This is a genomic window from Streptomyces sp. NPDC047917, from assembly GCF_043204345.1.
Classification (GTDB): domain Bacteria; phylum Actinomycetota; class Actinomycetes; order Streptomycetales; family Streptomycetaceae; genus Streptomyces; species Streptomyces sanglieri.
In genome coordinates, this window is sequence record NZ_JBIDCA010000012.1 from 57672 (window position 1) to 115191 (window position 57520).

Consider the following 57520-nt stretch of genomic DNA (forward strand, 5'->3'; position numbering starts at 1 on the left):
CATCGAGGTCGACACCGACACCGAGGTGCCGGACGCGAAGAAGGGGGCCGCCCCCCTGGTGAAGAAGGGCGAGGCGCAGACCCTGAGCGGGCAGATGGCCGTCGCGTACGCCACGTACCGGGGGCCGGGCGAGGCCGAGGCGAAGCAGCTCACGCGGTTCGGGGAGGTCATGCGGGGCGTTCTGCGGAAGCTCTCGGACGATCCGAAGGCCGCCACGGTCACCGTGCAGACGCTGGGGCAGATCCTCGACCCGTCGCTCCCCGAGAAGGACCTGGCGGCCTCCCTGGCGAAGCTCGCCGAGCACGCCAAGGTCGGCGACTACAAGACGGCACTGCTGCCCGTCCAGGACGACGGGTCGCTCACCGAAGCGGCCACCGAGAGCGTCGTCAAGGACATCCTGGGCGGCACGGTCAAGGCTCCGGCCGCCGACGCGGCTGTCCGGGTCGGTGTCAGGAACGGCACCGGGAACACGGACGGCACGGAGTCCGCGCGGATCAGGCTGATCAACGGCGGCTACACCTTCGTCGGCGGCGGAACGGCCGACCCGGCGACGACGTCCGAGGTCGTCTACAAGGCCGCGACGGACAAGGGGAAGGCGACGCAGGTCGCCAAGACCCTGGGCCTGCCGGTGAACGTGGTGAAGCAGGGCAAGCCCGCCGCGAACGCGGATGTGTCGGTCGTGCTCGGCCAGGACTACAAGATCAAATAGGCGGCATCCGGCCGCTCGGGCGATGTGGATCCCATCCGCGAACAATCGCTGCGTGGGCTGTCGGCGGTCCGTGAGACCCTAGAGGTTGACCTGACCGCCGACGAAAGCCTGCTTGTGACCGCCACGGACCGCTCCATCGAGCTCATCAACGCCGCCGCTCAGGCGGCCGCCGACCGGCTCGCGCACGACATCATTGCGTACGACGTCAGCGACGTGCTGTCGATCACGGACGCCTTCCTGCTGGCCTCGGCCCCCAACGACCGCCAGGTCAAGTCGATCGTCGACGAGATCGAGGAGCGGCTCCAGAAGGAGCTCGGCGCCAAGCCGGTACGCCGCGAGGGCGACCGCGACGCCCGCTGGATCCTCCTCGACTACGTCGACATCGTCATCCACGTCCAGCACAGCGAGGAGCGGGTCTTCTACGCGCTGGAGCGACTCTGGAAGGACTGCCCCGAGATCGCGCTTCCCGAGGACGCCGTCAAGACCCGTGGGAAGGCCGAGGAGCACGCCCGGCTCACCGGCGGCACGGAAGGTGAGCAGAGCTGAACAGCGGCGGAAGCGGCAGGGGCCGCAGGATCGTCCTCTGGCGTCACGGCCAGACGGCCTGGAACCTGGAGCGCAGGTTCCAGGGCTCCACGGACATCGCGCTCACCGATGCCGGAGTCGGGCAGGCCCAGCGGGCCGCCCGGCTGCTGGCCTCGCTGAAGCCGGACGCGATCGTCGCCTCCGATCTGCAGCGGGCGGCGGCCACCGCCGCCGAGCTCGCCGCGATCACCGGCCTCGAAGTCGCACACGACGCGGGGCTGCGCGAGACCTACGCGGGTGCCTGGCAGGGCCTCACCCACGAGGAGATCGTCGGGCAGTACGGCGAGCAGTACGCCGCCTGGAAGCGCGGCGAGCCCGTGCGCCGCGGCGGCGGTGAGCTGGAGACCGAGGTCGCCGACCGGGCCGCCCCGGTCGTCCTCGGACACGCCGACAAGCTGCCCGAGAACGGCACGCTGGTCGTGGTCAGCCACGGCGGCACCATCCGCACCACCATCGGCCGGCTGCTCGGCCTGGAGGCGCACCACTGGGAAGGTCTCGGCGGGCTCACCAACTGCTGCTGGTCGGTGCTGGGCGAGGGGGCGCGCGGATGGCGCCTGCTGGAGCACAACGCCGGCACGCTGCCCGAGCCGGTGCTCGGCGACGACACCTGAGGGCTGCCCCGCAGCCCCTGGCGGCCGGATTTCACTTTCCGGCAGGTCACAGGCTAAAGTTCTTCTTGTTCGCGGCGCGGAAACGCAGAGAAGCACAGCGAACAACGGGGCTATAGCTCAGTTGGTAGAGCGCCTGCATGGCATGCAGGAGGTCAGGAGTTCAATTCTCCTTAGCTCCACAATCAGGATCCCGTCCCCATAAGGGGGCGGGATCTTTTGCGTTCTCTGCTAGTGAAGCTTCCCTGCGGCTTCCCTGCGGCTTCCCTGCGGTTCCTTGTGGCCCCTCACCCTGCCCGGCGCCGCCGCAACGCGGCGACCCGTTCTCCGCTGTCCTCGTCGGCCGGGGTGTACGCCACGATCCGGCACTCCGGCAGCCCGTTGACGGACAACGACACCGAGGTCATCCGGATCTCCCCGGGCAGTGCCCAGTGCCGGAAGGTCTTCACCCGAGGTCCGGGCGGGGCGACGTTCCCACTGCGCCACAGCTCGGCGAAGTACGGACTGGCGGCCGAGAGCCGTTCGACGAACGACTCCCAGGCGGGCTCGCCCGCATGGCGCCCGTACGCGCCCCGCAGCGTGGCCACCATGATCGGCAGCTCCTGCGTCCGGTGGACCACGGGACAGGCGTCCTCGGACGCCGTGAACAGCGTCCACAGCACGTTGCGTATCCCCGTTCCCACGATCTCCGGGACGGCGAACAGATCGCGATAGGCGGGGTTGGTGGCAAGGATGTCGTATCGCGTGTTGTAGACCACGGCGGGATGGGGGTCGAGCGCGTCGATGATGCCCTGGATCTCCGGCCCCACCTCGAAGACGTCGGACTGTCTGCCGGGCACGCAGGCCACCTCCGCCAGGTGGTAGAGGTGTTCGCGTTCCGACGCGTCCAGCCGGAGCGTGCGCGCCACGGCGTCCAGTACCTGCGGTGACGCGTTGATGGGACGGCCCTGTTCCAGCCAGGTGTACCAGGTGACGCCGACGCCGGAGAGCTGCGCGACCTCCTCGCGACGCAGGCCGGGGGTGCGGCGGCGCAACCCGGGGGCCATGCCCACATCGGCGGGTGTCACCCGCGCCCGGCGATTGCGCAGAAACGCAGCGAGCTCCGGGCGCCGCCGGTGCCGGCTCGTCCTGGGTGCCGCCCGTCCGCCCGCCCGGTCCGCAGTCCGGCCCGTAGTCCGGTCCGCCGCCTGATGTGTCGTCACCGTTGCCACGCCCCCCATGTTCGGTGACCCGTGAGGGAGTTGCCAGGTGCTGTCGGTACCAGCATCAGCGGGCTCTCGTTACCCGTATTCGGCCGGGGCCAGGCTCGATGTCATGACGACGGCATCCGAGGCAACTCCACGTTCCGCAACCAGTAAAGACCCCGCCACTGACAACCGCTCCGGGAGAGTGCTCGCCCTGGTGCTCGCTGCCCAGTTCATGGCGCTGCTCGACATCTTCATCGTCAACGTCGCCGCCCCGACGATCCGCAGCGAACTCCACGCCTCCGGCGCCGGGTTGCAGCTCGTCGTGGCCGGCTACACCATCACGTACGCGGTGCTGCTCATCACCGGCGCCAGGCTCGGCGACCTGCTCGGACACGGCCGGGCCCATCTGGTCGGGCTCGGCCTCTTCACCGCGGCCTCGCTGGCCTGCGGACTCGCTGCGGGAACGGGGCAGCTGATCGCCTTCCGGCTGGTGCAGGGCGCGGCCGCGGCGGTGATGATTCCGCAGGTGCTCAGCCTCATCCAGCGCCACTTCACCGGCGAGGCACGGATCAGGGCACTCGGCGCCTACAGCGCGGTGCTCGCCACCGGGGCGGCCGCCGGGCAGGTGCTCGGCGGGGTACTGGTCAGCGCCGATCTCTTCGGTGCGGGCTGGCGGCCGGTCTTCCTGGTCAACGTGCCCATCGGGCTCGTTCTGCTGGTGCTCGGCCGCCGTGTGCTGCCGCGCGAGCCGCGCACCGCGCCCGGCAGGGTCCAGGCCCGGGCCCGAGGCCTCGATCTGCCGGGGCTGGTCCTGCTCGCCGCCGCAGTCACGCTGCTCACCGTCCCCCTGGTGCTCGGGCAGGAACTGGACTGGCCGCTCTGGTCCCGGTTCTGCATGGCCGTCTCCGTGGGGCTCTTCGCCGTCTTCGCGGCGTACGAGTCGCGGCTGGCCGCGCGCGGTGGTGCGCCCCTGATCGCCCCCGGGGTGCTGCGCGTTCCCGGTATCGCCCGGGCGGCGCTGCGCATTCTCCTGGTGATGGCGATCAACGGCGGCTTCCTCTTTGCCATGACGCTGCACGTTCAGGGAGGTCTGGGCTGTTCACCGCTGCGGGCGGGGCTGATGTTCGCACCGACGGCGCTGGTGTTCGGCGTGGCCGGGCTCACCTGGCGACGGTGGCCCGCCGGGCTCCAAAGGGCCCTGGTGCCCGGCGGGTTCGTACTCGTGGCGGTCGCCTCCTTGGCCGTCGGGCTCCTGATGCGTGGGGGCGGCGACGGCGGGCCCGTGCTGTATGCGGCCTTCGCGGCGATGGGTGTCGGCCTGGCGCTCGGCTTCAGCCCCACCCTTACCAGGGCGCTGGCGGACGTGCGTCCCAAGGACGCGGCCGACGCGAGCGGCGTACTGGTGACGGTCACCCAGCTCGGACAGCTGACCGGGGTCGCCGCGTTCGGCACGCTCTACCTCAACCGCCTTGATGCACAAGGGGCCCAGGGGTCGGGGCAGGCGTTGTGGGCGTGTGCGCTCGCGCTCTCCGCAGCCGCTGTGGCAGGTGCGGCGGCGGGTCTCGTACGGCGTCGGTGAGTGGCCGGTTCTCCGGCGGGCTGCCCCTCTTGCGGGCTCATGGCAGAATCGGAGCGCCGGAGGGGGCGACGGACCGAACGGGAGGGAGCGCGATGCCTGCGAGCCGCCACGAGGTCCCGGACCTGCTCCTTGTCCCCGGATTCCGTGCAGCCCCCGAGAGCGGCGGGACGTTCTTCATGTGCACCGCCCGCGGCCAAAGCCGGAGCTGACCCATGGGTGCACACAGGCGGAAATGTGACTGGTGCGGCAGCGGTACGCCCATCGTCAGGGACATGGACCCGATCAATCCGGAGTTCCAGTACTGGTGCGAGGAGTGTGCGCGGGCGCTGATCATAAAGGGCGACCCGATCGAGACCTATCGGGAGCTGGAGGGGGAGCCGATCTACGGTCGGCTGTTGGAGGAGCATTGCACGCTCAAACGCTTCTACTCCTTCGCCACGGCCTGACTCCTCCGGCTCCGCCGGCCTAGGCCCAGGTGGTGCAGAACGGGTCAAATCGATACGGCCGGGAATCGATTTGGTGGACTGGTGGGGTCACCGGTAATGTTCTCGATGTCGCCAGGGAAACCGGGCGGAACACAGCACGGGGCTATAGCTCAGTTGGTAGAGCGCCTGCATGGCATGCAGGAGGTCAGGAGTTCAATTCTCCTTAGCTCCACAGTGAAGAACGAGAAGCGGGTCACCCACACAGGGTGGCCCGCTTCTCTCGTTGGTTCACTTGCCCGTCTGCCCGTCTGGCTTCTATCGCCTGTCTGTCCGTCGTATGTCGATGCCGGGAAGCCGGAGTTCCGTCGTACGGCGGTTCCGCACCCCGTCCATGGTTCGGTCGTGCCCGGCCCGGCTCCGGGGCCGTGCGGTACCCTGACGCCATGCGTGCCGTACGCCTTCTGCTTAGCGAGCCGCGCTGATCAGTCCCGACCGGTGAGAACGCCTGGTCGGAATCAGCGCGGCGTCCCCTCCTGTGCGAGGGGATTTTTCGTTTCCGTAGACGCGTGTCCGTAGAGATGGGCGCCGGCAGATGACGATCGATGGAGCTTTGAGGATCATGAGCGAGACGACTTCCGCAGCCGAGACGGCTGCGCCGCACCGCTACACGGCGGCGATGGCCGCCGACATCGAGGCACGCTGGCAGGACTTCTGGGACGCCGAGGGCACGTACGAGGCGCCGAATCCGACCGGCGACCTGGCCGGCGATCCCGAGCTGGCCGCCAGGCCGAAGAAGTTCATCATGGACATGTTCCCGTACCCCTCGGGTGCGGGCCTGCACGTCGGTCACCCGCTGGGCTACATCGCCACCGATGTCTTCGCCCGCCACCAGCGCATGACCGGGCACAACGTGCTGCACACCCTGGGCTTCGACGCCTTCGGCCTGCCCGCGGAGCAGTACGCGGTACAGACCGGCACGCACCCGCGGGTCTCCACCGAGGCCAACATCGAGAACATGACCGCCCAGCTGCGCCGGCTGGGCCTGGGCCACGACAAGCGCCGCTCGTTCGCCACGATCGAGTCGGAGTACTACAAGTGGACCCAGTGGATCTTCCTGCAGATCTTCAACTCCTGGTACGACGCCGAGGCCGACCGCGCCCGCCCGATCGCCGAGCTGGTCGAGCAGTTCGAGAGCGGTGCGTGCCCCACCCCGGACGGCCGTGACTGGAGCGCGCTGAGCGCCATCGAGCGCGCGGACGTCCTGGGCGGGTACCGCCTGGCGTACGCCTCCGACGCGCCCGTCAACTGGTCGCCCGGCCTGGGCACCGTCCTGGCCAACGAAGAGGTGACGGCCGACGGTCGCTCCGAGCGCGGCAACTTCCCCGTCTTCAAGGCCAAGCTGCGTCAGTGGAACATGCGTATCACCGCCTACGCCGACCGGCTGCTGAACGACCTGGACGGGCTGGACTGGCCCGAGGCGATCAAGCTGCAGCAGCGCAACTGGATCGGGCGCTCCGAAGGCGCGCGCGTCGACTTCCCGGTCGACGGTTCCGACAGCATCACCGTCTTCACCACCCGCCAGGACACCCTGTTCGGTGCCACCTACATGGTGCTGGCGCCCGAGCACGAGCTGGTCGAACGGATCATTCCGGCCGCCTGGCCCGAGGGCACCCACGCGGTGTGGACCGGCGGATACGCGTCCCCGGCCGAGGCCGTCGCCGCCTACCGCAAGCTGGCCGCCGCCAAGTCCGACGTGGAGCGGCAGGCCGAGGCCAAGGACAAGACCGGTGTCTTCACCGGCGCGTACGCGACCAACCCGGTCAGCGGCGAGAAGGTACCCGTCTTCATCGCCGACTACGTACTGATGGGCTACGGCACCGGCGCGATCATGGCCGTACCGGCGCACGACGCGCGCGACTTCGCCTTCGCGCGCGCCTTCGAGCTGCCGATGCGCTGTGTCGTCGAGCCGTCGGACGACCGTGGCACGGACCCCTCGACGTGGGAGGACGCCTTCGCCTCGTACGACGCGAAGTTGGTCAACTCCGCCAACGACGAGATCTCGCTGGACGGCCTGGGCGTCGTCGACGCCAAGGCGCGGATCACCGAATGGCTGACGACGCACGGCGTCGGCGAGGGCACCGTCAACTTCCGGCTGCGTGACTGGCTGTTCAGCCGTCAGCGCTACTGGGGCGAGCCCTTCCCGATCGTCTACGACGAGGACGGCATCGCCCACCCGCTGCCCGAGTCGATGCTGCCCCTGGAGCTGCCGGAGGTCGACGACTACTCGCCGCGCACCTTCGACCCCGAGGACGCCGACACCCGGCCCGAGACGCCGCTGTCCCGGAACGCCGACTGGGTCAACGTCACCCTGGACCTGGGCGACGGCAGCGGTCCCAAGAAGTACCGCCGTGAGACCAACACCATGCCCAACTGGGCGGGATCCTGCTGGTACGAGCTGCGCTATCTGGACCCGAACAACGACCAGAAGCTGGTCGACCCGGCGATCGAGCAGTACTGGATGGGGCCGCGCGAGGGGCAGCCGACCGGTGGCGTCGACCTGTACGTCGGCGGCGCCGAGCACGCCGTACTGCACCTGCTGTACGCCCGTTTCTGGTCCAAGGTCCTGCACGACCTGGGGCACATCTCGTCCGCCGAGCCGTTCCACAAGCTGTACAACCAGGGCATGATCCAGGCGTTCGTCTACCGGGACAGCCGCGGCATCGCGGTCCCGGCCGCCGAGGTCGAGGAGCGCGACGGACAGTTCTACTACCAGGGCGAGAAGGTCAGCCGCGTTCTGGGCAAGATGGGCAAGTCCCTGAAGAACGCCGTCACGCCCGACGAGATCTGCACCGAGTACGGTGCGGACACGCTGCGCCTGTACGAGATGGCGATGGGCCCGCTGGACGTGTCGCGGCCGTGGGACACGCGCGCCGTCGTCGGCCAGTACCGGCTGCTGCAGCGGCTGTGGCGCAATGTCGTCGACGAGGAGACCGGTGAGGTCACCGTCGTCGACACGGAGCCGGGCGAGGAGACGCTGCGTGCGCTGCACAAGGCCATCGACGGGGTCGGCCAGGACATGGCCGGGATGCGTTTCAACACGGCGATCGCCAAGGTCACCGAGCTGAACAACCACCTGACCAAGGCGGGCGGGCCGCTGTCCCGGTCCGTCGCCGAGCCGCTGGTGCTGCTGGTCGCGCCGCTGGCACCGCACATCGCCGAGGAGCTGTGGCGCCGACTGGGCCACACCGGGTCGGTCGTGCACCAGGACTTCCCGGTCGCCGATCCGGCGTACGTCGTGGACGAGACCGTGACCTGTGTCGTGCAGGTCAAGGGCAAGGTCAAGGCGCGCCTGGAGATCTCCCCGTCGATCACGGACGAGGAGCTGGAGGCGCTGGCGCTGGCCGACCCGGCCGTGGTGGCGGCGCTGGACGGTGCGGGCATCCGCAAGGTGATCGTCCGGGCACCGAAGCTGGTCAACATCGTCCCGGCATGATGGCGTGGCGTACCGCGTGAGGCGCTGACCGGGCCGCGCGCGACGGTGTGGGGGTGTTCCCCTACGGGCAGGTTGAGGGTTCCGGTGGAACCCTCGACCTGCCCTTTCCGTTTACGGTGGAGGGGCCGGTACCGGCGGCCGAGACGACATCCGAGGGGCGCTCATGGAATCCGTGATCCTGATTCTGGGGTTGCTCTTCTTCGCGTTCGTGGCCCTGGGCGTGTACGCGGGTGTCAAAGCCATCGGCGCGGCGAAGCGCGGCGTGGACCGGACGATGGCCCAGGCACGCCGCACCGTCGAGGAGACCACGCTGCGGGCGAAGAGCTATGGGCAGACGGGCGTGGGTGGAGAGCTGGCACAGCTGCGGCTTGCACTGCGGACATCCATGCGGGCCACGCAGGAGGCGTTGCAGGCCGGAGCCGCCGAGGACGCCTCGCTCTCGGAGGCGCTGGGCCTTTTCCAGCGGCTGAGTGTGCACGGCCGGGAGCTGGACGAGGAGCTGAAGAAGCTGGAGCGCGAGCCCGACCGGGCGACCGTCGCCTCGCTGCTGCCGAGCCTGAAGCAGCGTACGGAGCGGATCACCCATTCCGCGGATTCGCTGCGGTGGGCCGCGCGTGACCGGGCACGGCAGTTCTCCGACGACTCGCTGGACGCGCTGAACGCACAGATCGACGTGGAGGCGGGGGCGCTCCGGCACTGGACGGTGGAGCCGGACGCACCGGGCCAGGGGCGGGGCGGCGGGCCACAGGGTGACGCGAGCGGGCCGAACCGGGGACCGGAGCAGGAGCAGCGACCGGGGCAGATGCAGGGGCAGGAACCGCGACCGGGACAGGGCCGGCAGCCGGGGCAGGGGAGTGGGCCGGCCGACGGCGCGGCGCGGGCGATCACGGCCCCCGATCCGCGACGGCAGACCGGATACCCGTGGCAGAAGGCTCCCCGGCCCGAAACGACGAACTGACACGTTCGATGACCGGCGGTGACCGGATGCGGTCCGATGAGATCAGGAGAGATCATTCGGTCGGGGTCGGACTGCCAGGACACGGACTCGCCAGGTAACCTCCCGCTCATGTCCCGCCATGTCGCGATCGTCACCGATTCCACGGCCTACCTGCCGCCCGAGACGATGGAGCGGCACGGCATCACCGCGGTGCCGCTGACCGTCGTCCTCGGAGATCAGGCTCTGGAGGACGGTACCGAGATCTCGGCCCGTTCCCTTGCGGTGGCGCTCCAGAAGCGTCGTCCCGTGACCACGTCCCGGCCGAGTCCCGAGGTGTTCGCCGCCGCGTACCGGGCGGCGGCCGAGGCGGGGGCCACCGGCATCGTCTCGCTGCATCTCTCGGCCGAGATCTCGGGCACGTACGACGCGGCCCTGCTCGCGGCGAAGGAGGCGCTGGTTCCGGTCCGTGTGGTGGACACCGGGATGGTCGCCATGGCCCTCGGATTCTGCGCCCTGGCATCCGCGGAGACGGCGGAGGCGGGCGGAAGCCTGGACGAGGCGGTCGCGGCCGCGGAGAAGCGGGCCGCGGGCACCTCGGCGTACTTCTACGTCGACACGCTGGACTACCTGCGGCGCGGTGGCCGCATCGGTGCCGCACAGGCGCTGCTGGGATCGGCTCTCGCGGTGAAGCCGCTGCTCCAGCTCGACGGCGGGCGCATCGAACTGCTGGAGAAGGTACGGACGGCCTCGAAGGCGATCGCGCGCCTGGAGGAGATCGTCGCGGAGCGCGCGGGCAGCGGCCGCGTGGACATCGCCGTGCACCACCTCGCGGCCCCCGAGCGGGCGGAGCGGCTCGCCGAGCGACTGCGTGAGCGGGTGCCGGGGCTGGTCGACCTGCATGTGAGCGAGGTGGGTGCGGTGATCGGTGCGCACACCGGACCCGGTCTGCTGGGGGCAGTGGTCTCGCCGCGCTGATCGGCCGACGAGGCGGGCGGCTGGGCGGCCGGGAGGTCGGGTAGCCGGGAGGTCGGGCGGGGCTCGGTCGGGCGGGCAGGAGGCTGGGCGGGGGTCGGCCGGGCCTGGTGACGTCTTGCGCGTTCCGGGTGGTTTGGGTGTCGTGCGTGCCCTGTGTGCTCTGGATGCCTCGGGCGCTCCGCGTGCTTTGGTTGCTTCGGGCGTCACTCCGATGAGTGGTCGAGATATCCACAACTGGTCGGTTGTCCACCGGAATCAGACCTGCTCGGCGGATTCGGGCGGATGTGCCTACCGTCGTGAGGCATGGCACCCCGATCACATCGTGCAACCAGCGGAAGCGGCAGTGGCCCCGGTCGGGCCCCGGCCTCGGACGGTCGTGTCCGTAGCGGCCCCGGTACCGGACCAGGTGTCGGCGCCGGACCGGGCTCGGGCCCCGGGCCCGGTCGGCGACGGTCGTCGCGCCGTGCAGCGGACACGGTGGCTGCGGCGTCGCGGCGTCGGGCGGACGCGCTTATGACGGGGGCGTACGGAGGGCGGGTCGCGCGGCCTGTGCTGGGGGTTGCCCCGACTCCGGTTTCGGCGCCGGACTCGTCTCCGGTTTCCTCTCCGGTCACGCGCCCAAGCTCAAGCCCGAGTCCACGCCCAGGTCACGGCCCGAGTCCGAGCCCGAGTCCGAGCCCGAGCCCGAGCCCGAATCCAAGCCCAAGGCCGGTTGGGGCTGCGGCTGGTGCTTCCATTTCTGAGCGGGGCTCGTCGCCCTCGTCCTCGTCCTCGTCCTCGTCCTCGGTTTCGGTTTCGGTTTCGGCCACCGTTCCGGTTTCCGAAGGGGTGGGGCGGTGGCGGCAGAGGGTGGTTCCCGCGTTGCGGGAGCGGCTTCCGCTGTGGTTGCAGCTCAGATGTGGTCTGGAGCCAAAGACTCTTGCTGCGTTGGCCGTTGTGCTGGTCGCGGCCGGAGTTTTTGCCGCAGTGCACTTCTGGTCCGCTCGCCCACAGTCCGTGCGTGCGCCCGAGCCGGTCGCGGAGGCCGCGTCCGCCCGGACGTCGCCTCCGACGGCGGACGGCGCCGGGGGGCCGGAGCCGTCGCCGGGACCGCCGCCAGGGGCGGGGCCGGGCGGACACATTGTCGTTGACGTGAGCGGAAAGGTGCGAAGGCCTGGTATCCGTCAACTGCCTTCCGGAGCAAGGGTCGCCGATGCGTTACGCGCGGCGGGCGGAGTCCGGGACGGAGCGGACCTGACCGGACTCAACCGGGCGCGGGTGCTCATGGACGGGGAACAGATCGTGGTGGGCACCCCGCCAGGGTCTCCAACTGCCGGTGGGGCGGCAGGCGTCGCGACGGGCAGCGGCGGCGGGAGCGCTGCGGCCGGTCCGGTCAGCCTCAACACCGCGACTGTCGAACAGTTGGACACACTGCCGGGTGTCGGCCCGGTTCTGGCCCAGCACATCGTCGACTACCGCACACAGCACGGCGGCTTCCGTTCCGTCGATGAACTGCGTGAGGTCAACGGGATCGGTGACCGCAGGTTCGCCGACCTCCAGCCATTGGTGGGGCCATGAGCCACCTGGACGTCCATGCGGCGTCCGGCGGTCGACTCGGCGCCTCCGAACCGCGGCAGGAGGGTCCGGCCGATCTCCGCCTGGTTCCGCCTGCCGTGGCGGCCTGGGCCGGAGCGGCACTGGCGCTGAGTGCGCCAGGGTGGTGGACGACGGTGGGTGTGCTCCTCTGCGTGGGTGCGGCCATGGTGCTCCTGGCCATGTCGGGGGCGTCCGGAACCCGTGTGCTGCGCAGAGAGGCGGCCGGTGCCTCACCAGACAGACCCTCCTCCGATGCCGATGCCGATGCCGATGCCGATGCCGATGCCGATGCCGGGGCGAACGCTGATGCCCATGCCCATGCCCATGCTGATGTTGATGCGGACGGGGATGCGGGCGCCGACACTACGGACAGCGCTGCGGCAGACGGGCGGCGGTGGTGGTCGCGGGCCACGGCTACCGCCACCGCCGGGGCGTTGCTCTGTGCGGCGGTCGGGGCAGCGGCGGCCGGATTGCACAGTGCGGATGTACGGCAGGGGCCGGTCCACGAGCTGGCGGAGCGGTTCGCGACGGTCGAGGTGGAGCTCACGGTGACGTCCGATGCCCGGCGGACCACGCCCCGGGTGCGGGGCGACCACAGCACACCCGTCGCCCTCCTCATGGATGCTGAGATCACCCGGCTGACCGGTCCCGACGGTGCGGTCACCGGGCTGAGTACGCCAGTGCTGCTGATCGTCTCGCCCGGCGGGTCGGCGGGACCGTGGCAGCAGTTGCTCCCCTCCACACACCTGCGTGTCGGCGGCCGACTGTCACCACCCCTGCACGACGGGGAGCGCAGTGCCGCCGTCCTGCGCCCCGAGGGCAAGGGGCCGCCTCGCGTCATCGGGCCTCCCTCCGTCCTCCAGCGCACGGCAGGCACGCTGCGCGGCGGGCTGCGACAGGCGACCGAGCGGCTCGATCCCGATGCAAGGGCCCTGCTGCCTGGGCTGGTGGTCGGTGACACCTCACGGATCACCCCCGAACTGCACGAGGCGTTCAAGGCCGCCGATCTCACCCACCTGATGGCCGTCTCCGGCTCCAACCTGGCGATCCTGCTCGTCCTCCTCATCGGGCCACCAGGCATGGCCCTCCGCGCCGAACGACGCGGGCTGGCACCCCGGTTGGGCATTTCGCTGCGGCTCACGGCGCTGCTCGGCGGCGGGCTCACGCTGGCCTTCGTCATCGTCTGCCGACCCGAGCCGAGCGTTCTGCGGGCGGCGGCGTGCGGGCTGATCACCCTGCTGGCCATTGGTACGGGGCGGCGGAGATCACTGATCCCGGCGCTGGCGGCCGCAGTCCTGTTGCTGATCTTCTACGACCCGTGGATGGCGCGCAGTTACGGTTTCATCCTCTCCGTGCTGGCCACCGGCGCCCTGCTGACCATCGCCCCGAAATGGAGCGATGCGCTGCAACGGCGCGGAGTTCCGGCCAGGCTCGCCGAGGCGCTGGCCGCGGCGGCCGCCGCGCAGGCGGTGTGCGCGCCGGTGGTCGTGCTGCTCGCTTCGCGGGTCAGCCTGGTGGCGATCCCGTGCAATCTGCTGGCCGAGATGGCGGTGCCGCCGGCCACGATCCTCGGGTTCGCCGCGCTCGCCCTGGCGCCGGTGGCCATGCCGGCGGCGGAGTTGCTCGCCAGGATCGCGGGGTGGCCTGCCGGTTGGATCGCTTCGGTTGCCCGCACCGGGGCGGCCCTGCCCGGGGCGGAGATCGGCTGGCCCGACGGTGGGAAGGGCGCGGTGCTGCTCACCGCGCTGACCGCTCTGGTGGTGCTCCTCGCCCGCCGGATCGTGCGCCGCCCCTGGGTCTGCTCGGCCGCCGCGCTGCTGCTGGTTCTCGCGGTGCTGCGTCCGGTGCCGCTCACCCGGATGCTGACCGGATGGCCGCCGCCGGGCTGGGCGTTCGCGATGTGCGATGTGGGGCAGGGGGACGCCCTGGTGCTGGCGGCGGGGGACGGTGCGGGGGTGGTCGTCGATGCGGGTCCCGATCCTTCACTCGTCGACCGGTGCCTTGGTGATCTCGGCATCACCGAGGTGCCGTTCCTGGTCCTCACGCACTTTCACGCCGACCACGTGCGGGGCCTGCCCGGGGTGTTGCGGGGCAGGGCAGTGGGTGCGATCGAGACGACGAGCCTGGACGAACCGCCGGACCAGGCCGCGTTCGTACGGAGGACGGCGGCCGAATCACACGTCCCTCTGGTCCGGGCCGTCCTGGGGGAGCGCCGCCGGATCGGGGCGCTCGACTGGCGGGTCCTCTGGCCGGCGAGCGCCACGGGGCCCGGCGGAATACCGGCGGGCCCGGGTGCCGGTCCCGTACCGCTGGAGCCGAACGACGCCAGTGTCACCCTGTACGTCCGGGCCGGAGGGCTGACCTTGTTGCTGCTGGGGGACCTCGAACCGGAGGCCCAGCAGGGGGTGCTGCGCAGATATCCCGTGCTGCCGAGGGTGGATGTGCTCAAGGTCGCGCATCACGGCTCCGCCCATCAGGACCCGGCGCTGCTGCGCAGCACGCACCCGAGGCTCGCCCTGGTGAGCGTGGGAAGGGACAACCCGTACGGCCATCCGGCACCGCGTACCGTCGATGCGCTCAGGGCGGGCGGCGCCGTGGTGCTGCGTACGGACACCGATGGTGCGATCGCCGTGACGGGTGTCGGGTCGGGGCTGCGGGCGGTGGGCCGGTCGTGACGGCCGGCACTACGACCGCACGGCTCCGTCGGCTCCTACAGCCGCACGGCTCCGTCGGCTCCTACAGCCGCGCGGCTCCGCCGGTTCTACGACAGCGTGGCTCCGCGGGTTCTACAACAGCGCGGCTCCGCAGGCCCCACGACAGCGCGGCTCTACAACAGCGTGGCTCCGCCAGCCCTACGACAGCGCGGCTCCGTCGGCCTCATGGCCACCGTCTCCGGCGGCGCCGGTGATACCAATTCGGACCTTCGGTAACACCTCCACCCAAGCCACTTCAAGACCCTCCGAGCTGCGCTGTTTGCCTCGAACGGCACAATGGTGATCGAATGCATGCTCGTCGGTGGGCCGCTGCTCCGACAGAGACGTCCAGCCGCCGGGCCCCAAGGTGAATCGTCCCGGGGGAAGGTGGAACATGTTCGGTCGTTGGCTGAACGGCAGGCGAGCGGCGGGTTCGGCGCAGGGCAACGCCCTGGCCGGGCTGGAGGTGCCGCGCACTGCCGGATTGCTCAGTTGCCGGGTGCTCGACCCGGTCAACGAGGTCGTGCCGCTGGCCGAGTTCGTGGTCACGGACAGCGCGGGCCGCAAGGTCTTCGGCGGTGAGACCGACCCGTTCGGCAACGTCCTCGCCACTGTCCCGGCCGGTGAGTACCGGCTCGCGGTCACGGCCGAGGGCTTCACCCCGTTCCACGCGTCGGCCACGGTCGTCGAGGGCGGTCACGCGAGCCTGGGCGATGTGACCCTTCAGCTGTCCGCGCCTCCGCAGCTCCCCGCGCCGGGGGAGTGGGAGGTCGAGCCGATGCACTCGCAGATCGGCTTCACGGCCCGGCACATCGGCCTGGCGCGCATCCACGGCCGGTTCAACAACTTCGCGGGGGCCGTGCGGATCGCCGACCGCATGGAGGACTCCGCCATGCACGTGATCATCGACGCCGCGTCGATCGACACGAATGTCCAGATGCGGGACGACCATCTGCGCTCCAGCGACTTCCTCGACGTCGGGCGCTATCCGACGATGGAGTTCTACAGCGAGCGCTTCGTCCACCGGGGCGGCACCCGCTGGGGCGTGACCGGTGCGCTCACCCTGCACGGCGTCAGTCGCACAGTCACCCTGGACACCCAGTACCTCGGCCTGGGCAACGGCCTTGAGGGCGAGACCCGTGCCGCCTGCCGGGCCACCACGGAATTGCACCGTGAGGACTTCACCCTCACCTGGCAGACCATGCTCGCCCGCGGCATCGCGGCCGTGGGATCCAGCATCTCCATCGACCTGGACATCCAGATCGTCCCCAAGACCTGAGCCCCGGGCGCCCCGTCAGGGCGCTTCGAGCCACCCCTCGTACTCAGCGGCGAAGGCATCCAGCGCCGACGAGTCCAGCCGTCCGGACGGGTCCTCCACGACCACCAGCCACTGGGCGTCCTCGGCGTCGTCCTCGCCGGCCAGCGCGTCGCGTACGAGCTGGGGCTCCTCGGCGACCCCGAACCGGTCGGCGAGCTCCCCGGCCACCTCCTCCGCGGCATCGCGGTCGGGCAGCACCAGCACATGTCTCACATCACTCACCGGCCCATTCTCCCGCACCGCGGCGCCCCGGCCCCGGCCCGGTGGACAGGGCGGCCGGGGAGGTCATCGGGGGCTGTCGGTGGTGCATGGGATGCTGGACGGCGATGGCCACCAGAAGGAATTCCACCGACGACCCGCTCGCCCCCCTCACGCTCGCCGTGGGCCAGGAGGACCTGCTCCTCGACCGCGCCGTTCAGCAGGTGGTGGCGGCCGCCCGGGCCTCCGACCCCGACACGGATGTCCGTGACCTCACCTCCGACCAGCTCCAGCCCGGCACCCTCGCCGAGCTGACGAGTCCGTCGCTCTTCGCCGAGCGCAAGGTGGTGATCGTGCGCAATGCGCAGGACCTCTCCGCCGACACGGTCAAGGACGTCAAGGCGTATCTCGGCGACCCGGTCGAGGAGATCACCCTCGTCCTCCTGCACGCGGGCGGCGCCAAGGGCAAGGGCCTGCTGGACGCGGCGCGCAAGGCGGGTGCGCGGGAGGTCGCCTGCCCGAAGACCACCAAACCGGCCGAGCGGCTCTCATTCGTACGGTCCGAGTTCCGGGCGCTGGGGCGTTCGGCGACGCCCGAGGCGTGCCAGGCGCTGGTCGACTCCATCGGCAGCGATCTGCGGGAGCTGGCGAGCGCGGCCTCGCAGCTCGTCGCGGATGTCGAGGGCACCATCGACGAGGCGGTGGTCGCCCGTTACTACACGGGCCGGGCCGAGGCGTCGAGCTTCACGGTCGCCGACCGTGCGGTGGAGGGCCGGGCGGCGGAGGCGTTGGAGGCGTTGCGCTGGTCGCTGTCGACCGGGGTGGCGCCGGTGCTGATCACGAGTGCGCTGGCGCAGGGCGTACGGGCGATCGGCAAGCTGTCCTCGGCCCGTGGCGGCCGGCCCGCCGATCTTGCCCGTGAGCTGGGCATGCCGCCGTGGAAGATCGACCGGGTGCGGCAGCAGATGCGTGGCTGGACGCCGGACGGGGTGGCCGTCGCACTGCGGGCGGTCGCGGAGGCGGACGCGGGGGTCAAGGGCGGTGGCGACGACCCGGAGTACGCCCTGGAGAAGGCCGTGGTCGCGGTGGCACGGGCGGCGCGGTCCGGACGGTGAACCCCGGGGCGGTGAGCGCCGGGCAGGACGACAGGGCAGGAGGCAGGAGGCAGGACGACGGGGCAGCCGGTGTCCGCCTCGCCCCTGGACCCTGACCCGACTCTTCCCTGGCCCCTTCCCCGCCTCGTCCCTGGCCCCTGATCGCCTCGTCCCTGAGCCCTCAGCCCTCAGCCCTCAGCCCTGAGCCCTGCCCCGAGACCGGGCCGGTTCCGCGCACGCCGAAGGCCCCGGTCCTCGCTCTGGGGAGAGCTGAGGCCGGGGCCTTCGGTTCAAGCTTTGGTGCGCCGCACCCGCGTGGCGAACGCAGGTTCGGTGTGCGGCGCGGGGTGCCGGTCAGGAACGGGAGAGAGGGCCCGCTGGGTCCGTTCCGGCGATCACATCAGAATGCTCAGCCCTGGAGGGAGGCAACCTTGGAGGCCAGCGCCGACTTCTTGTTGGCGGCAGCGTTCTTGTGGATGACACCCTTCGAGACGGCCTTGTCGAGCGCGCGGGAGGCGTCGCGAGCGGCCGTGGTGGCCTTCTCGACGTCACCGGCGACGGCAGCCTCACGGGCCTTGCGGATAGCGGTCTTGAGCGAGGACTTGACGGCCTTGTTGCGCAGGCGCGCCTTCTCGTTCGTCTTGTTCCGCTTGATCTGGGACTTGATGTTCGCCACGAAAGAGCCTTTTCAGGTTCGTTGGATCTTCGATGTGCGCCCCACGGCCTGAGAGAGTCGCGAGGCACAGCTGTCAACGGTACCAGCCCCGCTCCGACCGGCCCAAACCGGTCTCCGCCCCGCAACCATGGGACGATGGAGGCTACGTATCGATCCGACCGACCCGACATCGACCCGAGACACGGCGTTCGGCGTCTCAAGAATCAGGACCCTGCGTGCCCGCGACTCCTACCAACGTGCCCGAGCCGAGCCGTACCGACCCGGCGCTGATCCGCAACTTCTGCATCATCGCGCACATCGACCACGGCAAGTCGACCCTTGCCGACCGGATGCTCCAGCTGACCGGTGTGGTCGACCAGCGGCAGATGCGTGCTCAGTACCTCGACCGGATGGACATCGAGCGCGAGCGCGGCATCACCATCAAGTCCCAGGCGGTGCGGCTGCCCTGGGCGCCCACCACGGGCGAGGGCCAGGGCAGCACCCATGTCCTCAACATGATCGACACCCCGGGCCACGTGGACTTCACCTACGAGGTCTCCCGTTCGCTCGCCGCCTGCGAGGGCACGGTCCTGCTGGTCGACGCCGCGCAGGGCATCGAGGCCCAGACCCTGGCCAACCTCTACCTGGCGATGGAGAACGACCTCACCATCGTCCCGGTGCTCAACAAGATCGACCTGCCGGCCGCGCAGCCCGAGAAGTTCTCCGAGGAGCTGGCCAACCTCATCGGCTGCCAGCCGGAGGACGTGCTCAAGGTCTCCGCGAAGACCGGCGTCGGCGTGGACGCGCTGCTCGACCGGGTGGTCAGGGACGTCCCGGCCCCGGTCGGCCAGGCGGACGCCCCCGCCCGCGCGATGATCTTCGACTCGGTCTACGACTCGTACCGCGGCGTCGTCACGTACGTCCGGGTGGTCGACGGCCAGCTCAACAAGCGCGAGCGCATCCGGATGATGTCCACCGGCGCCACCCACGAGCTGCTGGAGATCGGGGTCTCCTCCCCGGAGATGACTCCGGCCGACGGCCTCGGCGTGGGCGAGGTCGGCTACATCATCACCGGTGTGAAGGACGTCCGGCAGTCCAAGGTCGGTGACACCATCACCTCCCTGAACAAGGGCGCGACCGAGGCGCTGGGCGGCTACAAGGACCCCAAGCCGATGGTTTTCTCGGGCCTGTACCCGCTGGACGGATCGGACTACCCGGACCTGCGCGAGGCGCTGGACAAGCTCCAGCTCAACGACGCCGCCCTGGTGTACGAGCCGGAGACCTCCGCGGCCCTCGGCTTCGGTTTCCGCGTCGGCTTCCTCGGACTGCTCCACCTCGACGTGATCCGGGAGCGGCTGGAGCGCGAGTTCGGCCTCGAACTCATCGCCACCGCCCCCAACGTGGTCTACCGCGTCGACATGGAGGACGGCACCGAGCACATCGTCACCAACCCGAGCGAATTCCCCGAGGGCAAGATCGACAAGGTGCACGAGCCCGTCGTGCGCGCCACGGTCCTGGCCCCCAGCGAGTTCATCGGCGCGATCATGGAGCTCTGCCAGCAGCGGCGCGGCACCCTGCTCGGCATGGACTACCTCTCCGAGGACCGGGTCGAGATCCGTTACACCCTGCCGCTCGCCGAGATCGTCTTCGACTTCTTCGACCAGCTGAAGTCCAAGACCCGGGGCTACGCCTCGCTCGACTACGAGCCCACCGGCGAGCAGACCGCCCAGCTCGTCAAGGTCGACATCCTGCTGCACGGCGACAAGGTCGACGCGTTCTCCGCGGTCACCCACAAGGACAAGGCGTACGCGTACGGCGTCCGGCTGGTCGCCAAGCTGCGCGAGCTGATCCCGCGGCAGAACTTCGAGGTGCCGATCCAGGCCGCCATCGGCTCCCGGGTCATCGCCCGTGAGACCGTCCGCGCCATCCGCAAGGACGTCCTCGCCAAGTGCTACGGCGGTGACATCTCCCGTAAGCGGAAGCTGCTGGAGAAGCAGAAGGAGGGCAAGAAGCGGATGAAGATGGTCGGCAATGTGGAGGTGCCGCAGGAGGCCTTCATCGCCGTGCTGTCGACGGACGAGTCCGGCGGCGAGGGCAAGGGCAAGAAGTAGCCCGCCGCCCCACCCCCCGGTGACAGCCCTGTGGGCCCCCATGCCGCGCCACCCCGCGGCATGGGGGCCCGTTTGTTATGAAGCGGCGGCCCGTTGCCTCTTACGCGGTGGACGCGGGCGCTCTACCCTGATCACGACTTCGTAGTTACTCGCCAGTTAAACAAGGCGGGTCCCCGAGCAGGACGAGCAGACGGACGCACGCAGGAACAGGCGCGGGGACAGGCACAGGAACAGGCACAGGAACAAGCGGTACACAGCAGCCATCAGCAGCCGGTCGTGAAGCACTGCCGCAGGCCCGGAGGACGTCGTGAGCGACACACTGACCTTGATCGAGAACCGACCGCCCTCCGTGGCGAACCTCTTCATCGACCGCGTGGCGGCCACCCCGGACGGGGAGGCGTACCGCTACCCCGTCCCGGCCGCCGGCGACGGACCCGATGAGTGGAAGTCGCTGAGCTGGGCACAGGCCGCCGAGCGGGTCTACGCCGTCGCGGCCGGGCTCATCGGTCTGGGCGTGCAGCCGGAGGAGCGGGTCGCGCTCGCCGCGAGCACGCGGGTGGAATGGATCCTCGTCGACCTCGGTGTGATGTGCGCGGGTGCCGCCACCACCACGGTCTACCCGTCGACCAACGCGGAGGAGTCGGCGTTCATCCTCTCCGACTCCGAGAGCCGGGTGCTCATCGCCGAGGACGCCGCCCAGCTGGCCAAGGCCCGCGAGCGCCGCGCCGAACTGCCGGACCTCGCCCATGTCGTCGTCATCGACCCCGAGGGCGCCGGACCCGCCGAGGGCGACCCCGAGGGCTGGGTGATCACCCTCGCCGAGCTGGAGGCCCGCGGCGCCGAGCACCTGGCGAAGCACCCCGAGGCGGTCAAGGAGCGGGTCTCCGCCATCACGGCCGACCAGCTCGCCACCCTGATCTACACCTCGGGCACCACCGGCCGCCCCAAGGGCGTGCGCCTGCCGCACGACAACTGGTCGTACATGGCCAAGGCGACCGTGGCGACCGGCCTGATCACCCCGGAGGACGTGCAGTACCTCTGGCTGCCGCTCGCGCACGTCTTCGGCAAGGTCCTCACCTCCGGCCAGATCGAGGTCGGCCACGTCACCGCCGTGGACGGCCGGGTCGACAAGATCATCGAGAACCTCCCGGTGGTCCAGCCGACGTACATGGCGGCCGTGCCCCGCATCTTCGAGAAGGTCTACAACGGCGTCGCCGCCAAGGCGCGGGCCGGTGGCGGTGCCAAGTACAAGATCTTCCAGTGGGCGGCCGGGGTCGCCCGCGAGCACGCGACGGTCTCGCAGGACAACTTCCGGCGCACCGGCACGGCCTCGGTCCCCTTCGCCCTCGGTGCCAAGCACAAGGTCGCCGACACCCTGGTCTTCGCCAAGATCCGCGAGGCCTTCGGCGGCCGGCTGCGCGCCTGCATCTCCGGCTCCGCGGCGCTTGCCCCCGACATCGGCCTCTTCTTCGCGGGCGCCGGGATCCACATCCTGGAGGGCTACGGCCTCACCGAGTCCAGCGCCGCCTCCTTCGTCAACCCGGGCGAGGCCTACCGCACCGGCACCGTCGGCAAGCCGCTCCCCGGCACCGAGGTACGGATCGCGGACGACGGCGAGATCCTGCTGCGCGGCCCCGGGATCATGCAGGGCTACCACGGGCAGCCGGAGAAGACCGCCGAGGTGCTGGAGTCGGACGGCTGGTTCCACACCGGCGACATCGGCGAGCTGTCCGTGGACGGCTACCTCCGGATCACCGACCGCAAGAAGGACCTGATCAAGACGTCCGGCGGCAAGTACATCGCCCCGGCGGAGGTCGAGGGACAGTTCAAGGCGGTCTGCCCGTTCGTCTCCAACATCCTGGTGCACGGCGCGGACCGTAACTTCTGCACCGCCCTGATCGCGCTGGACGAGCCGACCATCCTCGGCTGGGCCGCCGAGAACGGCCTGGGCGGGAAGCCGTACGCCGAAGTGGTGGCCTCCCCGCAGGCCGTCGAGCTCATCGAGGGCTACGTGAAGCGGCTCAACGAGGGTCTGCAGCGCTGGCAGACCATCAAGAAGTTCCGGCTGCTGCCCCGCGACCTGGACATCGAGCACGGCGAGCTGACGCCCAGCCTCAAGCTGAAGCGGCCGGTCGTCGAGCGCGCGTACCAGGGCCTCATCGACGACATGTACGCGGGAACCCGCGAGGCATAGACAGCTCCTCGCGGAGCGGCCGCACGGTGCGGCCGCTCCTGTCCCGTTCCCCGCTCATTTTCTCCGCTCACTTCGGCAACTCGCTGCTTATGGGCATGGTCCATCTGTCACTCTGTCGGTGTCGCCAGCGCCGCCCAACGAGAACAGACAGACAGCAACGAGAACAGACAGAGCGAGAACAGGTCAGGAGCCGCACCGTGGGGCCCATTCCCTTGCAGCGGGACATCGCCGAGCGTCCCGGTGATCCCGCAGGCCGTGCGGACGCGCGGCCGGTCGCCCATACGTCCCTGCCCGGGAACCTCCTCGCCCCCTCCGCCGCCCGCAGGTTCGTCCGGGCCGCCCTCGGCGAGTGGACCGGGCTCGGGCTGCCGGCGGTCGTGGGCTTCAGCGAGCGCGTGGCCGACGATGCGGAAATCGTCGTCAGCGAGCTGGTCACCAACGCGGTCGTGCACGCCGGGACCAACGTGGAGGTGCTCGCCCGGCTGGAGGAGGCCACCGAGGACGAGGTGGCGGCCCTGGTGGTGGAGGTCTCCGACCACCACCCCGCCCGCGCCGTGCGCAGCGACCGTCCGGAGTCCGGAAGCGCGGCCGACGCCGCCGAGGGCACCAGCCTCGTCGGACCCGACGAGCCCGCCGAGTACGGTCGCGGGCTCCAGCTCGTCGGCACCCTCTCCGAACGCTGGGGCATCACCTACCGCACCGGCCTCAAGACCGTCTGGGCCAGGCTCCCCGTGGACGACTGGAACCCGTTCCCGGAAGCGGCCGCCGACCCCGGCTTCCAGCAGGGGCTGCGCGCCGCCGAACTGCTCGCCCCCAACGCCCGTCGCGCGCTGCGCGACGACGCGGACTGGGCCGGCCGCGGCGCGCTCTCCTTCCTCGCCGAGGCCTCGGACCTGCTCGCCGGCCAGCTCGACGAGGACATCGTGGCGGCGCTCTCCGGACAGTTACTGGTGCCCAGACTCGCCGACTGGTGCGCGATCTGGCTGGAACCCGAGAACGGCGGCCCCTCCGCCGTCCCCCGGCTCGCCAGCGTCTGGCACCGGGACGAGGCCGAGACCGGACAGCTGCGCACCCTGCTGGAGCAGGGCCCGATCCGGCTTCCCGAGCGGGTCGGCACCGGACCCGTCTCCATGCCGTGGCCCGGCGGCGAGGAGGACGGCGAGAAGGCCGACGAACCGGCCGCGTCCACCCTCGCCTACCGGATCACCTCCGGCGGCCGGAACCTCGGCGCCGTACTCCTCGGCCGGGAGGGCCTCGCCCGTGTCCCCGACGAGGTGACCGCGCTCATCGAGGACTTCGTACGCCGGGTCGGCCTCGCCGTCGGCGCCGCCCGTGAGTACACCCGGCAGGCCACCATCAGCCGCATCCTGCAGCGGGCCCTGCTGCCCGGCAAGGTCGCCGACATACCCGGCGTCACCAGCTCACTGGTGTACGAACCCAGTGACGACGGCGTCGTCGGCGGTGACTTCTACGACATCTTCCCGTGCCCCGGCGACCGCTGGTGCTTCGTCCTCGGCGACGTGCAGGGCAGCGGCCCGGAGGCCGCCGTCGTCACCGGCCTCGCCCGCCCCTGGCTGCGGCTGCTGGCCCGCGAGGGCTTCGGAGTCGGCGAGGTCCTCGACCGGCTCAACCGGCTGCTCCTCGACGACGCGATGGAGGCCGCCGAGGCGGCCGCGCTCATGGTGGCCGCCGCCGGTGGCCAGCAGACCGCGGACAGCGGGCAGTCCCGTTTCCTGTCCCTGCTGTACGGGGAACTCGTACCGCTGCCCGGCGGCGGCGTGCGCTGCACCCTGGCCAGCGCCGGCCATCCGCTGCCGCTGCTGCTGCGGCCCGACGGCGAGGTGCGCCCGGCCGCCGAGCCGCAGATACTGCTCGGCATCTTCGACGACGTCGCGTACGAGAGCCAGTGCTTCGAGCTGGCGCCCGGCGACAGCCTGCTGTGCGTCACGGACGGTGTCACGGAGCGGCGCTCGGGGACGCTGATGTTCGACGACGGGGACGGACTGTCCCGGGCGCTGGCCGACTGCTCCGGGCTGTCGGCGGACGGGATCGCGGACCGGATCAAGCGGGCGGTGCACGAATTCGCCGAGCGGCCGCCGGACGACGACCTGGCGCTGCTGGTGCTCCAGGCGGGGTGAGGCGGTACGTGTCCGGGAGCGGCCGGCGTCCGTGATCACGGGCATGGCCGGAAGGCTCCCGGCGGCGAGCGACAATGGGCGGTATGCCTTCCGTACTGCCCGATGGTGAACCCGTACCCGACGACGGGGCGCTGCCCCGCCATGCCCTGGAAGGCGCCGCCGACCGGCCGCTCGGCTTCTACCTGCACGTGCCGTACTGCGCGACCCGCTGCGGCTACTGCGACTTCAACACCTACACCGCGACCGAGCTGCGCGGATCCGGCGGGGCGCTGGCCTCCCGGGACAACTACGCGACCCATCTGATCGGTGAGGTCCGCCAGGCCCGCAAGGTCCTCGGGGACGACCCCCGGCCGGTCCGCACGGTCTTCGTCGGCGGCGGTACGCCGACCCTGCTGGCGGCCTCCGACCTGGTCCGGATGCTGGGGGCGATCCGGGAGGAGTTCGGGCTCGCGGACGATGCCGAGATCACCACCGAGGCCAATCCGGAGTCCGTCGGTCCGGCGTATCTCGCGGAACTGCGGGAGGGCGGCTTCAACCGGATCTCCTTCGGCATGCAGAGCGCCCGGCAGCACGTGCTGAAGATCCTCGACCGTACGCACACGCCGGGGCGGCCCGAGGCATGTGTCGCCGAGGCCCGGGAGGCGGGCTTCGAGCACGTCAACCTCGACCTGATCTACGGCACGCCGGGGGAGTCCGACGACGACTGGCGGGCCTCGCTGGACGCGGCGATCGGGGCCGGGCCGGACCATGTGTCGGCGTACGCGCTGATCGTCGAGGAGGGCACGCAGCTGGCCCGCCGGATCCGGCGCGGTGAGATCCCGATGACCGACGACGACGCCCACGCGGACCGGTACCTGATCGCGGACGAGGCGATGGCCGCGGCGGGCTTCTCCTGGTACGAGGTGTCGAACTGGGCCCGTACGCCCAAGGGCCGCTGCCTGCACAACGAGCTGTACTGGCGCGGCGCCGACTGGTGGGGCGCCGGGCCCGGGGCGCACAGCCACGTCGGCGGGGTGCGCTGGTGGAACGTGAAGCATCCGGGCGCGTACGCGCAGGCGCTGGCCGAGGGGCGCTCGCCGGGAGCCGGGCGCGAGGTCCTCTCCGAGGAGGACCGGCGGGTGGAGCGGATCCTGCTGGAGCTCCGGCTCCAGGACGGGTGCCCGCTCGACATCCTGGCCCCGGCCGGTCTGGCGGCCTCCCGCCGCGCCCTGGCGGACGGGCTCCTGGAGTCCGGGCCGTACGAGCGGGGGCGGGCGGTGCTGACCCTGCGGGGGCGGCTGCTGGCGGACGCGGTGGTGCGGGACCTGGTGGACTGAGGGCGGGGCGCGGCGCGGCCGCGGGGTGCCCTGCGGTGGGCTACTGCGGCGGCGCCGTCACGAAGTCGATCAGGTGTTCCACCGAGCCCAGCAGGGACGGCTCCAGGTCGCGGTACGAGTGGACCTTGGACAGGATGTGCTGCCAGGCCGCGCCGGTGTTCTCCGGCCAGCCCAGGGCACGGCACACGCCCGTCTTCCAGTCCTGGCCGCGCGGCACCACCGGCCAGGCCGTGATGCCCACGGAGGACGGCTTCACGGCCTCCCACACGTCGATGTACGGGTGGCCGACCACCAGGACGTTCCCGTCCGTGACCTGATCGGCGATCCGGGACTCCTTGGTGCCGGGGACCAGGTGGTCGACCAGGACGCCCAGCCTGGCGTCCGGGCCGGGGGAGAACTCGCGTACGACGGCAGGGAGGTCGTCGATGCCCTCCAGGTACTCGACGACCACGCCCTCGATCCGCAGGTCGTCGCCCCAGACCCGCTCGACCAGCTCCGCGTCGTGCCGGCCCTCCACGTAGATCCGGCCCGCCCGCGCGACCCGGGCCCGCGCGCCGGGGACCGCGACCGAACCCGAGGCCGTGCGCGCGGGGCGCACCGGAGCGGCGGCCGAGGGGCGCACGAGGGTGACCACCCGGCCCTCCAGCAGGAAGCCGCGCGGTTCCATCGGGAACACCCGGTGCTTGCCGAAGCGGTCCTCCAGGGTCACCGTCGGCCCCTGGGCCGTCTTCTCGCAGCGGATCACCGCACCGCAGAATCCGGTGGAGACCTCCTCCACGACCAGATCGGCTTCGGCGGGGACCTCGGGAGCGGGGGCGGACCTCTTCCACGGCGGGGTCAGGTCCGGCTGGTAGCTGCGCATCGGACGACGATAGGACGAGTCGGCCCCGGGGGTCACGACACGCCGAAGCGTACGGCCAGTTGTTCGCGCTGATCGCGTACGAACGCCGCGTCCACCACCGCCCCGTGCCCCGGCACGTACACCGCGTCCTCGCCGCCCAGCGCCAGCAGCCGGTCCAGCGAGAGCGGCCAGCGGGCGGGGAAGGCGTCCCGGCCCGCCTGCGGTTCGCCGGACTCCTCGACCAGGTCCCCGCAGAGCACGACCGCGGGGGAGCCGGGGACGACCGCCACCAGGTCGTGGCCGCTGTGCGCGGGGCCCACGTCGGCCAGCAGCACCTCGCGCCCGCCGCCCAGGTCGATCGTCCACTCGCCGCACACCTCGTGCCGCGGCGCGACCAGGGCGTCCACGGCCTCCGCCGCGTCGTGCTCGCCGACCCCGTGGCGCACGGCCGAGCTGTGCAGTTCGTCCGCCCCGCGCTTCAGCAGGTCCCGCATGCCGACCGCCCCGTACACCTGGGCGCCGGAGAAGGCGGCGGTGCCCAGTACATGGTCGAAGTGGGGGTGGCTGAGTGCGATATGCGTCACCCTCCGGCCGAGCAGGGCCTGCGCCTGGGCCCGCACCTCGGCACCTTCACGGAGCGTCGATCCGGTGTCGTAGAGCAGCACCGCGTCCGCTCCGACCACCAGTGCGACCGTCGCGTCCCACCCGGGAAGGCGCCGCCGGCCCACTCCGTGACCGAGTCGCTCCCAGCCGAACTCTTCCCAAGAGGCATCCATACCGCGACGCTATCGGCAACGACCTGCGCGGTCTCGCGGTAGCGTGGCCGGTCGCCCTTGCTAGGCCCCCACCCGGCCGCCGTACACTGGCCGGGGGGTTGCTGGCACTCGCGATGACAGAGTGCCAGGAGGATTCCTGGGCAGAGAAACAGGAACGACCCGAGAACCAACGAGGAAACACAGCTGGAGGTGTGCGCGATGCTCAGCGAACGCAGACTCGAAGTGCTTCGCGCCATCGTCCAGGACTATGTCGGCACGGAGGAGCCCGTCGGCTCCAAGGCGCTCACCGAGCGGCACAAGCTGGGGGTCTCCCCGGCGACCGTCCGCAACGACATGGCGGTGCTGGAGGACGAGGGCTTCATCGCCCAGCCCCACACCAGCGCGGGACGCATCCCGACGGACAAGGGCTACCGGCTCTTCGTCGACAGGCTCGCGGGGGTCAAGCCCCTCTCGACGCCGGAGCGCCGCGCCATCCACAATTTCCTCGACGGCGCGGTGGACCTCGACGACGTCGTGGGCCGCACCGTACGGCTGCTCGCGCAGCTGACCCGGCAGGTCGCCATCGTGCAGTACCCCTCGCTGACCCGGTCGACGGTCCGGCACGTGGAACTGCTCTCGCTGGCGCCCGCCCGGCTGATGCTCGTGCTCATCACGGACACCGGCCGGGTCGAACAGCGCATGATCGACTGCCCCGCCCCGTTCGGCGAGACCTCTCTCGCCGATCTGCGGGCCCGGCTCAACAGCCGGGTCGTCGGACGCCGCTTCGCGGACGTCCCGCAGCTGGTGCAGGACCTGCCGGAATCCTTCGAGAGCGAGGACCGGGGAACCGTGTCCACCGTGCTCTCCACCCTGCTCGAAACCCTCGTCGAGGAGACGGAGGAGCGGCTGATGATCGGCGGCACCTCCAACCTCACCCGCTTCGGACACGACTTCCCGGTGATGATCCGGCCGGTGCTGGAGGCACTGGAGGAGCAGGTCGTGCTGCTGAAGCTGCTCGGCGAGGCCAAGGACTCGGGCATGACCGTACGTATCGGGCACGAGAACGCCCACGAGGGGCTCAACTCCACGTCCGTCGTCGCGGTCGGCTACGGTTCGGGCGACGAGGCAGTCGCCAAACTCGGCGTGGTCGGACCGACCCGCATGGACTACCCCGGAACGATGGGAGCGGTACGCGCAGTGGCACGTTACGTCGGACAGATCCTGGCGGAGTCGTAAGTGGCCACGGACTACTACGCCGTACTCGGCGTGCGCCGCGACGCCTCTCAGGACGAGATCAAGAAGGCATTCCGGCGGCTCGCCCGCGAGCTGCACCCGGATGTGAACCCCGATCCGAAGACCCAGGAGCGGTTCAAGGAGATCAACGCCGCCTACGAGGTGCTGTCGGACCCGCAGAAGAAGCAGGTCTACGACCTCGGCGGCGACCCGCTGTCCGCCTCCGGCGGCGCGGGCGCGGGCGGATTCGGACAGGGTGGCTTCGGCAACTTCTCCGACATCATGGACGCGTTCTTCGGTACGTCGTCGCAGCGCGGACCCCGGTCGCGCACCCGGCGCGGCCAGGACGCGATGATCCGGCTGGAGATCGATCTCGCCGAGGCGGCGTTCGGCACCACCAAGGACATCCAGGTCGACACGGCAGTCGTCTGCACGACGTGCAGCGGCGAGGGTGCCGCCCCCGGCACCTCCGCGCAGACCTGTGACATGTGCCGCGGCCGCGGCGAGGTCTCCCAGGTCACCCGGTCCTTCCTCGGCCAGGTCATGACTTCGCGGCCCTGCCCGCAGTGTCAGGGCTTCGGCACGGTCGTGCCGACCCCGTGCCCGGAGTGCGCCGGCGACGGCCGCATCCGCTCGCGGCGCACGCTCACCGTGAAGATCCCCGCCGGTGTCGACAACGGCACCCGCATCCAGCTCGCGGGCGAGGGCGAGGTCGGCCCCGGCGGCGGCCCGGCCGGCGATCTGTACGTGGAGATCCACGAGCTCTCGCACGCGGTGTTCCAGCGCCGCGGCGACGACCTGCACTGCACGGTCACCATCCCCATGACGGCGGGCGCGCTGGGCACCAAGGTGCCGCTGGAGACGCTCGACGGTCTGGAGGAGGTCGACATCCGGCCGGGCACCCAGTCCGGCCAGTCGGTGCCGCTGCACGGCCGTGGCATCACGCATCTGCGGGGCGGCGGGCGCGGCGACCTGATCGTGCACGTCGAGGTGATGACCCCGACGAAGCTGGAGCCGGAGCAGGAGCGACTGCTGCGCGACCTGGCGAAGATGCGGGGCGAGGAGCGGCCCACCGGCCAGTTCCAGCCCGGCCAGCAGGGGTTGTTCTCCCGGCTGAAGGACGCCTTCAACGGTCGCTGACCGACCCCGCAAGCCGTTCCCCGACGCCGGACGGACCCGCTCGACGGGCCCGTCCGGCGTTCGAGTACCGACCCGTCCGGCGGTTGAGTACCGGCCCGTCCGGCGTTTGAGTACAAAGCGGACCCCGGGCCGGGCGTCCCGGGCGGCCCGGGACGTGACACGATGCGGTCATGTCATCCGCGTTGACCGATCTCTGCCGGTATCCGATCGTGCAGGCCCCGATGGCGGGGGGCACGTCCTGTCCACAGCTCGTCGCGGCCGTCTCGGAGGCGGGCGGGCTCGGTTTCCTCGCCGCCGGGTACAAGACGGCGGACGGCATGTACAACGAGATCAAACAGCTGCGCGGGCTGACCGGCCGGCCCTTCGGTGTCAATCTCTTCATGCCTCAGCCGGCGCTCGCCGACCCGAGCGCCGTCGAGGTGTACCGGCACCAGCTCGCGGGCGAGGCCGCCTGGTACGAGACCCCGCTCGGCGACCCGGACTCCAGCGGCGACGACGGCTACGACGCCAAGCTGGCCATACTCCTGGACGACCCGGTCCCGGCCGTCTCGTTCACCTTCGGCTGCCCCACCCGCGACACCCTCGACGCGTTCGCCGGCGTCGGCACGTACACCGTCGTGACGGTCACCACGCCCGAGGAGGCCCAGACCGCCCAGTGGGCGGGCGCCGACGCGGTCTGTGTCCAGGGCGTCGAGGCGGGCGGCCACCAGTCCACCCACCGCGACGACCCGCAGGCCGACGGCGCCGGAATCGGGCTGCTCTCGCTGGTGTCCCAGGTCCGCGAGACCGTGCAGATACCGATCGTCGCCACCGGTGGGCTGATGCGCGGATCCCAGATCGCCGCGGTGCTGGCCGCGGGCGCGGAGGCGGCTCAGCTCGGCACGGCGTTCCTCGTCTGCCCCGAGTCCGGGGCGAGCCTGCTGCACAAGCAGGCGCTGACCAACCCGCTGTTCGTACGGACCGCCCTGACCCGGGCGTTCTCCGGCCGCCCCGCCCGCGGCCTGGTCAACCGCTTCATGCGCGAGCACGGCCCGTACGCACCGGCCGCCTACCCGCAGGTGCACTATCTGACCGCCGGCCTGCGCAAGGCGGCGGCGAAGGCCGGGGACGCCCAGGGCATGGCGCTGTGGGCGGGCCAGGGGCACCGGATGGCACGCGAGTTGCCGGCCGGCCGGCTGGTCAGGCTGCTCGCCGAAGAACTGGACGCCGCACGGACGGCAGTGAGCACAGGGAGTACGCAGTGACCGCACCGGTCTTCGTCGTCGAACAGGTCCCCGGCGGGCCCGAGTTCGTCCTGGAGGGGCCCGAGGGCCGGCACGCCGTGTCGGTCAAGCGGCTGCGCGCCGGTGAGGCCGTCGTGCTCACCGACGGGCGCGGCCACTGGGCGGACGGCACCGTCTCGGCCGCCGAGGGCAAGGACCGGCTCGTCGTCACCGGCCTGACCGGGATCCTGGAGGAGCCGGGCCCCGCCCCCCGCATCACCGTCGTCCAGGCCCTGCCCAAGGGCGACCGGGGCGAGGTCGCCGTGGAGACGATGACGGAGACCGGCGTGGACGCGATCGTGCCCTGGCAGGCGTCGCGCTGCATCACGCAGTGGAAGGGCGACCGCGGCCTCAAGTCCCTGGCGAAATGGCGCAACACCGCCCGGGAGGCGGGCAAGCAGTCCCGCCGGGTGCGCTTCCCCGAGGTGACCGACGCCATGACCACCAAGCAGGCGGCAGCCCTGGTCGCCGCGGCGGACTTCGCCGCCGTCCTGCACGAGGACCGGGAGCACGACAGCGAGCCGCTGGCCACCGTCCCGCTCCCCGCCGAGGGCGAGATCGTGCTCGTCGTCGGCCCCGAGGGCGGGGTGTCGCCGGACGAACTGGCGGCCTTCACCGCGGCGGGCGCCCGGACCTGCCGGCTCGGCGCGAGCGTGCTGCGCACCTCCACGGCCGGCACGGCGGCCACCGCACTGCTGCTGGGGCGCACCGGCCGCTGGTCGTGAGCCCCCGCTCGTGCTCCGGCGCCACCCCCACTGGCCCCGCACGCCGTCTACCGCAGGACGGTACAACGGTGGGAAGCTGCCCGTATGGGGACATCAAGGGCATGGGGTCAGGGAAGAGAACGGCGCTTTCTGGCCGCGTCCGCACTCGTGGTCGCGGCGGTCGCGGGAGCTGCCGCCTGTGACCCCCAGGGCGGGCTGAACTCCGCGTCCATCGCCGTGACCACCGACCGGGTCGGCACCGGCGCACTGGAACGCAACGGGGTCGACGTGCAGTGGCTGAACTGCACGGCCGGCGTCGACGGGGACCGGGCCGGGGGCGCACAGCCCTCGGCGTCCGTGCGCCGGATCGCGGACGTCGACTGCACCGGCAAGACCGGACAGGGCGAGCCCATCACCCTCACCGGCAAGGTGACCGAGGAGTTGGGCGGCCGCTGCGTGCGGGGGGACCTGACCGCGAAGACGGGCGGGAAGTCCGTCTTCCGGGCGGACGTGCTCGGCAACTGCGACGCCGCCCCGTCGACCGCGGTGGTGGACCCGCTGCCGGCCGGCGGCCCGGGGCCGGTGGTCACCGTCACGGTGACGGTGACCGAGACACCCATGGGCAAGTGAACGGGTCCGCCCCGGAGGCCCGTCGAACTCCGGCCAACCCGCTTACGCGGAACGGGACCGCGACCTAGGGTGACCGGTGTGACGCAGTCTGCCTACCTCCGATACCCCCATGTCCAGGGCGATTCGATCGCCTTCACCGCCGAGGACGATGTCTGGCTGGCGCCGCTGGACGGCGGCCGAGCCTGGCGCGTCTGCGCCGACAACCGGCCGGTCGCCGGCCCCCGGATATCGCCCGACGGAACCCGGGTCGCCTGGACGACCACCCGGGACGGCGCCCCCGAGGTGCACATCGCACCTGCCGGCGGCGGCCCCTCCGAGCGGCTCACCCACTGGGGTGACGCACGGACCGCCGTGCACGGCTGGACGCCCGAGGGCGAGGTGCTGGTCATCAGCGCCCAGGGGCAGGCCTCGTTCCGGCGCACCTGGGCCAGGGCCCTCCCGGTCGACGGCGGACCCGCCCGGACCCTGCCGTACGGGCCGGTCGGCTCGCTCGCGTACGGGCCCGGCGGCCGGGTCCTGCTGCTCTCGGTCACCATGGGGCGCGAGGCCGCCGCCTGGAAGCGCTACCGGGGCGGCACGGCGGGCAAGCTGTGGATCCAGCGGGATTCCCCGGCGGACGGCCCGGCGGAGTTCGTACGGCTCCACGCCGACCTCGACGGGAACATCGAATGCCCGATGTGGGTGGGCGAGCGGGTCGCCTTCCTCTGCGACCACGAAGGCGTCGGCGCGGTCTACTCCTCGCTCCCCGACGGCACCGACCTGCGCCGCCACACCGGTATCGACGGCTTCTACGCCCGCCACGCGTCCACCGACGGCACCCGCGTCGCCTACGCCTCGGCCGGTGAACTCTGGCTGCTGGACGACCTCGGGGGCGACGGGCCCCGCCGCGTGGACATCCGGCTCGGCGGCCAGCGCGCCGACCTCCAGCCGCACCCCGTGCACGCCGCCGCCCACCTCGACGCCGCGTCCCCGGACCGCACCGGTCGCGGCAGCGCCGTCGGGACACGCGGCGCCGTCCACTGGGTCACCCACAGCGGTGGCCCGGCCCGCGCGCTCGCCGTGGAACCGGGCGTGCGGGCGCGGCTGCCGCGCACCTTCCAGGCCGACGGCGACCAGCACGTCGTCTGGGTCACCGACGCCGAGGGCGACGACGCCCTGGAGTGCGCACCCGCCACCGGAACCGCCCCCGGCGCCGTACCGCGCCGCCTCGCCGCAGGCCGTATCGGCCGGGTCCTCGACCTGACCCCGGCCCCCGACGGGAGCCGGTTCGCCGTCGCCGCGCACGACGGGCGGATCCTGATCGTCGAGCGGGAGAGCGGCGAGGTCCACGAGGTGGACCGCAGCGAGCACGGCGAAGCCTCCGGCCTCGTCTTCTCGCCCGACTCCTCCTGGCTGGCCTGGTCGCACCCCGGGCCCGAGCCGCTCAGCCAGCTCAAGCTCGCACACCTCGCCGATCTGTCGGTCACCGAGGCCACCCCGTTGCGCTTCCGGGACTTCGCCCCCGCGTTCACCGGCGACGGCAAGCATCTGGCGTTCCTCTCCGAGCGGTCCTTCGACCCGGTCTACGACGCCCATGTCTTCGACCTGGCGTTCATCGGTACCTGCCGTCCGCACCTGCTGACACTCGCCGCCACCACGCCCTCCCCGTTCGGACCGCAGCGCCACGGCCGCCCGATCGAGAAGAGCGGCGGCGAGGGCGACCAGGACAATCCGACGGCACTGCCCGTCACCCGGATCGACCTCGAAGGGCTCGCCGACCGGATCGTGCCGCTGCCCGTCGAGGCCGCCAGCTACTCCACGCTGCGCGCCGCGAAGGACGGACTGCTGTGGCTGAGCCACCCGGTGACGGGGGTACTCGGCACCAGCGGCCCCACCCCCGACGCCCGGCAGCCCGAGACCGTCCTTGAGCGGTACGACCTGGAGAAGCTGCGCTGCGAGCAACTCGCCACCGGCGTCGATGACTTCGCGGTCAGTGGCGACGGCAAGCGGATCGTCGTGCAGACCCGGGGCAAGCTGCGCGCCGTACCGTCCGACAGCCATGTCCCGGCCGATGACGACGACGGCGGCAGCGACGGCGGCATCACCGTCGACCTCTCCCGGATCCGGCGGATCCTCGAACCGGCCGCCGAATGGCGTCAGATGTACGACGAGGCCGGACGCCTCATGCGGGACAACTACTGGCGACCCGACATGGGCGGCCTCGACTGGGCCGGGGTCCTGGACCGATACCGCCCGGTGCTGGAGCGGGTCGCCACCCACGACGACCTGATGGACCTGCTCTGGGAGGTGCAGGGGGAGCTCGGTACCTCGCACGCCTATGTGAGGCCGTCCGGCGGCTGGGGCGACGACTCGTCCCGGCAGGGGCTGCTCGGCGCCGACATCTCCCGTACGGACGAGGGCAGTTGGCGGATCGACCGGATCCTTCCGTCCGAGACCTCCGACCCGGACGCCCGCTCCCCGCTCGCCGCGCCCGGCGTTGCGGTGCGCGCCGGGGACGCGATCGTCGCCGTCGACGGCCGGCCGGTCGACCCGGTGACCGGGCCCGGACCGCTGCTCACCGGCTCGGCGGACAAGCCGGTCGAGCTGACCGTCTCGCCGGTCGACGGCGGTGACCTCCGCCATGTCGTCGTCGTACCGGTCGCGGACGAGGAGGCGCTGCGCTACCACGACTGGGTCGCCGACCGGCGGGCCTACGTCCACGAGCACTCCGGCGGACGCCTCGGCTACCTCCACGTCCCCGACATGGTCGGCTCGGGCTGGGCGCAGCTCCACCGCGACCTGCGGATCGAAGTGGCCCGCGAGGGGCTGGTCGTGGACGTCCGGGAGAACCGGGGCGGCCACACCTCGCAGCTGATCGTGGAGAAACTCGCCCGTCGCGTCGTCGGCTGGGACCTGCCGCGCGGCCGGCGGCCGTTCAGCTACCCGCAGGACGCGCCGCGCGGCCCCGTGGTCGCCGTGGCCAACGAGTTCTCCGGCTCGGACGGCGACATCGTGAACGCCGCGATCAAGGCGCTGGGCATCGGGCCGGTCGTCGGCACCCGGACCTGGGGCGGTGTGGTCGGTATCGACAGCAAGTACCGGCTGGTGGACGGGACATCGGTCACCCAGCCGAAGTTCGCGTTCTGGTTCGAGGGCTACGGCTGGGGCGTGGAGAACCACGGGGTCGATCCCGATGTCGAGGTCGTGGTGACACCGCAGGACCATGTGGCGGGCCTGGACCCGCAGTTGGACGAGGCGATCCGGATCGCGCTGGAGTCGCTGGCCGGGACGCCGGCGAAGCGGGCACCGGGGCTGCCGGGGCTGCCGGAGGCGTAGGGGCAACGGGCCCTTCCCGTGTCCGGGGGCTCCGCCCCCGGACCTCCGCTCCTCAAACGCCGGAGAGGCTGGGTTCCAGGTTCGGAAGGGGACGGTTCCAGGTTCGGAGGGGGCGGGTTCCAGGTCCCGGGAGGGGCTGATCGCCGGGTGCTCGGGAAGGGCGGCAGGGGACAACGCCCGCCGCGGACGGCCCGATAGCATGCCGTACAACGATCACCACCACCGTCACCAGCTACCGAGGAGCCACCCCATGGCAGGAGAACCGCAGCCCGACTGCCTGTTCTGCAAGATCGTCTCGGGTGAGATCCCGGCGACCATCGTCCGCGAGACCGAGACCACCGTGGCCTTCCGGGACATCAACCCGCAGGCCCCCACTCACGTACTCGTCATCCCCCGCGTCCACCACCCGGACGCCGCCGCGCTCGCCGCCGCCGAGCCCGGCATCGCCGCCGACATACTGCGCGAGGCCGGGCAGGTGGCCGCCGACGAGAAGATCGTGGACACCGGCTACCGGGTCGTCTTCAACACCGGCGCCGGCGCCGGCCAGACCGTCTTCCACGCGCACGCCCACGTCCTGGGCGGCCGCGGACTTCAGTGGCCCCCCGGCTAGAGCGGTCCGCACACCGTGTCCGTACGCGAACTCGTGGTCCTCGGCACCGCCAGCCAGGTCCCGACCAGGCACCGCAACCACAACGGCTACCTGCTGCGCTGGGACGGCGAGGGCATCCTCTTCGACCCCGGTGAGGGCACCCAGCGCCAGATGCTGCGGGCCGGTGTCGCCGCGCACGACATCGACCGGATCTGCGTCACGCACTTCCACGGCGACCACTCGCTCGGCCTGGCCGGGGTGATCCAGCGGATCAACCTCGACCAGGTCCCGCACCCGGTCACCGCGCACTACCCGGCGAGCGGGCAGCACTTCTTCGAGCGGCTGCGGTACGCCACCGCCTACCGCGAGTCCGTCGAGCTGACCGAGGCACCGGTCGCCGCCGACGGGGTGCTCGCCACCACCGACGCGTACACGCTCAGCACCCACCGGCTCTCGCACCCCGTCGAGTCGTACGGCTACCGGCTCGTCGAACCCGACGGGCGTCGCATGCTGCCCGCGAAACTGGCCGAGCACGGCATCGAGGGGCCCGACGTCGGCCGGATCCGGCGCGAGGGAGCAATCGGCGGCGTCTCGCTGGACGACGTCTCCGAGATCAGGCGCGGCCAGCGGTTCGCGTTCATCATGGACACGAGGCTCTGCGACGGCGTGCAGGCGCTGGCCGACGGCTGCGACCTGCTGGTCATCGAGTCGACCTTCCTCGACGAGGACGAACGGCTCGCCACCGACCACGGCCATCTGACCGCCGGACAGGCGGCCCGGGCGGCCCGGGACGCGGGAGTACGGCACCTCGTGCTGACGCACTTCTCGCAGCGGTACGACGACCCGGCCGCCTTCGAGACCCAGGCCCGTGCGGCGGGCTTCGAGGGCGAACTGACCGTCGCCCAGGACCTCAGCCGTATCCCCGTGCCCACCCGGCACCTCTGAACACACCAGCACCACACCAGCACCACCGTCTGTGAGCGTGAAATACCCGTGCCCCTTCCCAAAGCCGAACTCCACCTGCACATCGAAGGCACCCTCGAACCCGAGCCGGCCTTCGCGCTCGCCGCGCGCAACGGCGTCCAGCTGCCGTACGCGGACACCGAGGAGCTGCGCACCGCCTACCTCTTCGACGACCTGCAGAGCTTCCTCGACCTGTACTACGCGCTGATGGCGGTGCTGCGGACCGAGCAGGACTTCGAGGAACTCGCCGACGCCTACCTCGCCCGCGCCGCGGCGCAGGGCGTCCGGCACGCGGAGATCTTCTTCGACCCGCAGGCGCACACCGCCCGCGGCGTCCCGATCGGCACCGTCGTCGAGGGGCTCGGCCGGGCGCTGGACCGCAGCGAGGAGAAGCACGGCATCTCCACCCAGCTGATCATGTGCTTCCTGCGCGACGAGTCCGCCGAGTCCGCACTGGAGACCCTGGAGGCGGCGAAGCCGTATCTGCACCGGATCAGCGCGGTCGGCCTGGACTCCGCGGAGGTCGGCCACCCGCCCGTCAAGTTCCGCGAGGTGTACGAGGCGGCCGGGGCGCTCGGCCTGCGCAAGGTCGCCCACGCCGGCGAGGAGGGCCCGCCCGAGTACATCCGGGAGGCGCTGGACGTCCTCGGGGTCGAGCGCATCGACCACGGACTGCGCTGCATGGAGGACCCGGAGCTGGTGGAGCGGCTGGTCGCGGACCGGGTGCCACTCACCCTCTGCCCGCTGTCCAACGTACGGCTGCGCGCCATCGACACCCTGGAGGAGCACCCGCTGCGGGCCATGATGGACGCCGGACTGCTCTGTACGGTGAACTCCGACGACCCCGCCTACTTCGGCGGATACGTCGGGGACACCTTCCACGCCGTCCATGAGGCGCTCGCCCTGGACCGGGAGCGGCTGCGCACCCTGGCCCGCAACTCCTTCGAGGCGGCCTTCCTCGACCACGACGAGGAGCGCAGGGCGCGCTATCTGTCCGAGGTCGAGGCGTACGCGTTCGGCTGACCGGCCCCACCCGCCGGGCCGGCCGTCCGGAACGCGGTCCTGACCGGGCGCCTGCGGCGCACCGGCAGGCTGATCTCCGTGACGGCCTGCTCGGGCGCGCCCAGCCTGGGCACGGCGCCGGGCACCGCGCCCGTGGTGACGGCGAGCAGCGCGGCCGGGGCGCCGCCCCTGCGGCGCACCGATCCAGGCACCAGCGGACGGCCACCGGTGTGCAGGGCGACGGCCGTGACCGGGGCCGCGACCAGCAGCGTCACGGCGCCCAGGACCAGGCCCATGACCGGGTAGCCGGCCTGCTCGGAGAGCAGGCTGCCGAGGACCGGTCCGCAGGCCACCCCGACGGACGAGGCGGAGCCCGCGAGGACCGCCCAGCGGCCGCGTACGTCCAGGGAGGCGGCCAGGCCGATCAGGTATGACAGGACCACGGGATAGACCGTGTTCCAGAGGATCTCGCCGGTCGCGAACTGGCCGAGGTTCCCGGCCGACGAGCTGAGCACGATGCTCGCCGCGATGATCACGGTGCCCAGCCCGATCGGTACCGCCCGGCCGAGCCTGGCGCCCAGCACCCCGGCGCCCATCACCCCGAGCAGACCCGCACCGAGCGCGGCGGCGAACACCGCGCCGATGGTGACCTCGGAGAGCCCGACCCGGTCCACCCCGATCCGGCTGCTGACGCCCCACAGCGCGTTCTGCGCCATCGACCAGACGAGCATGCCGCCCGCGAGCACCAGCCCGGAGCGGCGGTGCGGCAGCCGGCCGGCGACCGGGGCGGCCGGACCGGCCGGTGTGGCACCGCCGAGCCGCGCGGTGGCGGGCCAGACGAGCAGGGCGACCACGGCGATCGAGGCGAACGGCAGCCGGTGGCCGCCGCCGAGGTGCGGGATCGACAGATACAGGGCACCCGCCGTCGCGGAGACGCTGAGCAGCCCGAGCGACGAGGTGCGGTGCGGATCGCGCTGGGCGGCGATGCCCGCGGCGGCCACCGCGGTCGCCGTGCCGGAGCCGAAGCCGCCGATCACCGCGCCCATGACCACCAGCGGCACCGACCCGGCCAGCGCGGCGCAGCCGTACCCCGCCATGGCCAGCACCAGCCCGATCCGGGCCGGCCGCCGCGGACCACAGGTCTCGACCCGGCCCGCCAGCGCGAACCCGGCGGTCGCCGAACTCACCAGCAGGGCACTGCCGACCAGGCCGGCCTGCGCCGTACTGAGGCCCAGATAGACGGAGAGCCGCCCGACGATGGTGGGGAGCAGATAGGCGGCGAGGTAACCGGCGGTGAACACGGCGACCAGAGGCCACGCGGCGCGAGGGCGCGAGGACATGGGCGTTCCTGAGGACATGCCTGAGGCGGCAGAGAAGGCAGGGGAGGGCAATGCGAGAAGAAGGGGGGTAAAGCTGGAAATGCGGGGAATTCGGGCCACTCTTCGGTAACTGTCACCGACTGGGCTCGCGGGCCAATTTGTATCAACTGCGGTCAGTCGACCGAAAGCCACCCCGATGTGATCTGGATCACATATGCGTTTACCCTCCGGGAGCCCGGGTAGAAGCGCATGTTTATGCAGGTCGAAGCCCGCATATGAGGTGCCCGGACGAGCCCTTCGCGGCCGACGGCGCGCACCCTCCGGTTACGGCGGCCCATCGGGCACACTGGCCAGATCTGCCACGACCGGGGAGCGCAAGGTGAGCACGGACATTCCAGCGGACATTCCGGGTATCGACCCACTGGACGGGCTGCGCGCCCCGCAGGACCCGGACTGCGACGTCTTCCTCACCGGCACGGTCTTCCTCGACATCATCTTCACCGGCCTGGACAGCGCCCCGGTGCGCGGCACCGAGTCCTGGGCGCGCGGCATGGGCTCCAGCCCCGGCGGGGTCGCCAACATGGCGACCGCCCTGGCGAGACTGGGGCTGCACACCTCGCTGGCCGCCGCGTTCGGCGACGACCACTACGGGGAGTACTGCTGGGACGCCCTCGAACAGGGCGAGGGCATCGACCTGTCCATGTCGCACACCGTCCCCGGCTGGCACTCGCCGGTGACCGTCTCGATGGCGTACGAGGGCGAGCGGACGATGGTCTCGCACGGCCACGAGGCACCCGGCCCCGCGGTCCCCGCCGGGGAACCCGCGTTCCCGTGCTGTCCGCCCCGCGCCCGAGCCGCCGTCGCCTCGCTCGCGCCCGGCCGCAGCGAGCCCTGGGTCGCCACCGCGGCCCGCAACGGCGCCCGGATCTTCGCCGACGTCGGCTGGGACGACACCGGCCGCTGGGAGCTGGACGCCCTCACCGACCTGGAGCACTGCCAGGCCTTCCTGCCCAACGCCGAGGAGGCGATGCGCTACACCCGCACCGACTGCCCGCGCGCCGCCGCCCACGCCCTGGCCGAGCGCGTGCCGCTCGCCGTGGTCACCCTCGGCGCGGAGGGCGCCTACGCGGTGGACTCGGCGACCGGGGCGAGCGCCGAGGTGCCCGCGATCGAGGTCGAGGCGCTCGACCCCACCGGCGCGGGCGACGTCTTCGTCGCCGGTTTCGTCACCGGAACCCTGGCCGACTGGCCGCTGGCCGACCGGCTGGCCTTCGCCGGACTGACCGCGGCCCTCTCCGTCCAGGAATTCGGCGGATCGCTCTCGGCGCCCGGCTGGGCGGAGATCGCCGCCTGGTGGCAGCAGATCCGCACCTTCGCCGACCAGGACCCGGCCGCGCTCCAGCGGTACGCCTTCCTGGACGAGCTGCTGCCCGCCGCCGCCCGGCCCTGGCCGCTGCGCCGGGCGGTCCCCACGATCGGATTCCGCCACCCCGCCTGACCGGCGGACGCGCCCGCCACTTCGCGAGCCTGTGCGAAAAAGCCCTCGGTGTTGTCGGTGCGGAGTCGTAGGCTTGGTAATCCGAGAGGTTGTCGATCGGCGAGAACCTTGCAATGGGAGGAATGTGCAGGCCACAGAGCCGGCCCATGACTCAGACACCCACAGCCCAGTCCCCTGCGCCGAGGCAGGCGCGAGCCCATTTCACCGTCCCCGCCAACCATCCGATGGTGACCGTTCTGGGCTCCGGTGACGCCTTGTTGCGCGTGATCGAGACGGCCTTCCCGGCGGCCGACATCCACGTCCGGGGAAACGAGGTCAGCGCCGCCGGAGACGCGACGGAAGTCGCGCTGATCCAGCGCCTGTTCGACGAGATGATGCTGGTGCTCCGCACCGGTCAGCCGATGACGGAGGACGCAGTGGAACGCTCGATCGCCATGCTCAGGGCGACTGAGAACGGCGAGGGGGACGGCGAGGAGACGCCGGCCGAGGTGCTCACCCAGAACATCCTCTCCAGCCGCGGTCGCACGATCCGCCCCAAGACGCTCAACCAGAAGCGGTACGTCGACGCGATCGACAAGCACACGATCGTGTTCGGCATCGGCCCCGCCGGTACCGGCAAGACCTATCTCGCCATGGCGAAGGCGGTCCAGGCCCTGCAGTCCAAGCAGGTCAACCGGATCATCCTGACCCGCCCCGCCGTCGAGGCGGGCGAGCGGCTCGGCTTCCTGCCCGGCACGCTCTACGAGAAGATCGACCCGTACCTGCGGCCGCTCTACGACGCGCTGCACGACATGCTCGACCCCGACTCGATCCCGCGGCTGATGGCGGCGGGCACGATCGAGGTGGCGCCGCTGGCCTACATGAGGGGCCGGACCCTCAATGACGCCTTCATCATTCTCGACGAGGCGCAGAACACCAGCGCCGAACAGATGAAGATGTTCCTGACCCGGCTCGGCTTCGACTCGAAGATCGTCATCACCGGTGACGTCACCCAGGTCGACCTGCCGAACGGCACCAAGAGCGGTCTGCGTCAGGTCCAGGAGATCCTGGACGGCGTCGAGGACGTGCACTTCTCCCGGCTCACCTCCCAGGATGTCGTCCGGCACAAGCTCGTCGGCCGTATCGTCGACGCGTACGAGAAGTACGACAACCGAGACAGCCACCAACGGAAGCAGTAACAGCGCACCATGTCGATCGACGTCAACAACGAGTCCGGAACCGAGGTCGACGAGCAGGCGATCCTCGACATCGCCCGCTACGCGCTCGCGCGGATGAGGATCCACCCGCTCTCCGAGCTCTCGGTGATCGTGGTGGACACCGACGCCATGGAACAGCTCCACATCCAGTGGATGGACCTCCCGGGCCCGACCGATGTCATGTCCTTCCCGATGGACGAGCTGCGTCCGCCGGCCAAGGACGACGAGGAGCCCCCGCAGGGGCTCCTCGGTGACATCGTGCTCTGCCCGGAGGTCGCCAAGAAGCAGGGCGAGGACGCGGAGACCGGGCACTCCATGGACGAGGAGCTCCAGCTCCTCACGGTCCACGGAGTGCTGCACCTCCTCGGGTACGACCACGAGGAGCCGGACGAGAAGGCCGAGATGTTCGGTCTCCAGGCCGCGATCGTCGACGGCTGGCGCGCCGAGCACGGCCTGACCGGGCCGTCGCCCGCCCCCACCGTCTCGTGAGCGTTCCTCTCGTTCTCGGGGCCGTTCTGCTGGTCGTCGTCGGCTGGCTGGCGGCCTGCGCGGAGGCGGGCATCGCCCGGGTCTCCAGCTTCCGGGCCGCCGAGGCGGTCCGCTCCGGGCGGCGCGGCAGCGGGAAGCTGGAACAGGTCGCGGCGGACCCGACCCGGTATCTCAACGTCGCCCTGCTGGTGCGGGTCGCCTGCGAGATGTCGGCGGCCGTGCTCGTCACGTACGCCTGTCTGAAGGAGCTCCCGGAGACCTGGGAGGCGCTGGCCGTCGCCATGGGCGTGATGGTCCTCGTCTCCTACGTCGCCATCGGCGTCTCGCCGCGCACCATCGGCCGCCAGCACCCGCTGAACACCGCCACCGCCGCGGCGTACGTCCTGCTGCCGCTGGCCAGGGTCATGGGCCCGATCCCGCAGCTGCTGATCCTCATCGGCAACGCGCTGACGCCGGGCAAGGGGTTCCGCAAGGGCCCGTTCGCCAGCGAGGCCGAACTGCGCGCGATGGTCGACCTCGCCGAGGCGGAGTCGCTGATCGAGGACGAGGAGCGCCGCATGGTGCACTCCGTCTTCGAGCTCGGCGACACGCTGGTGCGCGAAGTCATGGTGCCGCGCACGGACCTGGTCTGCATCGAGCGCTACAAGACGATCCGGCAGGCGCTGACCCTGGCGCTGCGCTCCGGCTTCTCGCGGATCCCGGTCACCGGGGAGAACGAGGACGACATCGTCGGCATCGTGTATCTCAAGGACCTGGTCCGCAAGACCCACATCAACCGCGAGTCGGAGGCCGACCTGGTCTCCACCGCGATGCGGCCGGCGTCCTTCGTGCCCGACACCAAGAACGCCGGCGACCTGCTGCGCGAGATGCAGCAGGAGCGCAGCCACGTCGCCGTCGTGATCGACGAGTACGGCGGCACGGCGGGCATCGTCACCATCGAGGACATCCTCGAAGAGATCGTCGGCGAGATCACCGACGAGTACGACCGCGAACTCCCGCCGGTCCAGGAGCTGGGGAACGACTGCTTCCGGGTGACCGCGCGCCTCGACATCGGCGACCTCGGGGAGCTGTTCGGCCTCGACGAGTACGACGACGAGGACGTGGAGACCGTCGGCGGACTGCTGGCCAAGGCGCTGGGGCGGGTCCCGATCGCCGGGGCCTCGGCCGTCGTCGACCTCCCCGACGGCCGCCGGCTGCGGCTGACCGCGGAGTCCCCGGCGGGCCGCCGCAACAAGATCGTCACGGTGCTGGTGGAGCCCGTGCCGGCCCGGGGGGAGGACGAGGGATGACCCCGCAGCAGCTCAGGGCGTTCTGCCTGGAGTTCAACGCGAGCGCCGAGGAGTTCCCGTTCGGCCCCGAGATCTCGGTCTTCAAAGTGCTCGGCAAGATGTTCGCGCTCAGCACGCTGGACGCCCGGCCGCTGACGGTGAACCTGAAGTGCGATCCGGACGAGGCGGTGCGGCTGCGGGAGAAGTACGACGCGGTGGTGCCGGGCTGGCACATGAACAAACGTCACTGGAACACGGTGACGGTGTCCGGGGTGCCGGACCGGTTGCTCCGCGAGCTGATCGAGGACTCCTACGACCTGGTGGTGGCGGGACTGCCGAAGGCGCAACGGCTCCGGCTCGACCGGCCGTAGGCGGTGCGCGGGCGGGTGCGCCCGGTTCGTATGCTCGGCACATGACTGAGAGCACCGACCTCGGCGCCGAGGACCGCAAGATCGTCACGCTGGCGCGCAGCGCCCGCGCCCGCAACGGTGTGCCGGAGGGCGCGGCCGTACGGGACGAGACCGGACGTACCTATGTCGCCGGCACCGTCCGGCTGGAGTCGCTGAAGCTCAGCGCGTTGCAGACCGCCGTGGCGATGGCCGTGGCCAGCGGAGCCACCTCGCTGGAGGCGGCCGCGGTCGTCTCCGAGGCGCAGACCCCGTCGGACGAGGACCGTGCCGCGGTACGGGACCTGGGCGGCCCGGACACCCCCGTCCTGCTCGCCGGGCCCGACGGCACCCTGCGGATCAGCGTGACGGCCGGCTGACGGCAGATGCGGTCGAGCGGCTGGCGGCGGGCGTGGTCGAGCGGCCGGTGACGGACGCGGTCGAGCGGCTGGCGGCGGACGCGGTCGAGATCTCTCCGGCACAGGGATCTTGACAGCATCTGATGGACCATCAGTCGGTGCATTTCGCTGCCATTGACTTCTTTTCGGCCGGAGCCGTCAATGGGCCCCCGTCGGCGCGGAGAGCCGCTGCGCCGCATCCGCAGGAGGGGGCTCCATGCGTCCGACCGACCGAAGAATCAGCATGCGAAGATCCGGCGCCCGGGGGCGGCCCGGACACCGCCGCCGCTGGGCCGCCGCGCTGGGCGTGGGCGCGCTCGTCGTGGCCGGGGGAGGGGTGCTCGCGGGCCCCGCGCAGGCCACGGTCACCGCCTCGGTGCCGGTGGACTTCCCCACCCACTGCATCCCGCCGGCCATCGCGGGCATCCCGCCGATCGACGGGACGACGAAGGCCTCGATCACCGTCGACAACGCCGCCCCGAAGGTGGGCGACACGGTCACCGTGACGTACACCGTCGTCGAAGCGGCCGCGAGCAACCCGGTCGATCTGGCACTGCCCGCCGACATCATGACGCCGACCGGCAAGGTCACCGTGGGCGGTGCGCAGAGCACGAGCGTCACCGTCGCGGGCCCCAAGAAGAACGATCCGGTACCCGGCAAGGGCACCTTCCCGTCGTTCTCGATGACCGGCACCTTCACGGTCACGGCGCCCGGCTCGATCACCCTGTCGCCCGGCGACTACAACATCCACACCAGCTACATCATGGAGCTGGACACCCCCTGCACGGTGACGGACCCGCCCGCCCCCGTCTCCGAGACGATCATCGCGACGGACGACGGCGGTCAGGTCAACGAGCGCGCCATCCAGCTCGGGGCCGCGTCCGGCAAGGCCGGCGACGAGGTCACCGTCACCGGGTCGAAGTTCACCCCGGGCGCGGACGTCACCCTCGCCGGCCGGGCCGGTGACACCCGGACCGCCGACACGGCCACCGTGAAGGCGGACGGCTCCGGCGGCTTCAGCGGCCGGCTCACCGTCAGCGACCCGGCGACCACCGGCATCGTCGCCTACGAGGGCGGCGCCTGGGACCCGGCCAAGGGTGCGGGCCCGCAGGCCTACACCGTCACGGGTGGCGGCGGCGAGATCCCGGACGGCAGCCAGAGGCTCAACACCTCCATCGAGGCGGGCACGCTCTCCATGCTCCAGGCCGGGGACACCGTCGAGATGTCGGCGGTCGACTTCGGCCGGGGCGGCGCCTCCCGCGGCTCCCTGCAGACGGTGACGGTCGAGGACTTCCGCGGCGGCCCCGCGGGCTGGTCCCTGACCGGCAAGGTCACCGACTTCCAGGGCCCCGGCGGCGCGACGATCGGTGCCTCCGCACTCGGCTGGACCCCGGTCTGCGCGACGAAGCCCGGAAGCCCGAGCACCTGCGCGGCGGGCTCCGCGGGACCGGTCGGCAGCGCGGGGGCCACCCTGGCGTCCACACCGAACGGGACCTTCACGGGCGGCGAGTTCACCGTCGACGCCCGGCTCGCGCTGAACGTACCGGCGTACACCGCCCCCGGCGCGTACTCCGGCGTGCTCACCCTCACCCTCACGTGACCGAGCGCTCCCGAGCAACCGGCGGACCGGGCGCGCACCCGCCCGGACCGTCCGTCCCGACCACCACCCGGGGGTTCTGAACCGTGCGCCACATTCACGTACTGCTCCTGGCCGGCGTCCTCCTGCTGATCGGCGCGCCGGCGGCCGACGCCGCGGACAACGGCAGCTGGTCGGTCTTCCCGGCCACCGCACGGGCCGGCCAGCGCCCGTACTTCTACCTCTCGGCCGACCCCGGCGCCACGCTCCACGACAAGGTCACCGTCACCAACAAGACGGACCGGCCGCAGACCTTCCGGCTCTACGCCGCCGACGCCTACAACACCGCCCGCGACGGCGGCTTCGCCGTCCGCACCCGCGACGAGAAGCAGAGCTCGGTCGGTGCCTGGGCGAGGACCGGCCGCGACCGGGTCACCGTGCGGCCGCACGGCTCGGTCACCGTCCCGGTCACCATCGCCGTGCCCGAGAACGCCGAACCGGGCGACCACCCCGGCGCGCTCGTCGCCCTGGACGAGCGCATCGACCCCGCCGACGCCGGTGCCGTCGCCGTCGGCGTCCAGAAGGCGGTCGGCGCCCGGATCTATCTGCGGGTCAACGGTCCGACCATGCCCGCGCTCTCCGTGGACGACGTCCGGGTCGAGCACAGCCAGCCCCTGGTCCCCGGCACCGGGAAGAGCCGGGCCGTGATCTCGTACACGCTCCACAACCGGGGCAATGTCACCCTCAGCCCCAAGGTCGCCCTCAAGGCCGAGGGCCTCTTCGGCCGCACCCTGCTCGCCCGCGACCTGAAGAGGATCCCCTCCGAACTGCTGCCCCGCCAGCAGGTCCGGCTGACCGAGCAGTGGGCCGGCGCGCCCCAGCTGGAATGGGGCGAGATCCGGCTGACCGCGAGCGCCCGCGAGACCCGGGAGTCCGCCACCGCCTCGTACTTCGCGCTGCCCTGGCTGGTCGCCGGGATCCTGCTGGTGATCGTCGGCGGGGGCACGGGGATGTGGATACGGGCCCGCCGGGGCCGCACCCGCACCGCCTGAGACGACATCCGACAGGCCCCGCCGCGGCCCTTGGTGCGGCGGGGCCGCCGGGATCGGGGACAATGGGCGCCATGAGCGTTCGACCTGACACAGATGCCGCCGCGCAGCAGGCCGCGGGCAAAGCCCCCCACCGGGCCGGTTTCGCCTGCTTCGTGGGCCGCCCCAACGCGGGCAAGTCCACCCTCACGAACGCTCTGGTCGGCCAGAAGGTGGCGATCACCTCCAACCGGCCGCAGACCACCCGGCACACCGTGCGCGGCATCGTGCACCGTGACGACGCGCAGCTGATCCTGGTCGACACCCCCGGCCTCCACAAGCCGCGCACGCTGCTGGGCGAGCGTCTCAACGACGTCGTACGGACCACCTGGGCCGAGGTCGACGTCATCGGCTTCTGCCTGCCGGCCGACCAGAAGCTCGGCCCCGGCGACAAGTACATCGTCAAGGAACTCGCGGGCATCAAGAAGACCCCGAAGATCGCCATCATCACCAAGACCGACCTGGTCGACTCCAAGCAGCTCGCCGAACAGCTGCTGGCCGTCTCGCGCCTCGGCGAGGAGCTCGGCTTCGAGTGGGCGGAGATCATCCCGGTCTCCGCGGTCAAGGACACCCAGGTCGGTCTGCTGGGCGACCTGATCGCCCCGCTGCTCCCCGAGAGCCCGCCGCTCTACCCGGAGGGCGACCTCACCGACGAGCCCGAGATGGTCATGGTCGCGGAACTGATCCGCGAGGCCGCGCTCGAAGGCGTACGGGACGAGCTGCCGCACTCCATCGCGGTCGTCGTCGAGGAGATGCTGCCGCGCGAGGGCCGCCCGGCGGACAAGCCGCTGCTCGACATCCACGCCAACGTCTACATCGAGCGCCCGAGCCAGAAGGGCATCATCATCGGCCCGAAGGGCAAGCGGCTGAAGGACGTCGGCACCAAGTCCCGCAAGCACATCGAGGCGCTGCTCGGCACCCCGGTCTTCCTGGACCTCCATGTGAAGGTCGCGAAGGACTGGCAGCGCGACCCGAAGCAGCTGCGCAAGCTCGGCTTCTGAGTTCGGCCCGGTCCGGCGGCCGGAGGGCGGCGCAGCTGCCCGAGGCCGCTGAGGCCCTCCGGGCCGAGGGGTGTGAGGGTGACCGTGGGGACGGGCCCCGAAGCAACTGCGCAAGCTCGGCTTCCGAGCTGTGCCCGGTCCGGCGGCCGGAGGGCGGCGGCGGGGACGGGCCCCGAGCAGCAGCGCGGGCTCGGCTTCCGAGCCGGGCTACCGGGAGACCGGTCTCACGCGCCCTCCTTCAGGACGCGTGAGACCAGTGCCCGCTGGGCGTCGGTCAGCCTCGGGTCCGCGCAGTGGACCGTCCGGTCGCCGACCGTGATCGCGTACCGGAAGCCGTCCGGCACACCGCCGGGCGGGGTGTCGTGCCCCGCCGCGAGCGCCGTCTCGGCCAGCGCCTCCCACTCCGGCGCATCGGCCAGCCCGGAGGTGTCGACCTCGCGGCGGCGTGCGATGCCGGCGAAGCCGCCGGTCCTGCTGACCTGGATCCGCATGTGCTGTCCTCCAACGCCGGGCGGGCCGGCCAAGGGGCCGGAACCGCGTCATGCGGTCGGAACGCCCACCTCCGACCACGCCTTCAGGACAGCCTCGGCCTCGTCGCCCTCGCCGAAGCGGCTGCGGGCGGCGGCGACCGTCAGCCGGGCGAAGTCCGCGAAGTCCGCGTCCACGGCCAGTTGACCACCTGTGAGCACATCGAACCAGAGCTGCCCGGCCCGCTCCCACGCATTGCCGCCGAGCGCCGTCGCCAGCAGATAGAACGCGCGGTTCGGAATGCCCGAGTTGAGATGCACCCCGCCGTTGTCCTCGCTGGTGTGGACGTAGTCCTCCATCGAGGCCGGCTGCGGGTCCTTGCCCAGCACGTCGTCGTCGTACGCCGTGCCCGGTGCCTTCATCGAGCGCAGCGCGACGCCCTGGACGTGGGGCGCGAGCAGCCCGGCGCCGATCAGCCAGTCGGCCTGGTCGGCGCTCTGGCCCAGCGTGTACTGCTTGACCAGGGAGCCGAAGACGTCGGACATGGATTCGTTGAGCGCGCCGGACTGGCCGTAGTAGCTCAGATTGGCGGTGTACTGGGTCAGGCCGTGGGTCAGCTCGTGGCCGATCACATCGATGGCGACGGTGAAGTCCAGGAAGATCTCCCCGTCCCCGTCGCCGAAGACCATCTGCTCGCCGTCGAAGAAGGCGTTGTTGTACTTCTCGTCGTAGTGCACGGAACCGATCAGCGGCAGTCCGTTGCCGTCGATCGAACGGCGGCCGTACGCCTTGAGCAGCAGTTCGAAGGTGGCGCCGAGCCCCGCGTACGCGCGGTTGACGCTCGCGTCCTTCGTCGGGTCCTGGCCCTCGGAGCGGACCTTGGTGCCGGGCAGCTGGGTGCCGTTGCGGCAGTCGTACAGGACGCGCTCGGGCTTGTCGGACACCTCCCCGTCGGACGCGGGGGCGACGGGCACGGTGACGACCGTGGCCATCTGGCGGCGGGTGCGGCGGGCCGCGTCGCCCTCCAGGGTGCGACGGGAGGGCCCGGCGAGATCGGGGTTGTCGGACTGCGACAGCCTGTCGAGGACATGAGGCGGCACGATCGTGCAGAAGACCGGGCGGAAGCCGTGCGGTGACTGAGAGTGCATACAACCGACTGTGGCAGCAGGTAACCGCGATGTCACTGGTTGCGATCAGGATTGACGAAATGGAGTGATCGATCACGGTTGGGCGTTTCCTGCGCCCGGTCCCGCATACTGATACGGGACCGACGCATCAGGCACCTCTCGGTTAGTCTCGTCGCATCATGCGTTTCGGGCTGCTTCTTCTTAGCTGCCGCGGCGAGGGCCTGTAGTCGTAGGCCGACCCCCTCCCCGCGGAGTCTGGTGTTGCAGCGACACAGTCGGCCGTCCCACCTGGTTGGACCCCGAGGAGCCGTACGCCATGACCGCCGCAAATCCCGCTCAGTCCCCCGCTGAAGCCGCTGTCGGCCGCCCGACGCCGGTCACCAACGCGACTCGGCTGCAGAAGCCGTCCGGGATGCCGATCCACAAGTACGGCAGCTACGAGGCCGTCGAGATCCCCGACCGCACCTGGCCGGACAACCGGATCACGGTTGCGCCCCGCTGGCTCTCCACCGACCTGCGCGACGGCAACCAGGCCCTGATCGACCCGATGTCGCCGGCCCGCAAGCGCGAGATGTTCGATCTGCTGGTACGCATGGGCTACAAGGAGATCGAGGTCGGCTTCCCGTCCTCCGGCGAGACCGACTTCGCGTTCGTCCGCTCCATCATCGAAGAGGGCGCGATCCCCGAGGACGTGACGATCTCCGTCCTGACACAGGCCCGCGAGGACCTGATCGAGCGGACCGTCGAGTCCATCGTCGGCGCCCGCCGCGCCACCGTGCACCTGTACAACGCGACGGCACCCACCTTCCGCCGGGTCGTCTTCCGCGGCTCCAAGGACGACATCAAGCAGATCGCCGTGGACGGCACCCGGCTGGTCGTGGAGTACGCGGAGAAGCTGCTGGGCCCGGAGACGACCTTCGGCTACCAGTACAGCCCCGAGATCTTCACCGACACCGAGCTGGACTTCGCCCTGGAGGTCTGCGAGGCGGTCTGTGACGTCTGGCAGCCCGAGGAGGGGCGCGAGATCATCCTCAACCTGCCCGCGACCGTGGAGCGTTCGACGCCGTCCACGCACGCGGACCGGTTCGAGTGGATGTCGCGCAACCTGTCGCGCCGCGAGTTCATCTGCCTGTCGGTCCACCCGCACAACGACCGCGGCACCGCCGTCGCCGCCGCCGAGCTGGCCGTCATGGCCGGTGCGGACCGGGTCGAGGGCTGCCTGTTCGGCCAGGGCGAGCGCACCGGCAACGTCGACCTGGTCACCCTGGGCATGAACCTGTTCTCGCAGGGCGTCGACCCGCAGATCGACTTCTCGCAGATCGACGAGATCCGCCGCACCAGCGAGTACTGCAACCAGATGGAGGTCCACCCGCGCCACCCCTACGCGGGCGACCTGGTCTACACCGCCTTCTCCGGCTCCCACCAGGACGCCATCAAGAAGGGCTTCGACGCCATGGAGGCCGACGCGGCCGCCCGGGGGAAGACGGTCGACGACATCGAGTGGGCGGTGCCGTACCTGCCGATCGACCCGAAGGACGTCGGCCGCAGCTACGAGGCCGTCATCCGGGTCAACTCGCAGTCCGGCAAGGGCGGAATCGCCTACGTCCTGAAGAACGACCACAAGCTGGACCTGCCGCGCCGGATGCAGATCGAATTCTCCCGGATCATTCAGGCCAAGACGGATGCCGAGGGCGGCGAGGTCACGCCGACGCAGATCTGGTCCACGTTCCGCGACGAGTACCTGCCCAGCCCGGAGAACGCCTGGGGCCGCGTACAGATCCGCACCGGCCAGACCACCACCGGCTCCGACGGCAAGGACACGATCACCGTCGAGGCGACCGTGGACGGCGCGGACACCGTGCTGACCGGTACCGGCAACGGACCGATCTCCGCGTTCTTCGAAGCACTGCAGGCCATCGGCATCGACGCCCGGCTGCTGGACTACACCGAGCACACCATGAGCGAGGGCGCCAGCTCCCAGGCCGCCTCGTACATCGAGTGCGCGATCGACGGAAAGGTCCTGTGGGGCATCGGCATCGACGCCAACACCACCCGGGCCTCACTGAAGGCGGTCGTCTCCGCGGTCAACCGCGCCACCCGCTGATCCGGCGCCCGCGAGGGCGCTCCGCCGCACGGCCGAGGACCCCGTCCACCCGCTTCCGGGGGGCGGGGTTCGGCCATCTCCGGGCGGTTGTGACGAGCGAGGTACTGACGTCGCATCGCGACTGTGGTTAACATCACGTCCACACGGCAATGTTGCCGGAGGGGCACCTCCCGTGCTTTTAGGGCTACGGGGGAGTTACGGAGGTGTGCGACGTGCGGTCAGGCATGGGACAACGCGCCATGAAGCTGCGTATCTGCGGCATCCGCACCGTCTGGGACCCCGTCGGCGACGGCGAGTTCTTCTGCCCCGGCTGCGGCGGCGACCGCAACTACCGCAGGCTCACCGGCCGTCGGCGCTTCGCGGTGCTCGGCGTACCGATGCTGCGGCGCGGCACCGTCGGCCCGGTCGTCGAATGCGCCGCCTGCCACGAGCACTTCGGCACCGACGCGCTCGACCACCCCACCACCACCCGGCTCTCCGCCATGCTCCGGGACGCCGTCCACACCGTCGCGCTCGGCGTCCTCGCGGCCGGCGGCACCACCTCCCGCACAGTGCTGGAGACCGCGGCCACCATCGTGCGCGGCGCCGGGTTCGACGACTGCACCGAGGAACAGCTCTGCACCGTCGTCGAGGTCCTCGCCGCCGACACCGGCCACGGCTCCGCCTTCGACCCCGCGGCCGACGCGTGCGGAGCGGCCCTCGCCATCGAACTGCACGAGGCACTGGAACCCCTCGGCCCGCACCTCGCCCCCGCCGGACGCGAATCGATTCTGCTCCAGGGCGCCCGGATCGCGCTCGCCGACGGACCGTACGGGCAGGCGGAGCGCGAGGTGCTGACCACGGTCGGCGGCGCGCTCCAGCTCTGCGCCCAGGACACGGCCCGGCTGCTCGCCGAGGCGGCGCGCACGCCTTCCTGAGCCCCGGCCCCGGCCGCCCTCCCCGTACCGGACAATGGACGCATGAGCTTGTTCCGGGACGACGGCGTGGTGCTGCGCACGCAGAAGCTGGGCGAGGCCGACCGGATCATCACGATCCTGACCCGCGGCCACGGCCGGGTGCGCGCCGTCGCGCGCGGGGTGCGCCGCACGAAGTCCAAGTTCGGGGCCCGGCTGGAACCCTTCTCCCACGTCGACGTGCAGTTCTTCGCCCGGGGCAGCGAACTGGTCGGCCGCGGTCTGCCGCTCTGCACCCAGAGCGAGACGATCGCCCCGTACGGTGGCGGCATCGTCACCGACTACGCCCGCTACACCGCAGGCACCGCGATGCTGGAGACCGCCGAGCGGTTCACCGACCACGAGGGCGAGCCCGCGGTCCAGCAGTACCTGCTGCTCGTCGGCGGGCTGCGCACCCTCGCCCGCGGCGAACACGAGCCGCATCTCATCCTCGACGCGTTCCTGCTGCGCTCGCTGGCCGTCAACGGCTACGCGCCCAGCTTCGAGGACTGCGCCAAGTGCGGAATGTCCGGACCGAACCGGTTCTTCTCGGTCGCGGCGGGGGGCGTCATATGCGGCGACTGCCGGGTGCCCGGCAGCGTCGTACCCTCGGCTGAGGCCGTCACACTGCTGAGCGCACTGCTCAGCGGCGACTGGGAGACGGCGGACGCGTGCGAGGCGCGTCATGTCAGGGAGGGGAGCGGACTGGTGTCCGCCTATCTGCACTGGCATCTGGAGCGCGGGCTGCGCTCACTGCGGTACGTAGAGAAGTGACACGGGCACATCAAGCACAGGCAGATCAGGCACAGGGAGCGAGACAGTTCATGGCAGTACGCGGGATGCTCGGCGGCCGTAACCGGCGCGACTACAAGACCCCGGAGCCGCACCCCTCCGGTGCCACGCCCCCGAAGATCCCCGGCGAGCTGGTGCCCAAGCACGTGGCCGTCGTGATGGACGGCAACGGCCGCTGGGCCAAGGAACGCGGCCTCCCGCGCACCGAGGGCCACAAGGTCGGCGAGGGCGTCGTCATGGACGTGCTCAAGGGCTGCATCGAGATGGGCGTGAAGAACCTCTCGCTGTACGCGTTCTCCACCGAGAACTGGAAGCGGTCCCCGGAGGAGGTGAAGTTCCTGATGAACTTCAACCGGGACGTGATCCGCCGCCGCCGCGACGAGATGGACGAACTGGGCATCCGCATCCGCTGGGTCGGCCGCATGCCCAAGCTGTGGAAGTCCGTCGTCCAGGAGCTCCAGGTCGCCCAGGAGCAGACCAAGGACAACGACAGGATGACGCTGTACTTCTGCGTCAACTACGGCGGCCGGGCCGAGATCGCGGACGCGGCGCAGCGGATCGCCCAGGACGTCGCGGCCGGGAAGCTCGACCCGTCCAAGGTCAACGAGAAGACCTTCGCGAAGTACATCTACTACCCGGACATGCCGGACGTGGACCTCTTCGTCCGCCCCAGCGGCGAGCAGCGCACGTCCAACTACCTGATCTGGCAGAGCGCCTACGCCGAGATGGTCTTCCAGGACGTGCTCTGGCCGGACTTCGACCGCCGTGACCTGTGGCGGGCCTGTCTGGAATTCGCCCAGCGGGACCGGCGCTTCGGCGGCGCGGTGGAGGCCGGTACCGCGGATCCGGCCGTCTGACCCTGCCGTTACGATCCCGCCCCATGACAACTCAGGGGCGGGAACCGGAAGGGGTCGTGGTCGAGCCGGCGTACCAGCCGACCACGGCCGATTTCGCGGAGGCGTTGAACGCCCGCGCGAAGATCAGCAGAAGTGGCCGTATGCAGCGCGAGCTGCTGATCCTGATGCCGGCGCTGGCCGTGCTGATGGGCATCACGATCGCGAGCGGCCGGCACGGCCCGGGGGCGCCCGTCTGGGTGGGGCTCGTCTTCGTGGTGCTGGCCGTGGTCCTGACGCCCTGGCTCCGGGCCCGGCAGCTGTACGGGTTCGCCGTGCGTCAGGGCACCTGCCGCACGGTGGTGCGCGAGACCGGCATAGAAGTGACCACGGACCACAGCACCACGACCGTCCGCTGGCCGATGGTGCCCCGCTACCGGGAGACTCCGCAGCTCTTCGTGCTGTTCAGCGGCGACAAGCAGGCCACCGGGATCACCATGGTGCCCAAGCGCGGCCTGCGCGGGCCGGAGGAACTCGACCGGCTGCGGAGCGTGCTCGACCGCAACGTGCAGAGGCTCTGAGACGGGTGCGGGGCCGGGAACGCCGGCCCCGCACCGTCACTTCTTCGCGGCCGCGCACTCCGCGCAGGTGCCGAAGATCTCCACCGTATGGGCGACGTTCACATACCCGTGCTGGGCGGCGATCGTCTCCGCCCACTGCTCCACCGCGGGCCCCTCGACCTCCACGGCCTTGCCGCACATCCGGCACACCAGGTGGTGATGGTGCTCGCCGGTCGAGCAGCGGCGGTACACGGACTCGCCGTCCGTGGTGCGCAGCACGTCGACCTCCCCGGCGTCGGCCAGGGACTGGAGGGTGCGGTAGACGGTGGTGAGCCCGACCGAGTCGCCGCGGTGCTTGAGCACGTCGTGCAGCTCCTGGGCGCTGCGGAACTCGTCCACCTCGTCGAGCGCCGCCGCCACCGCCGCCCGCTGCCGGGTCGACCGGCCGCGTACCGGAGCCGCGTTCGTTCCACTGATCGGCGCCGTCGCCACAGCAGCCTCCTCGTGTCGCCCGTACTTGTGTCGGGCCATTGTGCCAGCCCGCCCGGGCGTCACGGTCAGATCCGGAGCTCGTCCGGGGCCGGACGGGTGGCCGGTACTTCCAGGGTGCACTCCTCGGACGCCGCTTCGCTCCGGCGGGCGCGGCTTCTGGCCAGCGGGGCCGCCAGCAGCGTCAGGGCGACGAAGACCCCGATGGCCAGCAGCACGATCGTCGCGCCGGGCGGGACGTCCTGGTAGTACGAGGTGACGGTGCCGGCCAGGGTCACCGCCGTGCCGATGACGACCGACAGCACGAACGTCACCTTGAAGGACCGGGAGATCTGCTGCGCGGCCGCGACCGGAACCACCATCAGGGCGCTGACCAGCAGCAGCCCGACGACCCGCATCGCGACGGTGACGGTCACCGCCGCCGTCACGGCGACCAGCAGGTTCAGCGCGCGCACCGGCAGCCCGGTGACCCGGGCGAACTCCTCGTCCTGGCTGACCGCGAACAGCTGGCGGCGCAGCCCCAGCGTCACCAGCAGCACGAAGGCGGCCAGCACACAGATCGAGGTGATGTCCTCGGAGGAGACCGTGGACAGGGAGCCGAAGAGGTACGAGGTGAGGTTGGCGTTGGACCCGGTGTCGGAGAGATTGATCAGCAGCACACCGCCCGCCATGCCGCCGTAGAACAGCATGGCCAGCGCGATGTCGCCGCGGGTGCGTCCGTACCAGCGGATCAGTTCCATCACGACGGCGCCGGCGACGGCGACCGCCGTGGCCATCCAGACCGGGCTGGTGGAGAGCAGGAAGCCGAGGCCGACACCGGTCATCGCGATGTGGCCGATGCCGTCGCCCATCAGGGCCTGGCGGCGCTGGACGAGGTAGATGCCGACGGAGGGCGCGATGACGCCGACGAGCACGGCGGCGAGCAGGGCCCGCTGCATGAAGGGGGGGTCGAGGAATTCCATGGTCAGCTCAGCAGTCCCGTCCGGACGGGCTCGGAGGCCGCGTGGGGGTGTACGTGGTCGTGTCCGGGCAGCGCGTGCTGACCCAGGGCCTCGGGCGGCGGCCCGTCGTGCATCACACAGCCGTCGCGCAGCACGATCGCGCGGTCGATCAGCGGCTCCAGCGGGCCGAGCTCGTGCAGCACGAGCAGCACCGTGGTGCCGGCCGCGACCTGCTCGCGCAGGGTCGCGGCGAGGATCTCCTGGCTGGCCAGGTCCACGCCGGCCATCGGCTCGTCCATGATCAGCAGCTCGGGTTCGGCGGCCAGCGCGCGGGCGATCAGCACCCGCTGGTGCTGTCCGCCGGAGAGGGCGTTCACCGAGTCCCCGGCGCGGTCGGCGAGGCCGACGAGCTCGATGGCCCGGTCGACGGCGGCCCGGTCGGCCCTGCGGAGCAGGCCCAGCTTCGTACGGGACAGCCGTCCGGAGGTGACGACCTCGCGGATCGTGGCGGGGACGCCGCCGGCCGCCGTGGTGCGCTGGGGCACGTAGCCGATCCGCGCCCAGGAGCGGAAGCGGCGCAGCGGGGTGCCGAACAGCTCGACGGAGCCGCCGCCGAGCGGGACCTGGCCGATGACGGAACGTACGGCGGTCGACTTGCCGGAGCCGTTGGCGCCGAGCAGGGCGGCGACCTCGCCGCGGTGGACGGTCAGGTCGATGCCGCGCAGCACCGGACGCGCGCCGAGGGTGGCGGTGGCGCCCCGCACGGCTATCACGGGGTCGGTCGTGGTGCTCCCGGTCTCGGGCATGTGCGCCTCCGATGCTGCTGTGGCG

The 57520-nt window shown here is 71.3% G+C and carries 50 protein-coding genes and 2 tRNA genes (1 of these 52 running past the window's edge); 41 read left to right on the forward strand and 11 right to left on the reverse strand.

The features are described from left to right. From ACGF8B_RS28065 to ACGF8B_RS28080, 4 genes are all read left to right on the forward strand, one after another. Window positions 1-709, forward strand: the final stretch of a protein-coding gene (locus ACGF8B_RS28065; protein WP_392743931.1) for an LCP family protein. It extends 1082 nt beyond the left edge of the window; only the last 709 of its 1791 coding nucleotides appear in the window; its start codon lies beyond the left edge, outside the window; its stop codon occupies window positions 707-709. A gap of 114 nt (window positions 710-823) precedes the next feature. Further along, on the forward strand, window positions 824-1255 hold the full coding sequence (gene rsfS, locus ACGF8B_RS28070) for a ribosome silencing factor (RefSeq protein ID WP_342285435.1): 432 nt from the start codon (window positions 824-826) through the stop codon (window positions 1253-1255). Next, entirely contained in the window at window positions 1252-1905 is a 654-nt protein-coding gene (locus ACGF8B_RS28075; protein WP_392744614.1) for a histidine phosphatase family protein, read from the forward strand. Before rsfS ends, ACGF8B_RS28075 begins: the two co-directional genes overlap by 4 nt. A 106-nt stretch (window positions 1906-2011) precedes the next feature. Then, window positions 2012-2084, forward strand: a tRNA-Ala gene (locus ACGF8B_RS28080). A gap of 105 nt (window positions 2085-2189) precedes the next feature. On the opposite strand, the gene ACGF8B_RS28085 is transcribed toward ACGF8B_RS28080, so the two are convergent. Then, on the reverse strand, window positions 2190-3113 hold the full coding sequence (locus tag ACGF8B_RS28085) for a helix-turn-helix transcriptional regulator (protein ID WP_392743935.1): 924 nt from the start codon (window positions 3111-3113) through the stop codon (window positions 2190-2192). A gap of 103 nt (window positions 3114-3216) precedes the next feature. Between ACGF8B_RS28085 and ACGF8B_RS28090 the strand changes: the two genes are divergently transcribed. The 9 genes from ACGF8B_RS28090 to ACGF8B_RS28130 all read left to right on the forward strand — a co-directional run bounded on the left by ACGF8B_RS28090 (window position 3217) and on the right by ACGF8B_RS28130 (window position 16045). Next, window positions 3217-4668: an MFS transporter gene (locus ACGF8B_RS28090; RefSeq protein WP_392743937.1), complete on the forward strand. Its 1452-nt coding sequence runs from the start codon at window positions 3217-3219 to the stop codon at window positions 4666-4668. 212 nt (window positions 4669-4880) lie between these two features. Then, on the forward strand, window positions 4881-5114 hold the full coding sequence (locus tag ACGF8B_RS28095; RefSeq protein WP_114244451.1) for a hypothetical protein: 234 nt from the start codon (window positions 4881-4883) through the stop codon (window positions 5112-5114). Window positions 5115-5252: 138 nt separating this feature from the next. Then, window positions 5253-5325: transfer RNA gene (locus ACGF8B_RS28100), tRNA-Ala, on the forward strand. Window positions 5326-5712: 387 nt separating this feature from the next. After that, complete coding sequence (leuS, locus tag ACGF8B_RS28105) at window positions 5713-8586, forward strand: leucine--tRNA ligase (RefSeq protein WP_392743941.1); 2874 nt, start codon at window positions 5713-5715, stop codon at window positions 8584-8586. A gap of 163 nt (window positions 8587-8749) precedes the next feature. Continuing rightward, window positions 8750-9544, forward strand: coding sequence for a hypothetical protein (locus ACGF8B_RS28110; RefSeq protein ID WP_392743943.1), 795 nt, complete (start codon window positions 8750-8752; stop codon window positions 9542-9544). A gap of 108 nt (window positions 9545-9652) precedes the next feature. Further along, on the forward strand, window positions 9653-10498 hold the full coding sequence (locus ACGF8B_RS28115) for a DegV family protein (protein WP_317863681.1): 846 nt from the start codon (window positions 9653-9655) through the stop codon (window positions 10496-10498). A 1131-nt stretch (window positions 10499-11629) separates the two neighbouring features. Next, entirely contained in the window at window positions 11630-12055 is a 426-nt protein-coding gene (locus ACGF8B_RS28120; protein ID WP_392743946.1) for a helix-hairpin-helix domain-containing protein, read from the forward strand. Beyond that, entirely contained in the window at window positions 12052-14748 is a 2697-nt protein-coding gene (locus ACGF8B_RS28125) for a ComEC/Rec2 family competence protein (protein WP_392743948.1), read from the forward strand. The genes ACGF8B_RS28120 and ACGF8B_RS28125 overlap by 4 nt, the downstream gene beginning before the upstream one ends. 412 nt (window positions 14749-15160) lie before the next feature. After that, window positions 15161-16045, forward strand: coding sequence for a YceI family protein (locus ACGF8B_RS28130; protein ID WP_392743950.1), 885 nt, complete (start codon window positions 15161-15163; stop codon window positions 16043-16045). A gap of 15 nt (window positions 16046-16060) precedes the next feature. Here ACGF8B_RS28130 and ACGF8B_RS28135 read toward each other — a convergent pair whose 3' ends face one another. Beyond that, window positions 16061-16306 (reverse strand): hypothetical protein, encoded by a 246-nt coding sequence (locus ACGF8B_RS28135; protein ID WP_199883160.1) that lies wholly within the window; start codon window positions 16304-16306, stop codon window positions 16061-16063. Between the two features lie 104 nt (window positions 16307-16410). On the opposite strand from ACGF8B_RS28135, the gene holA reads away from it, so the two are divergent. Next, on the forward strand, window positions 16411-17397 hold the full coding sequence (gene holA / locus ACGF8B_RS28140; RefSeq protein ID WP_342285420.1) for a DNA polymerase III subunit delta: 987 nt from the start codon (window positions 16411-16413) through the stop codon (window positions 17395-17397). 388 nt (window positions 17398-17785) lie between these two features. Here holA and rpsT read toward each other — a convergent pair whose 3' ends face one another. Next, entirely contained in the window at window positions 17786-18052 is a 267-nt protein-coding gene (gene rpsT / locus ACGF8B_RS28145) for a 30S ribosomal protein S20 (RefSeq protein ID WP_093897085.1), read from the reverse strand. Window positions 18053-18267: 215 nt separating this feature from the next. On the opposite strand from rpsT, the gene lepA reads away from it, so the two are divergent. From lepA to hemW, 4 genes are all read left to right on the forward strand, one after another. Further along, entirely contained in the window at window positions 18268-20142 is a 1875-nt protein-coding gene (gene lepA, locus ACGF8B_RS28150) for a translation elongation factor 4 (RefSeq protein WP_385201814.1), read from the forward strand. 307 nt (window positions 20143-20449) lie between these two features. Further along, complete coding sequence (locus ACGF8B_RS28155) at window positions 20450-22336, forward strand: AMP-dependent synthetase/ligase (protein ID WP_392743954.1); 1887 nt, start codon at window positions 20450-20452, stop codon at window positions 22334-22336. A 212-nt stretch (window positions 22337-22548) separates the two neighbouring features. Beyond that, on the forward strand, window positions 22549-24474 hold the full coding sequence (locus tag ACGF8B_RS28160) for a SpoIIE family protein phosphatase (RefSeq protein ID WP_392744617.1): 1926 nt from the start codon (window positions 22549-22551) through the stop codon (window positions 24472-24474). Window positions 24475-24548: 74 nt separating this feature from the next. Beyond that, window positions 24549-25790, forward strand: a complete 1242-nt coding sequence (gene hemW, locus ACGF8B_RS28165; protein WP_392743957.1) for a radical SAM family heme chaperone HemW — start codon at window positions 24549-24551, stop codon at window positions 25788-25790. A gap of 40 nt (window positions 25791-25830) precedes the next feature. Here the strand turns inward: hemW and ACGF8B_RS28170 are convergent, their stop codons facing one another. Both ACGF8B_RS28170 and ACGF8B_RS28175 read right to left on the reverse strand, forming a co-directional pair. Continuing rightward, window positions 25831-26652, reverse strand: coding sequence for a DUF3097 domain-containing protein (locus ACGF8B_RS28170; protein ID WP_392743960.1), 822 nt, complete (start codon window positions 26650-26652; stop codon window positions 25831-25833). A gap of 32 nt (window positions 26653-26684) precedes the next feature. Further along, window positions 26685-27407 carry an MBL fold metallo-hydrolase gene (locus ACGF8B_RS28175; RefSeq protein ID WP_392743963.1) on the reverse strand — a complete coding sequence of 241 codons (723 nt, stop codon included), beginning with the start codon at window positions 27405-27407 and terminating at the stop codon, window positions 26685-26687. Window positions 27408-27605: 198 nt separating this feature from the next. On the opposite strand from ACGF8B_RS28175, the gene hrcA reads away from it, so the two are divergent. The 9 genes from hrcA (at window position 27606) to ACGF8B_RS28220 (ending at window position 38245) form a co-directional block, all read left to right on the forward strand. Continuing rightward, a complete protein-coding gene (gene hrcA / locus ACGF8B_RS28180) occupies window positions 27606-28622 on the forward strand; it encodes a heat-inducible transcriptional repressor HrcA (protein ID WP_124717772.1) in 1017 nt (338 codons plus the stop codon). Next, window positions 28623-29759, forward strand: coding sequence for a molecular chaperone DnaJ (dnaJ, locus tag ACGF8B_RS28185; protein ID WP_351251245.1), 1137 nt, complete (start codon window positions 28623-28625; stop codon window positions 29757-29759). A 170-nt stretch (window positions 29760-29929) separates the two neighbouring features. Continuing rightward, window positions 29930-31003 carry a nitronate monooxygenase gene (locus ACGF8B_RS28190; protein ID WP_392743968.1) on the forward strand — a complete coding sequence of 358 codons (1074 nt, stop codon included), beginning with the start codon at window positions 29930-29932 and terminating at the stop codon, window positions 31001-31003. Then, on the forward strand, window positions 31000-31746 hold the full coding sequence (locus ACGF8B_RS28195) for a 16S rRNA (uracil(1498)-N(3))-methyltransferase (RefSeq protein ID WP_392743970.1): 747 nt from the start codon (window positions 31000-31002) through the stop codon (window positions 31744-31746). The genes ACGF8B_RS28190 and ACGF8B_RS28195 overlap by 4 nt, the downstream gene beginning before the upstream one ends. An 84-nt stretch (window positions 31747-31830) precedes the next feature. Beyond that, entirely contained in the window at window positions 31831-32355 is a 525-nt protein-coding gene (locus ACGF8B_RS28200) for a hypothetical protein (protein ID WP_392743973.1), read from the forward strand. A gap of 78 nt (window positions 32356-32433) precedes the next feature. Continuing rightward, window positions 32434-35670, forward strand: coding sequence for a S41 family peptidase (locus ACGF8B_RS28205; protein WP_392743976.1), 3237 nt, complete (start codon window positions 32434-32436; stop codon window positions 35668-35670). Window positions 35671-35920: 250 nt separating this feature from the next. After that, window positions 35921-36280: a histidine triad nucleotide-binding protein gene (locus tag ACGF8B_RS28210; RefSeq protein ID WP_124717777.1), complete on the forward strand. Its 360-nt coding sequence runs from the start codon at window positions 35921-35923 to the stop codon at window positions 36278-36280. A 15-nt stretch (window positions 36281-36295) separates the two neighbouring features. Next, a complete protein-coding gene (locus ACGF8B_RS28215; protein WP_392743980.1) occupies window positions 36296-37204 on the forward strand; it encodes a ribonuclease Z in 909 nt (302 codons plus the stop codon). A 48-nt stretch (window positions 37205-37252) separates the two neighbouring features. Continuing rightward, complete coding sequence (locus ACGF8B_RS28220) at window positions 37253-38245, forward strand: adenosine deaminase (protein ID WP_392743982.1); 993 nt, start codon at window positions 37253-37255, stop codon at window positions 38243-38245. Here ACGF8B_RS28220 and ACGF8B_RS28225 read toward each other — a convergent pair. Then, window positions 38209-39564, reverse strand: coding sequence for an MFS transporter (locus tag ACGF8B_RS28225; RefSeq protein ID WP_392743985.1), 1356 nt, complete (start codon window positions 39562-39564; stop codon window positions 38209-38211). The two genes, ACGF8B_RS28220 and ACGF8B_RS28225, sit on opposite strands and share 37 nt — an antisense overlap. Window positions 39565-39934: 370 nt before the next feature. On the opposite strand from ACGF8B_RS28225, the gene ACGF8B_RS28230 reads away from it, so the two are divergent. The 9 genes from ACGF8B_RS28230 (at window position 39935) to era (ending at window position 48443) form a co-directional block, all read left to right on the forward strand. Further along, the gene (locus ACGF8B_RS28230) at window positions 39935-41041 is read left to right on the forward strand and encodes a carbohydrate kinase family protein (RefSeq protein ID WP_392744621.1); all 1107 of its coding nucleotides are present in this window, start codon (window positions 39935-39937) and stop codon (window positions 41039-41041) included. A 146-nt stretch (window positions 41042-41187) separates the two neighbouring features. Further along, window positions 41188-42219 (forward strand): PhoH family protein, encoded by a 1032-nt coding sequence (locus ACGF8B_RS28235; protein ID WP_342282346.1) that lies wholly within the window; start codon window positions 41188-41190, stop codon window positions 42217-42219. A gap of 9 nt (window positions 42220-42228) precedes the next feature. Further along, window positions 42229-42726 (forward strand): rRNA maturation RNase YbeY, encoded by a 498-nt coding sequence (gene ybeY, locus ACGF8B_RS28240; protein WP_124717782.1) that lies wholly within the window; start codon window positions 42229-42231, stop codon window positions 42724-42726. Then, a complete protein-coding gene (locus ACGF8B_RS28245) occupies window positions 42723-44015 on the forward strand; it encodes a hemolysin family protein (RefSeq protein ID WP_392743989.1) in 1293 nt (430 codons plus the stop codon). The genes ybeY and ACGF8B_RS28245 overlap by 4 nt, the downstream gene beginning before the upstream one ends. Then, window positions 44012-44365 carry an MmcQ/YjbR family DNA-binding protein gene (locus ACGF8B_RS28250; RefSeq protein WP_392743992.1) on the forward strand — a complete coding sequence of 118 codons (354 nt, stop codon included), beginning with the start codon at window positions 44012-44014 and terminating at the stop codon, window positions 44363-44365. Before ACGF8B_RS28245 ends, ACGF8B_RS28250 begins: the two co-directional genes overlap by 4 nt. 41 nt (window positions 44366-44406) lie before the next feature. After that, complete coding sequence (locus ACGF8B_RS28255) at window positions 44407-44760, forward strand: cytidine deaminase (protein ID WP_342282343.1); 354 nt, start codon at window positions 44407-44409, stop codon at window positions 44758-44760. Window positions 44761-45022: 262 nt separating this feature from the next. Continuing rightward, window positions 45023-46378, forward strand: a complete 1356-nt coding sequence (locus tag ACGF8B_RS28260; RefSeq protein WP_392744624.1) for a beta-xylosidase — start codon at window positions 45023-45025, stop codon at window positions 46376-46378. Between the two features lie 83 nt (window positions 46379-46461). Further along, entirely contained in the window at window positions 46462-47406 is a 945-nt protein-coding gene (locus ACGF8B_RS28265; protein ID WP_392743995.1) for a WxL protein peptidoglycan domain-containing protein, read from the forward strand. Between the two features lie 62 nt (window positions 47407-47468). Beyond that, entirely contained in the window at window positions 47469-48443 is a 975-nt protein-coding gene (gene era / locus ACGF8B_RS28270; protein ID WP_124717787.1) for a GTPase Era, read from the forward strand. Window positions 48444-48667: 224 nt separating this feature from the next. Here era and ACGF8B_RS28275 read toward each other — a convergent pair whose 3' ends face one another. Next, window positions 48668-48934: a protealysin inhibitor emfourin gene (locus ACGF8B_RS28275; protein ID WP_392743999.1), complete on the reverse strand. Its 267-nt coding sequence runs from the start codon at window positions 48932-48934 to the stop codon at window positions 48668-48670. Between the two features lie 48 nt (window positions 48935-48982). Continuing rightward, window positions 48983-50059, reverse strand: a complete 1077-nt coding sequence (locus tag ACGF8B_RS28280; RefSeq protein ID WP_392744001.1) for a M4 family metallopeptidase — start codon at window positions 50057-50059, stop codon at window positions 48983-48985. Window positions 50060-50354: 295 nt separating this feature from the next. Here ACGF8B_RS28280 and leuA point away from each other — a divergent pair, with 295 nt between their 5' ends. From leuA to ACGF8B_RS28305, 5 genes are all read left to right on the forward strand, one after another. Further along, the gene (gene leuA / locus ACGF8B_RS28285; RefSeq protein WP_392744003.1) at window positions 50355-52142 is read left to right on the forward strand and encodes a 2-isopropylmalate synthase; all 1788 of its coding nucleotides are present in this window, start codon (window positions 50355-50357) and stop codon (window positions 52140-52142) included. Window positions 52143-52381: 239 nt separating this feature from the next. After that, window positions 52382-53059 carry a TerB family tellurite resistance protein gene (locus tag ACGF8B_RS28290; RefSeq protein WP_392744005.1) on the forward strand — a complete coding sequence of 226 codons (678 nt, stop codon included), beginning with the start codon at window positions 52382-52384 and terminating at the stop codon, window positions 53057-53059. 42 nt (window positions 53060-53101) lie between these two features. Continuing rightward, window positions 53102-53848, forward strand: a complete 747-nt coding sequence (gene recO, locus ACGF8B_RS28295) for a DNA repair protein RecO (protein ID WP_266915942.1) — start codon at window positions 53102-53104, stop codon at window positions 53846-53848. Between the two features lie 50 nt (window positions 53849-53898). Continuing rightward, entirely contained in the window at window positions 53899-54723 is an 825-nt protein-coding gene (locus tag ACGF8B_RS28300) for an isoprenyl transferase (protein ID WP_392744008.1), read from the forward strand. A gap of 23 nt (window positions 54724-54746) precedes the next feature. Continuing rightward, a complete protein-coding gene (locus ACGF8B_RS28305; protein WP_392744011.1) occupies window positions 54747-55280 on the forward strand; it encodes a YcxB family protein in 534 nt (177 codons plus the stop codon). Between the two features lie 36 nt (window positions 55281-55316). Here the strand turns inward: ACGF8B_RS28305 and ACGF8B_RS28310 are convergent, their stop codons facing one another. From ACGF8B_RS28310 to ACGF8B_RS28320, 3 genes are all read right to left on the reverse strand, one after another. Continuing rightward, window positions 55317-55751, reverse strand: a complete 435-nt coding sequence (locus ACGF8B_RS28310; protein WP_392744014.1) for a Fur family transcriptional regulator — start codon at window positions 55749-55751, stop codon at window positions 55317-55319. A gap of 65 nt (window positions 55752-55816) precedes the next feature. Beyond that, window positions 55817-56710, reverse strand: a complete 894-nt coding sequence (locus ACGF8B_RS28315; protein ID WP_392744017.1) for a metal ABC transporter permease — start codon at window positions 56708-56710, stop codon at window positions 55817-55819. A 2-nt stretch (window positions 56711-56712) separates the two neighbouring features. Beyond that, window positions 56713-57495, reverse strand: a complete 783-nt coding sequence (locus ACGF8B_RS28320; RefSeq protein WP_392744019.1) for a metal ABC transporter ATP-binding protein — start codon at window positions 57493-57495, stop codon at window positions 56713-56715. Between the last annotated feature and the right edge of the window lie 25 nt (window positions 57496-57520).

Excerpts from the sequence above, each read along its gene's own strand:
- ACGF8B_RS28090 (WP_392743937.1), top strand. The coding sequence starts at position 3,217 with ATGACGACGGCATCCGAGGCAACTCCACGTTCCGCAACCAGTAAAGAC.
- ACGF8B_RS28095 (WP_114244451.1), top strand. The coding sequence starts at position 4,881 with ATGGGTGCACACAGGCGGAAATGTGACTGGTGCGGCAGCGGTACGCCC.
- leuS (WP_392743941.1), top strand. The coding sequence starts at position 5,713 with ATGAGCGAGACGACTTCCGCAGCCGAGACGGCTGCGCCGCACCGCTAC.
- ACGF8B_RS28110 (WP_392743943.1), top strand. The coding sequence starts at position 8,750 with ATGGAATCCGTGATCCTGATTCTGGGGTTGCTCTTCTTCGCGTTCGTG.
- ACGF8B_RS28115 (WP_317863681.1), top strand. The coding sequence starts at position 9,653 with ATGTCCCGCCATGTCGCGATCGTCACCGATTCCACGGCCTACCTGCCG.
- ACGF8B_RS28125 (WP_392743948.1), top strand. The coding sequence starts at position 12,052 with ATGAGCCACCTGGACGTCCATGCGGCGTCCGGCGGTCGACTCGGCGCC.
- ACGF8B_RS28130 (WP_392743950.1), top strand. The coding sequence starts at position 15,161 with ATGTTCGGTCGTTGGCTGAACGGCAGGCGAGCGGCGGGTTCGGCGCAG.
- holA (WP_342285420.1), top strand. The coding sequence starts at position 16,411 with ATGGCCACCAGAAGGAATTCCACCGACGACCCGCTCGCCCCCCTCACG.
- hemW (WP_392743957.1), top strand. The coding sequence starts at position 24,549 with ATGGGCGGTATGCCTTCCGTACTGCCCGATGGTGAACCCGTACCCGAC.
- ACGF8B_RS28170 (WP_392743960.1), bottom strand. The coding sequence starts at position 26,652 with ATGCGCAGCTACCAGCCGGACCTGACCCCGCCGTGGAAGAGGTCCGCC.
- ACGF8B_RS28175 (WP_392743963.1), bottom strand. The coding sequence starts at position 27,407 with ATGGATGCCTCTTGGGAAGAGTTCGGCTGGGAGCGACTCGGTCACGGA.
- hrcA (WP_124717772.1), top strand. The coding sequence starts at position 27,606 with ATGCTCAGCGAACGCAGACTCGAAGTGCTTCGCGCCATCGTCCAGGAC.
- ACGF8B_RS28190 (WP_392743968.1), top strand. The coding sequence starts at position 29,930 with ATGTCATCCGCGTTGACCGATCTCTGCCGGTATCCGATCGTGCAGGCC.
- ACGF8B_RS28200 (WP_392743973.1), top strand. The coding sequence starts at position 31,831 with ATGGGGACATCAAGGGCATGGGGTCAGGGAAGAGAACGGCGCTTTCTG.
- ACGF8B_RS28210 (WP_124717777.1), top strand. The coding sequence starts at position 35,921 with ATGGCAGGAGAACCGCAGCCCGACTGCCTGTTCTGCAAGATCGTCTCG.
- ACGF8B_RS28225 (WP_392743985.1), bottom strand. The coding sequence starts at position 39,564 with ATGTCCTCGCGCCCTCGCGCCGCGTGGCCTCTGGTCGCCGTGTTCACC.
- ACGF8B_RS28235 (WP_342282346.1), top strand. The coding sequence starts at position 41,188 with ATGACTCAGACACCCACAGCCCAGTCCCCTGCGCCGAGGCAGGCGCGA.
- ybeY (WP_124717782.1), top strand. The coding sequence starts at position 42,229 with ATGTCGATCGACGTCAACAACGAGTCCGGAACCGAGGTCGACGAGCAG.
- ACGF8B_RS28250 (WP_392743992.1), top strand. The coding sequence starts at position 44,012 with ATGACCCCGCAGCAGCTCAGGGCGTTCTGCCTGGAGTTCAACGCGAGC.
- ACGF8B_RS28255 (WP_342282343.1), top strand. The coding sequence starts at position 44,407 with ATGACTGAGAGCACCGACCTCGGCGCCGAGGACCGCAAGATCGTCACG.
- ACGF8B_RS28260 (WP_392744624.1), top strand. The coding sequence starts at position 45,023 with ATGCGAAGATCCGGCGCCCGGGGGCGGCCCGGACACCGCCGCCGCTGG.
- era (WP_124717787.1), top strand. The coding sequence starts at position 47,469 with ATGGGCGCCATGAGCGTTCGACCTGACACAGATGCCGCCGCGCAGCAG.
- ACGF8B_RS28275 (WP_392743999.1), bottom strand. The coding sequence starts at position 48,934 with ATGCGGATCCAGGTCAGCAGGACCGGCGGCTTCGCCGGCATCGCACGC.
- ACGF8B_RS28280 (WP_392744001.1), bottom strand. The coding sequence starts at position 50,059 with ATGCACTCTCAGTCACCGCACGGCTTCCGCCCGGTCTTCTGCACGATC.
- leuA (WP_392744003.1), top strand. The coding sequence starts at position 50,355 with ATGACCGCCGCAAATCCCGCTCAGTCCCCCGCTGAAGCCGCTGTCGGC.
- ACGF8B_RS28290 (WP_392744005.1), top strand. The coding sequence starts at position 52,382 with ATGAAGCTGCGTATCTGCGGCATCCGCACCGTCTGGGACCCCGTCGGC.
- recO (WP_266915942.1), top strand. The coding sequence starts at position 53,102 with ATGAGCTTGTTCCGGGACGACGGCGTGGTGCTGCGCACGCAGAAGCTG.
- ACGF8B_RS28300 (WP_392744008.1), top strand. The coding sequence starts at position 53,899 with ATGGCAGTACGCGGGATGCTCGGCGGCCGTAACCGGCGCGACTACAAG.
- ACGF8B_RS28305 (WP_392744011.1), top strand. The coding sequence starts at position 54,747 with ATGACAACTCAGGGGCGGGAACCGGAAGGGGTCGTGGTCGAGCCGGCG.
- ACGF8B_RS28315 (WP_392744017.1), bottom strand. The coding sequence starts at position 56,710 with ATGGAATTCCTCGACCCCCCCTTCATGCAGCGGGCCCTGCTCGCCGCC.
- ACGF8B_RS28320 (WP_392744019.1), bottom strand. The coding sequence starts at position 57,495 with ATGCCCGAGACCGGGAGCACCACGACCGACCCCGTGATAGCCGTGCGG.